The organism is Candidatus Villigracilis sp., from assembly GCF_057083605.1.
In genome coordinates this window covers 1-56,515 of the sequence record NZ_JBXMTI010000043.1, presented here as the reverse complement: position 1 = coordinate 56,515, position 56,515 = coordinate 1, and the positions used below count along the sequence as shown (strand labels likewise).

Genomic DNA, 56,515 nt, shown 5'->3' with positions numbered 1-56,515 from the left:
TTATTCAACGCAGGACGAAATTCGCGAGGCACACGCCAGCGCTTTGTCTGCCGACCAGGTCCTTGAGATAGAAATCGATCTCTCCGCTGTAACATTCTTGGATTCTTCCGCCATTCGAGCCTTGCTCGTGCTTCAAAATAGTGCGACCGAGGGAGGAAAGTCACTGGTCCTTTTGAACTGCCCCAACTCAGTTTTGAATGTATTTGAAATCGGGGGCTTCGACAAATTGTTTACGATACGTTAGAGATCCTGGAAGGGAGTTAAATACCTATGAATACAAACCGTTCCATGCCACCCAGCGTAGTGATCCCAGAACTTCCCTACTCCGATGTACGCGAGGCCGTTAAATGGCTTTGCAGAGCCTTTGGATTCGTAGAACGATTGAAGATCGCGGATCACCGCGCCCAACTTGTCTTCGGCGAAGGCTCGATCATTGTCACCAGGCAGGGCAATATTTCACGTGCTTCCTCTGTGCTGGTACGAGTAGCAGATGTTGACAGTCATTATGAAAGGGCTAAGCAATCTGGCGCCAGGATAATCAGCCCGCCAGCCGACTATCCTTATGGAGAACGCCAATATACTGTAGATGATCTCGGCGGCCACCACTGGACATTCTCCCAAACCTTTGCGGATGTCGACCCAAGTACTTGGGGCGGCACGTTAACTGAAGATAATAACTGAGTGGAATAGGTGAAGTCTCCCCCGCCATTGAATCTCATCAAAGATTATGCTACATTAATACAAGTTTTTACCACCACTTACAGGTATGGAGGCTAATATGGCAGCAAACTTATTGAAGACCAGCACAAACGCACATTCACCGTTGGATGGTTCAGGGGAAGAGAACCAAAAACCCAAAGTCAGCGACTTCTTGACTACTCAATCTCTTTCAAATTTTTCGGCGATGAACGGTGCAATATCCGCCGCCCGGCTGGGGCCTCAGAAATTATCACCGGTGCTCTCATCGATCTGGGTCCCCTATATTTTCGCTTTTGCTTTCGGCCTGGTTTCCATTTTGATATCGCTCGACGGTCTTACAAAGGATGGGAAAGCCAATAGAGGAAACCTTGCGAGCGCGATCTTCATTGCCCTGGTCAATGCGCTTGTTCTCGCGAGTGCGGTTGTTGGGGCGGTTAGTGTAACAAGCGCAGGATAATATTGTCTCTCAATGGAAATCACAAGATGTTATTACGATATACTCACCTATCATGAACAATCGTCACATTGCCCATCTGCGGCTTCGTAATCAGGGACTCTCTGAAGTCAGATTTACAAATCCTAACGACGCCGTTACGCACTTTGGAGCAGTCCAATCGCAGGATTATGCGGGGGCGAAATGGGCCTTGGGTCAGCGAATAAAGGACGCTACAGAGATCACGATAGACCAAGCCTTCAATGAAGGAAAGATCCTTCGCACGCATGTCATGCGGCCCACCTGGCATTTTGTCACACCCGCTGATATCCGCTGGATGTTAACGCTGACTGCGCCACGTATTAATGCGCTTAGTGCCTATTATTATCGTCAAGTCGAACTGGATAATGCGACTTTCAGGCGCAGTAACGCAGTGCTGACAAAAGCATTACAAGGCGGGAAACAACTCACTCGTACAGAGCTTGCCTCGATGCTGAAGCAGAAGGGTATTGTCAGCGATGACCTATTGCGGTTCACTTATCTAATCATCCATGCCGAATTGGATGGGATCATTTGCAGTGGCGCGCGGCGCGGCAAGCAATTCACCTACGCCCTGCTGGATGAACGTGTGCCTAATACCAGGGCTTTGGAGCATGATGAAGCATTGGCAGAACTTGCCAAAAGATATTTTACATGTCACGGGCCAGCCACGCTAAAAGATTATGTATGGTGGTCGGGGTTGTCGGTGCAGGATGCCAGGCAGGGACTCGACTCGATAAAATCCCAACTCGTCAGCCAGGTTGAAAACGGACAAACTTATTGGCTTACAGACTCTGTGCCCACAAAAATCACGTCTCCAAAAGCGCACCTGCTGCCAGATTATGACGAATACACAGTTGGTTATACAGATCGCAGCGTCATATTCGATGCGTCACACACAAATAAATTGGACGCGCGAGGAAGTGTACTTGCTCAATATGTGATCGAGCTGGATGGTCGCATCGCAGGGACATGGAAGCGAATAATTAAGAAAGGTGAAGTTGTTATTGAATTAGCACCTTTCAGTGCCCTGACGAAATCCGAAAAACAGGCCATTGCCAATGCGGCAGAGCGCTATGGCAAATTCCTGGGTTTACCAGTTCAATTGGCATAAGCATAGCTTTGCGATGGCATCTTATTTTTGCAGGGCTTATTCGCGTCATTCGCGCATTCGTACAATTTGCTTTAAGAGATTGCTGGCGTTGTAAAGAATGGCTGGTTTTCCCGACACCTCATTTATTTTGGGTTATCATTGCCAGCACCGTCAACTTTATTTTAGTAATGGAGGCTGAACATGGCTCTCGTACAAATCTCACAAGCAAAGGGACGAGTTCCCGTTACTGTTTTCCACCTTCAGGATCGAGTCAATTTAGGAAACGCCATGGAATTGGAAAAAGCCGCAAAGGAAGCCTTCGAGGGCGGCGTACGCGATATGGTCATTGACCTAAGCCAGAGTCCTTCCATTACGAGCGCTGGCATCCGTTCACTGGTGGTGATCTACAAGATGTTCTCCACGGATGGTACGAAACACGTCAAGCTGGCGGGGGCATCGCCATATATCCGCGAGGTGTTCGAGATTGCTGGTATCACCCAGCAAGTTGAAGTCTACAACACGGTGGATGAAGCTGTGGCTGGGTTCTAATGAAAACATGATCTCCTGTCTACAGATGGGAGGTTTTTTACAAATATGCTTATGAAGAGAGATTATGGTAAAACATTTAACAACCAACGAACTGGAAGCAGGGTTGGAAAATATTCGCCAGTCGCCGAGGGATAACGGCGTACTAGACATGATCGTACGCAGACCTCAGACTGAAGAAAGAGAAGTATTGAGCGAAGGCAGGCTTGACTTGCTTGAAGGGCTGGAAGGCGATAATTGGAAAGCTCGTGGAAGTTCAAGCATGCCAGACAACTCCGCAAACCCTCAAATGCAGATCAACATCATGAACTCGCGCGTGATCGCCCTGCTGGCACAGGAAAGAGGTCGCTGGCAGTTGGCGGGCGACCAGTTATTTGTTGACATGGATCTGAGCACCAAAAACCTGCCCGTTGGCACAAAATTATCGGTTGGCGAAGCCATCCTTGAAGTGATGCCTGTGCCTCACGCAGGTTGTAAAAAATTTACAAAGCGCTTTGGGTTGGAAGCCATGAAATTTGTCAACTCGCCTTTGGGAAAAGAACTTCACCTGCGCGGGATCAACACAAAAGTGATACAGCCCGGGGTCATTCGAACGGGCGACTCTGTGAAGAAGATTTAATATGATCACGCTCTCGCCCATAGCAACGGTTAAGAATACTCGCAAAGAAGTGGAAGATGATAATTGGGGTGAGATTATCTCCATCATCGAACTTGAAACCACATTCAGCGAAGAAGCGCTATTCCAAATTGAAAGTTTTTCACACGCAGAAGTTTATTTTTATTTTCATCTGGTTGAAGAGTCGAAGATCAAAACGGGCGCAAGGCATCCCCGCAATAATAAGTATTGGCCCAAAGTTGGCATCTTTGCACAGCGCGGCAAGAATCGGCCCAACCGCCTGGGCGCAACGATTTGCAAGATCATCAAGCGTGAGGGACGCCAACTCTTCGTGCAGGGATTGGATGCGATTGACGGCACACCCGTGCTGGATGTCAAACCTGTGATGAAGGAATTTTTACCGCGCGAGGAAGTTCGTCAGCCCGCGTGGGCAACCGAGCTAATGAAGAATTACTGGGGAACAGAATAAAATCATCATAATATCAACGTAATTTTCTCATCTTTCCATTAATATTGATGTATAAACTGAATCAACTTTAGAAAGGAGAGAAAAATGGATAACGATGACAAGCAGGTAGGGCAAATCTTGAATCGCAGGGACGTACTCAAAATTCTGAGTCTCGGTAGTGCGGCCAGTATTTTGGCGGCCTGTGCGCCAGAAGTCGCAGAAACTTTATCCCCGACAAGCTCACCCATAACCGCTCCATCCTCAACACAAATTGCAGCGACAACATCAGGCAACACGGCAATTCCCGCATGTGTTGTACGCCCCGAGTTGACTGAAGGCCCGTACTTCGTGGATGAAATGCTAAACCGTTCCGACATCCGCGAAGAACCATCAGATGGTTCCATAGTTCAGGGCGCTCAACTTGACCTTGTCTTCAACGTCACACAGATCGGCGCAAATGGATGCACGCCGCTTCCGAATGCACAAGTAGACGTCTGGCATTGTGACGCAAATGGCGTCTATTCGGATGTTCAAAATGCAGTGGGCAAAAAATTCCTGCGCGGCTATCAGATCACGGATGCAAACGGCCTGGCTCAATTTGTCACCATTTACCCGGGCTGGTACCCGGGCCGCGCGGTTCACATTCATTTTAAGATAAGAGTTGGCAAGTATGAGTTCACATCCCAATTATTTTTCGACGATGCATTCACAGACCAGGTCTATTTGCAGGAGCCATACGCCCAAAGAGGCGAACGCAACCCACGTAATACAGGAGACAACATTTACAACAATGGCGGAAGCCAGTTGACACTCAACGTCACGCCGAATGAAACGGGTTACATAACCACGTTTGATATTGGTATACAAATATAAACATTTTTATCCGCTAATCCTCGCGAAGTTATTAAAAATTAGTGTAGATTAGCTATGATTAGCGGATTCTTTTTTGCAAACGTTCTCCTGATTACTCGGGAGAATTTTATTTCTCCTTATCTGCCAAAAGGAGAGTTCATGAAAGCCATTCGAGCGCGAAAAGGCGCTGGGTTATAATGTGAAAAAACCTAAAGGTCGCAAAAAGAATCGGAGGAGAAGCAGCTATCCCGTAGGAGTGAGGCGGATCATTTTGCCATGCAGGCAGTAAAGTCAAGAGTCGGCGTCGCGACAGGAAAAAAAACCATCTTCAACCATCAATTCATCGAGAAGTTCTTGAAAACAAAATTTAAGATTGCAACTTGAGCATCTTGCGGAAAATTATCAACTATTGAAAGGGACAACCATGTTAAAAGAAACCATTGAACTGGAAAATATGCGCCAACGAATCACCGCCTTCGATTGGGAAGCAATCGACCTAGCCGACAAACTCGGGGGCGAAAGACCGAGTGCAAAAGACAAAAAGTTAGTGGAGCAGCGCACTGCTCCATTGAAAGAAGAATTAAAGAAACTATTGGTTGAGCTTGGTGAGCTGATCGCCAGAAGCCCCAAAGAGGCTATCGTTGAATGGGTCAACTGGCATAAGAGTGTGTTGGAAGAAATTATCAAGAACGAGCCTGAAGGGACCGCAAACACGCGTTTGTTGATGGCGCGCTCTGTGTTGGATGGATGGGAAAAGGTATTAAAAGGCGAACAGGATTACGTCCGCATTAATAAATATTTCCTGAAGGATTATGTGGACAAGGCTGAACAAACCTTCCCACAAGACAGGGCGGCGTTGAGAACTGAAATTGACATGAAACTCGAAGAGCCTAAGAAAAAGAGTTCGTGGAAGTTTTGGGGATGAAAACCAAATGAAAGCCATTCGCTTTATTGGCATAAAACAACCTTTAGAAATGCAGGAAATCCCAACCCCTGAGATCGGCGAACGGGATGTTTTGGTTAAAGTAAAAGCTGCGGGGATCTGTCACTCCGATGCACATTATCGCGCGGGCATTTCTCCGGTTCGGCCTGTGCCGCTCACGTTAGGCCACGAGGTTGCTGGTGTTGTCGAAAAAATTGGCGTGCAGGTTACAAACAGGAAGGTCGGTGATCGAGTCTGTTTGCATTACAACATCACTTGTGGAGATTGTTATCATTGCTCCACGGGCAACGACCAGTTTTGCGAAAAAGTTTTAATGCTCGGCCATTACACAAACGGCGGATATGCGGAATATATTTCCGTGCCTGCGCGTAATGCCATTCACCTGCCTGATGAAATCCCATTTGAGCAAGGCGCAACACTCATGTGCGCCTCCGCCACTGCATTTCATGCGCTGCGAAAAAGCAGATTGAAAGGCGGCGAGCGAGTTGCCATCTTTGGCGTGGGCGGGCTGGGGCAATCTGCTGCGCAGCTTGCAAAAGCCTTCGGCGCAATTGAAGTATACGCGGTGGACATCAACGAAGACAAACTTAATCTCGCAAGACAATACGGTGCAATCCCCGTCAACAACAAAAAAGTGGATGCCGTAGCCGAGATCAAAAAACTCACCCAAGGCAAAGGCGTAGATGTTGCCATTGAAATGATCGGGTTGCAGCAAACCATGAAGCAGGCCATTCAAGTCGCGGGTGTGATGGCGCGCGTGGTGATCGTGGGTCTATCCAACCAGCCGCTTGAGATAGATACCTACAACGAACTTCTTGGCAATGAAGTGGAGATCATCGGCTCGAACGATCACCACTTGCAGGAGCTTCCCTTGCTGGTTGAACTGGCGCGCAAAAAAGTTTTGGACACTTCGCACATCGTCACAAAAACTGTCCCGCTGAATGCTGATGTGGTCAACCAGGTATTGGACGATCTGGAAAAATTCAGCAGCGACGTTCGCACCGTCATTGTGCCCGCCCCAACCAACCCGACGTCTGATCGCGCTTCGACAGTGCTCAGCACAGGTGCTTCAAAGATATAATCCTCCCGAAAGGTTTTTATGACCGACACAACTCCCACCATCAAACTCAACTCAAAACGAATCCTGTTCTTCCTGCTTGCCACCGTAGCAATCCTGGTCGGCTTGAGCATCTATGGGCAAAAGATCAGGTTCTTTGGCGTCGGCGACATCCGCGGCCCCTGGCATGAATTCCTGCTTGACCTGTTGATGCGGGCATTTTATCTCGACGTGGAGGCGAATATCCCGACCTACGTCAACGCTCTCTTGCTATTCATTCCTGCGCTTCTGCTTGCTTTGATCGGTGCATGGAAAAAATCCATCAACGACAAATTTAGGTTTCACTGGATCGGCCTGTCATTGATCTTTCTCTTCCTTTCCTTCGATGAAGCTGCCGCGCTGCATGAAAGCCTGATCAAACCCATGCGTGCCATTGCAGGGGCAGAGAGCTTTTTCTATTTTGCATGGGTCATCCCGGGTATGATCGCAGTTGCAGTCTTTGGAATTTTATATCTGATCTTCTTCCTGCACCTGGACAGAAAGTTTAAAATTCTTTTCCTGGTTTCGCTCGCGGTCTACATTGGCGGCGTGGTCGGCGGCGAAATGGTCAGCGGCTATTACGCTTCGAACCTCGGCCTAAAGAATTTCACCTACGCCACAGTTGCCAGCCTTGAAGAATCGGTGGAATTCATCGGCGCATCCTTAATCATTTATTCGCTTTTGAAATATATTGAACACTACCTGCTCGAAGGGATCACATTCAAAGCGTTATGATCCCAGACCGTATTGTTTCGCTCACCGAACTCAAACGCAATACCGGCGAACGCGGCACACGTAAATTTATCGCTTTCAGCGGCATCGTTTATGATGTAACGGAGTGCCCAAAATGGCGGCTGGATATGCACGAATGGCTGCACTTCCCCGGGCAAGACCTCACCAGCGAACTGCCCGAAGCGCCGCACAAAGAGGAAGTCTTCAAGCACGACTGCGTTAAAATCATCGGAAAATTGGAGACCAACGCGCTGTCCTGAGCCTGTCGAAGGATCGCCTGATGTTGGAAAAAAATTATGACAAAACTTAAATGGTGGCAGACTGCAGTTTTTTATCAAATTTATCCGCGCTCGTTTGCCGATGGCAATGGCGACGGCATTGGTGATTTCAAAGGCGCAACTGAAAAGCTGGATTACCTGGCATCCCTCGGCGTGGATGCGATCTGGCTCTCGCCGCACTTCCCCTCTCCCAACTGGGATTGCGGCTACGACATTTCTGATTACTGTAACGTTGCTCCCGAATACGGCACATTGGATGATTTCAAAGCCTTCCTGAGCGAATCTCACAAACGAAACATCCGCGTCATTCTGGACCTGGTGCTGAATCACAGCTCCGATGAGCATCCGTGGTTCGTTGAGTCAAGATCCAGCCGCGATAATCCCAAAGCGGATTGGTACGTCTGGGTGGATACGCCTCCGAACAACTGGCAATCCTGTTTCGACGGCGATGCGTGGACTTACTCAGCAGAACGCAAACAATATTATTATCACTACTTCATGAAGCAGCAGCCGGACTTGAACTGGCATAATCCCGCAGTCAAGCAGGCTATGTGGGATGCTGTCCGCTTCTGGCTGGATATGGGCGTGGATGGCTTTCGATTGGACGCCATTGGCACGATCTATGAAAACCCAAATCTCACGCCGCATACTGTCCCTATGAATTTGGCTGAATTACGCCGCTTTACTGACCTTGCCAAAACACCCAAGGAACTTGAGCTCAAGGAAAAATATTGGGATGAGATGTTCAAGCATCAATGGTCGCAACCTGGCGTGCATGATCTAATGAAGGAACTACGCGCCATTCTCGATCAATATGATGGGGACCGTATGCTGGTCGGCGAAGATGACAACATTGATTATATGGGCAATGGCAAAGATGAACTTCATCTGGTATTCAACTTTCCTTTGATGAGAACGGACAAGCTTACGCCTGAACACATTCGCAAGAATCAGAAAGAAAGATCGAAGAGATTAGATAGCCTGCCCGCTGAAAAAGGCTGGCCCTGCAATACCTTGGGTAATCATGACACTTCAAGAATTTACACGAGATATGGAAATAAATTACATGGGCCAGAACTGGCGCGTTTGCATGCTGCGCTCGTATTAACTTTGAAAGGCACACCCTTCCTTTACAACGGCGAAGAGATCGGCATGACTGACTACATGCTGACAGATATTTCGCAAGTAAAAGACACTATGGGATCGTGGTATTACCATGCCATCGTTACAGACATGGGCGTGCATCCCGAAGAAGCCATGATCCGCACCGCTGAAATGACACGTGACAAAAACCGTACGCCCATGCAATGGTCACATAGCCCGAATGGCGGCTTCTCTCCCGCAGATGTGAACACCTGGCTGCCCGTCAACCCGAATTACAAAGATGGGATCAATGTTTTAGACCAGGATAAAAACCCAAGCTCGCTCCTGCATTATTACAAACACCTTTTGCGAATCCGCAAGGAGTCCCCTGCATTGAAGGGCGAGTATATTCCTCTACAAGGCACTGCAAAAGATTATTTCGCCTTCCTGCGCAAATCCAACGAGCAGACGGCGCTGGTAGTATTGAACTTCTCTGAAAACTCACTTGAGATAGATTTTTCCACTGCAAAGGAAATCAAGAACGCAAGGCTGAAATCCATCTTTTCGAGCGCCGAAAGACGGACTGGCGAAATCATACCAATGTTCAAGGTCAGTCCATTTGAAGTATTCATAGCGGAAGTAATTCGTGAATAAAGTAATCGCAAAGCCAAAAATATTCGCCACCCTGTGTAGGCGCATCTTCCGCGATGCAGACCCGCAGTATTTCCCCTCTGCCGAGTATCGCGGAAGGACTCTCCGCTTTTGCACAGACGCCTGTCTCGGGGCGTTCCTGGCAGACCCAGATATATTTTGCAAGGTACATCGAAATTCGGAGAAAATAAAAACATATGTGGAAACCAGGTGATGTCATTACATGGAGGGAGATTTACAGGGAACGTGTATGGAATGCCATATCAATGGTTGTAGTAAAAGACACGCCGCAGGAAATTGTCATTGCGACTCTCCCAGGTGCAGAACGTATGATTGAAGAGCATTACCCGATGGGCAAGAATAACGGAAAACGCCGCTGGGATTTCAAGTTAAATAACTGGAAGCTCGAAAAGTTTCCCTGGCACACCACTCGGACGTTACAGATTCTTGAACCCGACAAATTTTTCTCGACCATTTATTTTTGGGATCATGCCAGCAGTAAATTTCTGTGTTACTACATCAACTTCCAGCTTCCTTATGTAAGAAACGATCAAATCCTTGACACCCTCGATCTCGATTTGGACATCGTCATCAAGCCTGATTTTTCATTTGAATGGAAAGACTTGGATGACTATCAAAAAGCAAGAGAAGCTGGTTTGATTCTGCCGGAGTGGATCCATAAAATTGAAACCGCAAAAGTTGAAATCCTTGATAGCCTTGAGAGGCGCAAGTATCCACTGGATGGCACCTGGTTGAACTGGCAGCCAGACCCTAATTGGGCAACTCCCAAACTGCCAGCAAACTGGGAAGAAATTTAGATAACGAAAAGAGGCTATAAACTTGAAAAACGCGATCCCAGCTATTGTCACTTCCATTCTCCTATTTATATTCAGCGTCATATGGGCCTTCTTTTTGCTGATAGCTCTGAATGGCTTTTCAGAATCAGCGGGGACGCGGGCGCTCATTGTATATGCCATTTGGGCGATACTTACCATTCTGCTCTTCAGCGCAGGCAGTGGATTCGGTGTGCGGTTTATCGCGTCCAAAATGGAATCGGTCAAGCCGTGGATTATTATCATTCTTGTAATAGTAGCGTGCTCGGTTTTAGGCAGTATCGGCGTTGCGCTTGGCAGTTTCGTCACTTTACTGGTTGCAGGTTTGTAATTTGGATATGTTTATCCCTTCACGTTTATCGGTATCTGGAGCGAAAATGATACTTCCACGAAAAGCAATTCAATATGAAAGATATGAATTCCAAAAATGGGGTCACCACGAGGCCGAGACCATCGTTGAGACTCCCGTTTCGTTGACTGTGAACGGCCAGGTATGGATCACTTTCATGTGTACGCCTGTCGATTTGGAGGCATTATCTGTGGGGTTTCTCTATAACGAGGGCATCATCAACAGCATGGATGAAGTTGAGGACGTCCGCGTGTGCGAGCATGGTGACAATGTGGATGTGTGGCTGAATCACGATGCGGAGCAGCCGACCAATTGGCGCAGAACATCTGGCTGTACAGGCGGCGTGACGGCTGTTGACCTGCTCGCGAAGCCGAATGTCAATTTCGGAGAGAACAGGCTCAGGGTACAGCCTGAGGCGATACTAGGTTTAGTCGAAAAGTTGTTTGAGTCACAAAAGTTATATCGTGATACGGGCGGCGTGCATACATCCGCTTTGAGCGACGGCGAAACGGTTTTAGTCGCGGCGGATGATATTGGCAGACACAACACGCTGGATAAGATCGCAGGATTGTGTTTGATGAAAAATATCTGGCCTGAAAATCGCATCCTGATCACAACGGGACGCATCAGTTCGGAGATGCTGCAAAAAGCCGCACAGCTTAACGCGCCAATTTTGATCTCGCGCACCTCCCCATCGTCGCTTTCGATTGAAATGGCAGAGCGATATGGAATTACGTTGATCGGTTACGCAAGGAAACATCGCTTCAATGTATATTCAAATGCCGAGAGAGTTGGTTTATAGCAGCCAATTCCAACAAAAATAGCCGCACTAAGTGCGGCTATTTTTGTTACTACATTTACCTGTGAATTCCTTCGTGAAATAAAAGGACGAACGTCCTTCCAAAGGATGAAGAATGGGACTAACAAGGGCCCGCCAACCAAGCGATAATAAATATGAGTAATTGGATGGCATTCATGGTGAGGCCCGATGACCAATAAAAACATACGATACAAACCTGCTGACCCTGAAATTGAAAAGCTGGCGCAGCAGCACGGCGGCACGCGCGAAGCGACGCTCGAAGTTCTCAAAGACTTAAATGCGGGTAATAAATTAAATCAAAGGACCATCACCGAAGCGGCTCGCGCTTTACACCTCCCCGCTCATGCGGCGTATGGCATGGCAACCTTTTATTCGATGTTGTCACTTGAAGAACGCAAAAAAGTATTGCGTGTGTGCGATGGGCCAGTGTGTTGGTTGAAAAGGGCCAGTGAAAAGTTATCAGTGAGCAGTGAACAGTCTCCAATCTCCAGTCTCCAATTGTTAAGTGAGTGGCAGGAAAAAGTTGGCAACGATTTTATGGTAGAGCGCACCTCTTGCCTGGGATTGTGTGACAGAGCACCAGCAGTTTTAGTTGACGATGAACAAGCGGGCCCAGTTGAAGCAAGCGATGCAAAAAAAGTTTGTGAGGGCTGGCGGGGCGTACCCACCGATTATTCGAATCCGCGCAAAGGCGAAGTACGAGTGATGACGGCTTTGATCGGAAAAATTAATCCAGATGAAATTGACTCTGCGCTTGAGCATGGCCTTTACGATGGACTCAAAAACGCGCTTCAATCTGGCCCGACGACTGTTCTGGCGGAAGTGGAATCCTCTGGCTTACAGGGACGCGGCGGCGCTGGCTTTCCCGTTGGACGCAAGTGGCGCTTTGTAGCCAGCGAAAAGCGGACTCCACGTTACATCGTTTGCAATGCGGACGAATCCGAGCCGCTGATCTTCAAGGATAGGGTATTGATCGACACGAATCCGCATCAGCTAGTTGAAGGCATAACGATAGCAGGATACGCTTGCGGTGCGTCTGAAGCGTGGATCTACATCCGCGGGGAATATGAACATCAAGCGCGTCGCTTGGAAAATGCAATTGAACAAGCCAAGGCAAAAAATTTACTTGGTGAAAATATTTTAGGAAGCGGTTTCTCTTTTGAAATCCATGTCCACCGTGGCGCGGGGGCGTATATCTGCGGCGAGGAAACTGCCTTACTCGAATCATTGGAGGGCAAACGCGGCGAACCAAGATTGCGTCCGCCATACCCACCCACTTATGGTTTTCGCGGACAGCCAACCGCAGTTAATAACGTTGAGTCGTTTTGCGCAGTGCCGCATATCATCAAGAACGGCGCAGATTGGTGGCGCAACCTGACAGACGACCCAACGCCCGGCACGAAAGTTTATATGGTGTTGGGGCATGTGAAAAACCCAGGTTTATTCGAAGCTCCATTTGGGTTGACACTGCGCCAAATCATTAACGATTTCGGCGGCGGGATGTTACCCGGCTCCACCTTTAATTTTGCCCTGTGCGGTGGCGCGGCAGGGACAATTGTTCCGCCCGCGTTGATGGACGCGCATATCGACTATAGTTCAGGTCCGCTCAAAGGTGTGACGCGCGATATCAAAGCCATGGAAAAACGCTGGACCCAAGTTATCTCAATGGGCGCGGGCTCATTCCTCATTTGTGATCAAACCGTTTCGCCTGTTGCATTTCTGCGGGAGTTATTGCATTTCTTCGCAGCGGAATCCTGTGGGAAGTGCACACCCTGCCGTGTTGGAACATGGCGCTCGCTTGAAATATTGAACCGCCTCGCAAGTGGAAAAGGCAAGCCTGGAGATACATATGAATTAAGAACCCTGGCTGCGCTCCTGCAAGACTCGTCATTTTGTGGATTAGGGCAAAGCGTGGCGATCCCAATGAAATCAGCGCTGACTCATTTTGGGGCAGAGTTTGCAAAAGCAGAGAATTAAGTTCAAAGGTGAATCATGGTAAACATCAAGATCAACGGGCAATTAATTCAAGCGGAAGCAGGCAGGACTGTTCTGCAGGCTGCGCATGAAAACGAAATAGAAATTCCAACCTTGTGTTATCACAATGATTTGCACCCCACTGGCAATTGCCGCATGTGCATTGTTGAAGTGAAGGGTGGCAGATTTCTGCAAGCGGCCTGCGTTACTCCCATTTGGGAAGGCATGGAAATCGAAACACATAGCGAGAAAGTGATCAAAGACCGTAAATTGACATTGGAGTTGATGCTTGCCAATCACCCACAGGATTGCATTACCTGTGACGTGAGCGGTGAATGCGAATTGCAAGATTTGGCTTACGAATACAAAGCATCTGCGCCAGAGTGGGGCAGTAAAGGTAAACGTTACATCGCAGATAGCGACTCAAATCCATTCATCCGCGTGGATATGAATCGCTGCATCTTGTGTCGTCGTTGTGTATCAGCTTGCGCGGAGATTCAAGTGCGTGATGTGTGGGGCGTGGCAAAACGCGGATTTGATGAAGTCATTATGGCAGGCGCGAATACGACCATGCTGGAGGCGCGCTGCGAATCCTGCGGTCAGTGCGTGGCTTACTGCCCAACAGGGGCGCTTTCGAACAAGATGAATTACGGAATCGCACGCTCACATCAGGTTACTAAAGTCACCACTACCTGTTCGTATTGCGGCGTTGGCTGTCAATTTGATTTGCTGGTGAAGAATAACAAAATCATCGGCGTACGGTCCAACTCGAACGCACCAGTGAATGGCATGTCGTTGTGTGTAAAGGGGCGCTATGGATATGACTATATTCATCATCCTGACCGAGTGACCAAGCCCCGTGTGCGCCGCTATTTACTGGAAGGAAAGAAAAAAGAGATTAGAGAATGGAGAATAGAAAATGGTAAGACCAAACAGCCAGTCACGAATTCTCCAGTCTCTTCTCCTTGGGACTGGGTTGAGACCGAATGGGATGTTGCGCTAGATATCGTCGCAAAGAAATTTGCAGAAACGCGAAAGAACTTCGGCGCAGATAGTATTGGTTTGCTCACTTCGGCGAAGTGCTTGAATGAAGAAAACTATTTGATGAACAAACTGGCGCGGCAGGTCATAGGAACCAATAACATTGACCACTGCGCCCGTCTCTGACACTCCAGCACGGTAGCCGGTCTGGCTGCCTCCTTCGGTTCTGGAGCAATGTCCAATAGCATGGATGATGTGGCGCAACAAGCTCAGGCCTTCTTTATCATCGGCTCCAACACAACCGAACAACACCCTGTCTTCGGGACAATGCTGCGGCGGGCTGTCAGATTCCGTGGTGCAAAACTGGTAGTAGCCGACCCTCGCAAAATTGACATCACAGAATTCGCAACCTTACATTTGCGTCACCGCCCCGGCACGGATATTGCCTTGATCAACGGCCTGATGTACATCATCCTCGAAAAAGGTTGGGAGGATAAATCCTTCATTGATGAGCGCACGGAAAACTTTGATGAGTTCAAAGCTACTGTGATGCAATATCCGCCGGATGCAGTTTCCAAGACCACAAATATCCCAGTGGAAAAGCTATATGAAGCCGCAGAGATCCTTGCGAAAAACAGTCCCATGGCTGTGATATGGGCAATGGGCATTACGCAACATATCGTTGGCGTGCGCAATGTGATGGATCTTGCCAACCTGCAAATGCTGCTCGGTAACATGGGTAAAGCGGGCGGCGGCGTCAACCCATTGCGCGGGCAAAACAATGTCCAAGGCGCATGTGATATGGGCGGCCTGCCAAATGTGTTCACCGCGTATCAACCAGTAACGTCACCTGAGGTGATCGAGAAGTTTTCAAAAGCATGGGGGGTGGACAATGGTCTATCGTCTAAAGTCGGTTTAACAGTCACTGAAATGATACCGGGGATTCTGGAAGGCAAAACCCACGCGCTTTACATCCTCGGCGAGGACCCTGTCATGTCTGACCCTGATACGAAGCATATTCGTCATTGTTTTGAATCAATTGACTTTCTGCTTCTGCAGGAAATCTTCCCCTCTGAAACTGCGGCGTATGCAGATGTGCTATTGCCCGGTGTTTCCTTCGCAGAGAAGACTGGTACATTTACAAATACTGAAAGACGCGTGCAGATGGTGCATCAGGCAATTAATCCGCTGGGGGATGCGAAGCCAGATTGGTGGATCACCTCTCAGATTGCAAAACGCCTCTTAACCGGGACCAGTGACCGGGTCCAGCACGATGCGCCTTTTTCCAATTGGGACTATGCGGACACATCCGAGATCATGTCTGAGATCAACACGTTGACCCCATCCTATGGCGGCATCACGCACGCGAGGCTCGAATCCGGTGAACGTCTGCAATGGCCCTGCCCAACGTTGGAGTCTGCTGGCACGCCGATCTTGCATACCAAACAATTTACGCGTGGCAAAGGCAAGTTCATGCCAATTGACCACATACCGCCCGCCGAAAATCCAGACGATGATTACCCAATGGTGATGAGCACGGGGCGTGTGTTGTATCACTGGCATGGCGGACAGATGACACGCCGCGCAAAAGGTTTGATGCAGGTGTATGGTGAATCGCTAATTGAAGTAAATCCTGACGATGCGATTAAGTTGGGTTTGAACGGAAAGTCGCATGTGCGAATTACCTCACGCCGAGGAAGCATCGAAGCACAAGCCTGGGTCACAGACCGTGTGCCGCCCGGCATGGTATATGCCAACTTCCATTTCCCTGAGGCTTCGGCCAATGAATTGACTCACGCCTCGCTTGACCCCGTTGCAAAAATACCCGAATATAAAATTACAGCGGTGAAGGTTGAGTTGGTTCAATAAGCTCAAGATGCCTTGAGCATTTGATATAAGTCCAAAGGAGATAAGCCATGACAACTGTTCGCAAATTGCTTGAAGCAAAAGAAAGTGCCACAAACTTTTCTGTGGAAGCAACTCAAACTGTTTTGGATGCGCTCAAAGTAATGGCGGGTGCGCAGATCGGCGCCATCCTAGTGACCGACAATGGAAAGATCATTGGCATCTACACTGAGCGCGATTATCTTTTCAAAGGTGAACTCGAAGGGCGTGCCGCAAAAGATACACAGATCAGGGATGTGATGGTGCCCAACATGATCACTGTCACATACAATACGTCGGTGGATCAGTGCATGTCATTAATGAAACAATATCACATCCGCCACCTGCCTGTTGTGGAAAGCGACCATCTTATAGGCCTGGTGTCGATGCGCGATGTAATGATGGCTGCATTGGATAACAAGGAAAGCGAAATCCGCGGGTTGGAAAATTACATCATGGGTTCGGGATTTCAATCTTAACCATTCACCTCGCGCAGTTTCAGTCCCGAAGGCGGTGTCATTGTTTTTTCAAAAGCATGTGATCTGTTTCGACACGGTGAGCGAAAGACGAACCGTCAACACACCGTCTTTGGGGTTTACATCCATTTTTGCTTTATATCCATAATAATTTCACTCCGTTGGAGTTGTGTCCGCGGTGTTAGCGTGTGTCCCTTTTAATATCTCACTTTACGCACTACGCTTCGACTACGCGCGGGGACTGCACCCGCGCTCCGCTCAGCGCGAACTTCGTCCTGAGCGGAGTGACGAGTGTACGTCGAGGAACGCAGTCAAAGGACGGGTTGCGGAAAATGCTTGTTCTGCGTAAGGTGAGTTAATATATCTCCGCCATCTGCTGGTAAAATCGCACCCATGTTAGTTACCAGATCCATATATATCGCTCTTGTACTCGCGGTCATTTGCACTGCCTGTGCACCCGCAACGCCAACACCAGTGGTCTTCCCCACTTACGATCCATTTTTACCAGTGGAAAACGGAGGAACACCTCACCCCACCCAAACGGTTACAAGTTCGCCCGCGCCACCCACAGCCACGCGCCAGCCTACACCCACGCGCGTGCCACTTAACATATCCCCTGTGATATCAGGGCTTACAAATCAAATCGTAAATACTCCTACACCGGATGCACCAAAAGTTCTGCCTACCCCGCGCCAGGATGCCGATCAGTACATCGTTCAATTTGGCGATTCATTGGGAGCTATTGCGGAAAGATTTGGCATTAGCGTTCAGACCTTAATGGAGGCTAATGACATCATCGACCCTAATTTATTGGATGTCGGTATGGTCTTAATCGTCCCCACCCCTGAACCTGTCAGCGCAGGGACATCGCTCAAAATTATTCCTGATTCAGAACTGGTTTATGGTCCTGCCAGTGTTTATTTTGATATCGGAGACTTTATTGATGGACAGAATGGTTATCTCTCCGATTACACACAGGATGTAAACGGCGCATTGTTGAGCGGCGAGGAAATCATATTATTGGTTTCTCAAAATTATTCAGTAAACCCGCGCTTGTTACTGGCATTGCTCGAATATCAAAGCGGCTGGGTGACCAACCCCACACCGCTCAACGCTTCTTATCCTTTGGGCCTTGCAGATGAAAATCATTATGGCTTGTATCGCCAGTTGACATGGGCCGCCGATACTTTAAATCGCGGCTATTATCTTTGGAAAGTAAACGCCCTCTCCACCTGGGTGCTGAGCGATGGGCAAGTCATCCCAATCGACCCAACCATCAACGCCGGTACTGCCGCAGTACAACATTTCTTTTCAGAATTAGATAACCTCTCCACTTGGGAAGAGGATGTTAACGCAACAGGTTTAATCCTTACCTATTACGTCTTCTTTGGAAACCCTTTTAGCTATGCCATTGAGCCATTGGTCTCTCCCTCACTTACACAGCCCGCATTGACGCTTCCATTCAAAGAGGGCGATGCCTGGTACTTCACCGGTGGGCCGCACGGCGGGTGGGGCTCAGGTTCCGCCTGGGCCGCGCTGGATTTCGCCCCGCCCGGTGAAAACGCTTATTGTTATACAAGTCCATTTTGGGCCGTCGCAATGGCAGATGGTTTAGTAGTGCGGGCATCCAACGGCGCTTTGATCCAGGACCTTGATAATGACGGCTACGAACAAACGGGCTGGGTTATTCTTTACATGCACATTGCAGAGGAAGAACGCACATTGCCTGATGAATATTTATTTGCAGGCGAACGTGTTGGTCATCCCTCATGCGAGGGCGGTCTTTCAAACGCCACGCACGTACATATTGCCCGCAAATACAATGGCGAATGGATTTCCGCAGACGGTTCAATCCCATTCAATTTAGATGGCTGGGTTTCCAGCGGAAGCGGCTTTGAATACGATGGCTTTCTCAAACGCGGCTCGCAGGTCATCGAAGCATGGGATAGCGCAAACGATTTCAACTTGATCACGCGCTAATTCATCCATCCTTAAGCTAAACAGATATAATTCAACATAATATGAATCGCGCCTTCGTAATCCTCGTCATCCTTTCTTTGATATTGTCCGCTTGTGGCTCATCACCTTCAATCTGGGGAATTCCACAAACACCAACGCCGAATTCGACAAACCCAGCCCCGCCTCTTTTCGACCCGTTTGCTGTTCAAGACGACCCGATCATTTTCCCCACCTCGACCCCTCCCTCACTGGCCGAGGCAAGCGCATCCGAGACCCCAACGCCGGATGGCGCATCTCCAATCATTGTACCGACTTATACACCATCCTACGACTCTGCGCCTTTTCTTTACTACGCCCAAAGCGGAGATATGCTCTCAGCAGTTGCCAATCGCTTCGGGATTCAAGAAAATGAGATCACCTCCGATGCAGACCTCACGAAAACCACGCTGATCGATCCCGGAACTTTACTGGTGATCCCAAACCATATCACTGAACCTACTACTCCAAACATCCAGGTCATGCCAGATGCCGAGATCGTTTTCTCAGTTACTTCGGCAGATTTTGATATCGAAGCATTTGTCAAAGAGCAGGGTGGTTACCTGAGCAACTTCAAGGATTACCTTGGCTCCACCGGTTGGATCGATGGATATGATGCCATTGAACGGTTGGCAATTGAAAACTCGATCAACCCACGTATGATCCTTGGCCTGCTTGAATATGAAAGCCGCTGGGTAAGCGGCCAGCCCATTGACTTGCTGCACACGGATTTTCCAATGGGCTTCAACGATTATCGCTACAAAGGCATGACCGTACAAATGGTTTGGGCAATCAACAATATGTCGATTGCGTATTATGGATGGCGGGCCGGTACGCTCACCCATCTTGAATTCCCCGATGGCACGGTTCTGCGGATCGACCCGCATTTGAATGCCGGCACAGTTGCCATCCAATACCTCTTCTCGCGCCTCCATAACCAGTCACAGTGGGCACAGATCATCGATCCGGATTCAGGCTTCCCTGCGATGTACGAAGCGCTATTCGGCGATCCGTGGGCGCGCGCAGATGAGGTCAATCCATTGTTTCCGCCTGCTCTGAGCCAACCCACACTTGTCCTTCCGTTTGAACCCAATGTCCAATGGAATCTTACCGGCGGCCCGCACAATGGCTGGGGACAGATCAACCCGAATGTATATGGTCAATCTCACAGTGTCTTCTCAGCCATCGATTTTGCCCCTCCAACCAAAAATGGCGGATGCGATGCGACAGATACCTGGGTAGTTGCCTCCGCTCCCGGCTTGGTCGTACGCTCAGAAAATGGCGCAGTTATGATTGATCTCGATGGAGACGGCTACGAACAAACAGGTTGGAACCTGCTTTACATGCACATCGCAAACAAGCACCGGGTCTCGGAAGGAACCTGGCTGGAAGTCAATGACCGTATTGGGCACGCATCCTGCGAAGGTGGTGTTTCCACTGGTACACACGTGCATTTTGCAAGAAAATACAACGGCGAATGGGTTACAGCCGATGGCCCCATCCCATTTGTGTTGAGCGGTTGGCGGGTTGTTGCCGGCGATGCCCCCTATAAAGGTAAACTTGTCCGTGGTGATGAAGAAGTTATTGCTGACCTACAAGGCCAGGGTTGGTCCAGCATCATTCGCGAAGAAGATGATTAAGACGAAAAGAATTTTCCAATATTTTTTCACGGTCATTGCAAGCATTTCATTACTCATTACATCCTGCGGTCTGCAATCGCCTGAAAATATAAGCACAACATTCACACCGGGGCAACCAACGAGCGCATTCAGCCCCGCATCTAATCCAACTCCGCTGCCAACACGCACTACTTTCAAGCCTGGTGAGTTGGTGGATTACACTGCACAAACAGGTGATAGTCTCCCCACACTGGCATTGCGTTTCAATACCACAGTGGATGAAATACTGGCAGCCAACCCGCAAATCCCACCTGATGCCACAACCATGCCGCCCGGCATGCCGATGAAAATTCCCATTTACTATCTTGCGCTATGGGCAAGCCCGTTCCAGATCATCCCCGACCATGCTTTTGTAAATGGCCCTTCAAGCTCTGGTTTCAACACGGCTGCATTTGTCGAGGCGCATCCGGGGTGGCTAAAGGACTATCGTGTTTATACCAGCGGCAGGTGGCGTTCCGGTGCGGAAATGGTGGATTATGTTGCCGTCAATTACAGTATCAGCCCGCGCCTGCTTTTGGCTCTCCTTGAATATCAGGGCGAAGCGCTGTCTAACCCTGAGTTGCCTACAAAAAAGAACCTGCTGGGGCTTTCACGTAAGTTTTGGGAAACCCCCTATCTTCAACTTGTCCTTGCCGCGAATGTTTTGAATAACGGATATTACGGGTGGCGGGTTGGAAAAACTCTTGAATTTGAAGATACCGATAATATCCTTATCAGGCCGGACCCCTGGCAAAACGCGGGTTCGGTTGCCCTTCAATACTATTATTCACATATTTACGCCGGGAATGAATATGTACAAGCTACCGGACCCGAAGGCTTCTTTCAAACCTATGCTAGCCTATTTGGCAATCCATGGGATGATCCTTACACCACGATGTTCATTCCGGGCAGTTTACAACAACCAGATTTCATGCTTCCCTTTCAATACGACCAAGTCTGGTCATATACTGGGGGGCCTCATACGGGCTGGGGTACCGGCGAGCCATTCGCCGCAATAGACCTGGCTCCGCCCAGCGAACAATCGGGTTGCGTGCCTGCAAAACCCGAAAATTATGTGACCGCAATAGCAGATGGTTTGGTTGTCCGTTCCGGTACGGATGGCGTTGCACTTGATCTCGACAAGGATGGGAATGAACGGACTGGCTGGGTGGTATTTTATATGCACCTTGCCACAAACCAACGTGCGCCGCTTGGTTCAGAATTAAAATCTGGAGAAATGATCGGATATCCATCCTGCGAAGGCGGGCGCTCTACCGGTACACACGTGCACATTGCCCGAAAATATAATGGTGAATGGATCAACGCAGACAGTGTTATTCCACTAACCATGAATGGATGGGTTGCACATAATGGCAGCAGAGCCTATTTGGGCACTCTGCAAAAAGGCTCTGCAATCGTCACGGCTTGTGATTGCGCGGATGCCTACACTTCCATCAGCGGAAGTTATCCATAATTCAAAATGGAATGCAGCGAACACAAAACCAGACGGGCTATTCATCCGTCTGGTTTTGTGTATATTCGCCTTCTTTGAGAAGCGTACTTGCGTCCTCATCAAAAATATTATATTTAAATCGCATGGGAAACGCCTTGCTTAGCATAGCATGCACGGGGCAATATTTTTCAATCGAAAGCTCAATCGCGCGCAATACGGCGAACTCATCAATCTCAGAGCCGCAGACTAGGAATTCAATAATTGCTTCCGTAAAAACTTTGGGGTGCTCTTTCGCACGGCCGGCATGAACCTTTACCTGAAAGTCTGTAACAACTTGCCTTTTCTTTAGCAATATGGAAATTACATCCATGCCAGCGCAACCAGCCAGCCCAAGGGCGATAAATTCCATGGGGCTGGCTGCATTGTTGTCACCGCCTACTACTTCACTTGTATCTAGTTTTTGCACAAAACCAGAATTGCCCGCACCCTCGAAGGACATTCGGCCTTTCCAATTCAATGTTACATCCATCATCTACTCCGTAATAATATCTGGCACGAATTTATTGAGGTTCTTTGCAGAAATACCGCCCACCCACATCAAGCGGACTTTTCCAACTCGATCTATTACATAAGAACTGGGCAAACCCATTGTATTAAATTCTCGTTGAGCTTGATATTCCAAGTCAAGCCATACAGGGAAAGTGAGCCCGAACTCCTTCACAAAAGGAGCTACGGTTTCAAGAGGCTCCTCCTGATTAATAGCGATCAATACAAAGCCCTGTGATTGATATTTTTCATAAAAGGCCTGTAAGGTAGGCATCTCTTCCCTACATGGAGGGCACCAGGTAGCCCAGAGGTTAACCAGGACAACACCTCCACGATAATCACGCAACGAAACAGAGTTTCCAGAGAGGTCTTGAAGAGTCAGCTCAGGGGCGGGATAATCAACTTTGGCAGGAACAGCTGAATAATCCTGGGTGGAAGCGGAGGAATTAGTCAGCAGAAGAAGGAACATAATCCCAATCGATATGAATCCCACCCCGATCAATAACATTGCGAAAAAACGTTTGGGAAAAGGTTGTGGTGTTATGGTCATTTCATAAATCTTATAGTGTTGTGACAATACGATAAATTACTTATTTCACAAAGTATAACCGAATAAAACGATGATGCTATGAAAACGGGACAAATGTCATCCACCTTAGGATATATGATACTGGCAACTTGTCCAGACGTTGATTAATATGCAATCAAATGTTGGATGCGCTGCCCTATCTGCCGCTCTTTCATGGGCTTGAGCCTGAACAAATTGAAGTGCTTAAGCCCCTTTTTGAGTCATTCATTTGCGCAACAGGAACCGTGATATTTGAACAGGGCACACCTGCAAGTTACCTCTACATTATCCTGAAAGGTGAGGTTGAGATCCAATTCAAACCATATGATGCCCCGCCCATCGTTTTAACCCGCTTACGTGCTGAAGATGTGTTTGGCTGGTCGGCAGTGGTTGGAAGCCCAAGGTACACGTCCACCATTGTCAGCAGTGCAGAGATCGAGGCAATTCGAATACGTGGAAAATCATTATGGAAAATGGTTGAGGAACATCCAGAAACGGGCAAGATCATTATTGATCGGCTCGCGCGTATCGTTTCTCCGCGTTGGGCCAATGCTCAAATGCAAGTCCAGTCGCTTTTGAAATCCAGTCAGAAGGAATAGACAGGAGAATAGACCATGCCAATAACAGAAGCAACCAATATCGAGACTCAATTACGTCACTTGATCGAAAAGCTCAGTGCCTATATAGAACAATATCACGGAGGCACCGTGGAATTCGTTTCGTTTAATGGAAGCATCCTCGAAGTGAAATTAGGCGGAGCTTGCCTGAACTGCCCACTTTTGCCATCCACCCTGCATGGCTGGGTGGCAGGGACTGTGCGCCAATTCTTTCCAGATGTAACCGTGGTTGAAGTGAAATAATTACTGGTGAGGGCTGGTAAGTGAATCAACATCCCCGCAGAAGTGCGGGGATGTTGATTTTCAAATTTTTATCAACGTTATTTTCTGGTGAAGTATCTGAATAGCACAAACCCGCCTGCGACGATCAAAGCGAGGGCCCAAAAATAATTAGCAAAATCCAAAAGCGATGCGATCCCTAAAAAGCCCATTACGCCCAGCACACCAGCAGGCCAGTATGCCCACCGCATCCTCGCAAGTAGTGCAACCAGCAAAAATGTGAGTGCAAGCCCAAAGAAGAAAAAGCCGCCTGTCTCAAAGGCTCTAAATTTTTCCGCTGCAATCGTTACACCTGCCAGGGTGGATAAGACGCCGCCAGGAATCAACGCCCACCAGCGCTCCGACATGTTGGTGAGATACACCAGAAAGAAGGCGATCCCAATTCCGCCAAGAAAAATTGCGCCGGAATATTCTTCAAAACTTTCCGAGGCTACCACCACGAGTGCAAGCGCGGTCAATACACCGGCAGGGATCAGCGCCCACCAGCGTTCAACGCGGCTGCTGAAATAGACATACCAAAAGGATAAGCCAATGCCGCCCAGAAAAATCGCACCGCCAAAGGCCTCCAACGACTCAGGAAGAATGATCAAGGTTCCAAGCACAACAAGAGTAAAACCTGGGATTGCGCTCCACCAATGGCCGCCGAAGAGAAGAGCCAGGAAGACCAACCCCAATACGATAAATGTACCGCTCCAAAATATGTCTGAAGCATTTTCCAAATAGCCCAATGCCTGCAAGAGCGCAAGTCCGCCGCCCAGCATCAGCATGATGCCAAACACAATCCGTAGATCAATGCGTTTCATTAGGTTGCCTTTCATTACTTTATCTTTATCGAAGCCGCGCCTGCATTAATATTTATGTCAGCGGCATTGGCGGCAGTGTCATAATCAGGCGATTGATAGTAACTTCCATTACGCGGGAAACGAGTCTTGTCAATGTTCATATCTGCTGCGCCGAGTGAGGCGTGGATTCGAGCAGAGAGGCCTTCAGGGATGGTAACTGTCAGTGAGGCCGCACCAAGATCAAAGTCCGCGTGGAAGCGGCCTTGAGCAGGCAAAGTTAAATCCGTATCGCTTGCACCAGTGTCCAATTTCAGGCTTGTGATATTCATATCATGCAGGTCGATCACAGACTTATTAGCGCCGAGACTCAATCTCAATGAAGTCGGGATGTTTTGATTCAGGGCAACGTCCCAATCCAGTTGATTGTTCACTCCAATGAACGGGAAATCCATGATATCTTTTGCGGGGCTCATTCGGACCTCAAGCTTGTTCCCGTTTCGAGAGGCCTTGTGATCCAACCCGCCAACGAAGGTGCCGTGCGCAAATTCATTTGCACCTGCCCCACTACGGAGTTTTAAATTCCCAGCGCCATGCTTGATCGCCAAACTGGCTTCACTCGCCCCTTGCAAGTCAATACTTGCGGATTCAGATTCAATCTTGCGGCGAAAGAAAACTCCAAACAAAGCCCATGCACCCAAAAAGATAAGCAACACGGGCCAAAACAGACTCGTCAATGACTCGCCATTGGGAAGCCTAATCCCCATTTCATTGGCTAGCATCAAACCACCCAACAGGAGCAGAACAACGCCCCAGACCAATTGATTGCGGCGCATGTTATTCTCCTCGGTTGTCGTCACGATTGCGCATCGAGCGATATAACCCGCTGCCGAGCACCCATAGGCCGAGCAAGATGAGGAGGACAGCAGGGCCGAAATTCCCCAGCAGATCCCAACCGCCGAGGAAGGATGAGAAGACCAGGAATAACACAGCGCTGATGACCATCAAGTTAAGACCGCGTTTGATATTATGCGCTCTGTTATCGCCAAGTATGCCTGCAAGGATACTGCCTACGCCAACAAAGCCTGGGATGAGCGCCCACATATACGACCAGGACTCATAGTCGTTGGCGACTTCCTGATAATAAAAAATGCCGCCCAACCCTGCAACGATTGCAGCAGGGACGGCAAGCCCTGGCTGGCCTAACACAAGCGCGAGGATAAAGATCCCACCGCCGATCAAAAGCAAGTTGGTCGGCCATTCGGTATATTGATCGAAGAAATTGTGAAAGGCTGGGACGGATCTATCCAGCAGGAACCAAGCGCCAAGCAAAATGAGGATAATGCCGAGCGCAAGTTGGGAACGACCTTGTCTGTTCATATTTTATGTTCTCCTATATTGTTGGTTTCAGTATTAGTGTAAATCTTTTTTTGGAAAATTCAAAGTCCATGCAGATATACGCGAACAAACTACGAAGGTTTCCGAGCCGCTTAATGAGGAAAGGAAAAGGCATCATAGACAGCGTCAAAAATTACACCCAAATTTATTTGTGCCACCCGCAAATCACTGGCCATACGCCAGGTTCCGTTGGTAAGCATATCTGCAATCGAAAAAGCAGCGAACGCAGGCAGGCCATATGATTTCGCAACTGCCATCATGCCCGCCGCTTCCATATCCACTGCAAGGACGCCGCGCTGTTGATAGCTCAGTACATCCTTGCGGAGTTCGCGAAAGGGTGCATCAGTCGTCCACGTAAGACCCATTGAAAAAGAGAGCTTACGTTTTGACAAGGTTTCACCTACTTTATCAAGGATTTCTATAGACGACTCCACAACATCTGCTGGAGGAAGATAATGCCGCGACACGCCCTCGCCGCGAATTGCTCCTGTTGAAAGGATAATACTCCCCGCTGACAGCTTATCCTGCAAGCCACCCGCCATGCCGATCAGCCCAAATTGTTTGACGCCCAATGCGACGAATTCATCTGTCAGCCCGGAGATGACAGGAGCGCCGATCCCAAAGCCTGTGGATAGGGCAATTTGTCCGTTCGTTTTTTTGAGCAGATAAAACTCACCAAGAAAGCCTTTGATCTTTTTAACTGAATATTTGCGAAGGACATAATCAGCGAGGCTTTTTTGCGGCGCAAAGATAACCGTATGCGGCGGCGGAAAATCCTGCAAGGAGCCTGATGCGCGGCGATAAGCCAGCAATTCTTTTGGGGTGAGGATGGGATCGCTATTGCTCATATTTGTTTACCGCTTGATATCTCCACCGCCAAGGACGGCGACTGGAGCATATCTATTTCGAAAATAAAAAGCTGCAAATGTAATCGTTTGAAAACACTCACCAAGCAAAGCTGACCAAACCGAACCTGAAAAGCCATAAGAAGGAATAAGCCAGAGATATAAGATCACATAAATCATTAGAGAAATCAAAGCGGACTTCACCACCACGGCTTCCATTCCGCGTGCGATGAGCTCATAAGATATAAAAGATGAAATTGTATATGGCACTAAACTCCAGCCGAGTAAAGAAAGCTGGCTTGAAGCCTGTACAAATTCACTGCCGTATAAAATAAAAATGATCGGTGTGGCGAAAATTAAAAGAATAAAAGAAAAAGTTAAGCTAATTGCCAGCAACAAAATAAATGCCTTGCGGAAGCTCTTCCACGCATCGGTTGTGCCACGGGAGAGGGCGGGCAGTAATGCTCCGAGAATGGCGTAATGACCTAATTTCAATCCGTCTACAACGCGGATGATCGAGGAGAACAATCCAGTTGCAGAGTCATCCAACAGGGCGGAGACGGTCAAAATGCCGAGGCGTTGAATGAGGACCAGGAGAATTGTCAACGCGGCGAAGGGGAGAATCAAATTGAAGATGGAGAAAAAGTTTTTAAGCGGAAGCAGGTTGAAGGTCGAGAGTGAGGCGCGGCAGATCAAGATGGAGAATGCTGAAAGGAGGAGTTGCCCTAAGAGAAGATAAATGCAAAGGCTTAAGACATCCAAAGAAAAAAAGGCGGCGATAATTTGAATCGCCCCGTTGAGCAGACTGAGCAGCCAGAATAGATCCATACGGTTGAGGGCACGCAGGAGCGCATTGTTGACGGAAAAAATTGCAAGCGGAAAAAGCGCGAGGGAATATAAAAGCAAAGGCGTGTTGCGATAAAAAAACATGGCAGCGCAATAGAGCGTCGATAAAACTAATTGCAGAGCAAGCGACTGCGCCGCAATGTCAGTGACCTTGTTTGCACGTGAAATTTCGCGGACGAGAAAAGTATCTGTGCCGAAATTGGTGAAGGTGTTGCCGACCAGAATCAGAGATGCAATAAAAGCAAATTGACCGAAGCCATCGACGCCCAACTTGCGCGCGAGGATGGCTGTATAAAGAATCGCAAGCGCCTGCGCAGTAAGGCGGGCGGACATCAGCCAGAACGAATTACGTTGTAATGTGGTTGTCATTAAAGGTTACGTAACTTTTAATATCCAACGACAGGAGTCGTTGGACTCCAGCCTGTTAAGCGGAGTCAAAAGTCTCCCGACTTTTGATATCAACGAGAGGATGCCAGAGAAACAATTGTGAAGTCACCCCAATATTTGAAAGGCCAGCGTGGAGCGAAAAAATTATCGAGTCTGCTAAGAGTTTCAAACATGCGCGGACGTTTTAGCGCAAAGTCTTTATTGGTGGCAGGCGGCGTGATGACAGACAAAGCTTCAACGGCTTCGATGTGAAAATCACTGCCCCACGCTTTTGCAATTTGACTCGGCGTGTAATAATAAACAGGATAATTCAAGCCTTCCTTGAAAACGGTGGAGTGACCAGAAAAGCGGCGCGTTGCAAGTTTCAATTTTCCACGCAGAAGCATGGCGGATTCCCACAAGCAGAACGGAGGCATGAGCGCCCAAATGACACGAGCGTTTTTCTTCATTAGTGGCCTCACGCTATCTGCGACCAACTTCATATCGGAAACGCAGTTCAAGCCGCCGAAGTTTGAAAAAGTGAGATCAAAAGGTTCAACGTTTGCATTTTTTAATTCTGTATAAGAAAGTTGTTCAAAGGATAAACGATCCTGCAAACCGAGATCAATAGCTTTCTTTTTTGCGCGCTCCAGCATCTCACCTGAAATATCCACACCATGAACGAAATATCCATTTTGCGCGAACCAGACTGCGTCTGTGCCTGTGCCGCAGGCGAGATCTAAAATACGCGAGCCTTTGGGCAGGCGTGTAGTGATGAATTGATACACACGCTGACGCATACGCATCAAGTTGGGATTATTTTCAATGAATTCATCATACTTATCCGCATTGCGGTCGTAGGCGGTGGCTACGGTTTCAAAGGCTGGGTCTAGATTGGACATAAAATCTCCTGCAATAATTTTCGGGATAATCCGCAGATGTCGCAGAGTCAGCAGATTGAAAAATCAATGCTTCTTCTTACCGCTCAAGGAATTACTAATTCGTTGGCAAGAATTTTCTCAATTTCATTTCAGTTCGCATCATGCCAAGCAAATAATAAGGTGTTCGCACGATGCCGCGCGGTTCTCTATTTCGCCATGCGCGGCGCAGGCGGAACTCATGGTGGACACGTCCATGCAAAATGCGATAGAACTCCTGTGGGAATGGGCCGCGATAAAGCATGGCGAGGTCGTCCGAATCGACCCAGTTTTGTTTTTCGCCCAATTCCATTTTGACACGCTCAAAGAATTTCGTACCAGGTAGTGGATACGAGACAGAAATGCCAATATCATCAGGCGCACATTCACGCACCATCTTCAAAGTTTTTTGCACGTCGTCCCAGGTTTCGCCTGGATAGCCAAACTGTAAAAAGAAGCCAACTTCGATCCCATTCTTCTGCAACAACTCGGCGGCCTGATAAATATCTTCCACTTTATCGCCTTTATCCATCGCATCTAAAATTTTCTGCGAGCCTGATTCTGCACCAAGCCAGACGGTTTTACAACCCGCCTTCGCGAGTGCGGCTGCAATTTTTTCGTTGACCAAATCCGCGCGTTGCAAACATTTGAACGGTATTACTGCATCCGCTTCATGCAACAAGGCCGCAAACTTTTCTATCCAATTTGGTTTCAAACCCAAAATATCATCCGCGAACCAAATGTGATCGGGCGCAAATTTTTCCTTTAACCATTTCATTTCCTCGGCTACATTTTCAGGCGAACGCGAATTGTAGCGCTGTCCCCAGATCGGCTTGGCGCACCAGTTGCAATGATATGGGCAGCCGCGCGTGGTGACCATGTTCATCGAATAATACCCATGCCGTTCCAGCCAGAGCTTTTTGTATTTTGGGATGTCCACCAGGTCCCAGGCGGGGAAAGGAAGCGCATCCAGATTTTTTATGTCGGGACGACGAGGGTTACAAATAATTTGCGATTTACGATTTACGATTTTCGATTTATATACCAGCCCTAAAATTGACTCAAGTCCCGCATCCGCTTCGGGCTCAACTGACAGTTGACTCAGCAATTCTGCTAGTGTTTCTTCGCCTTCGCCTAGCAGAATGTAGTCTGCGCCTGCTTCGAGATATTCGGCGTAATGATCGGTTGCATCTGCACCGCACAAGATGACAGTGCATCCGCGTTCCTTTGCCATTTGAATCATGGTGAAGGCGGCTTCGCGCATCCGCAACAAACACATTTTGGATAGATAGTTAAAGTTGTCTTCAAAAATAATCGCATATTGCGGCTTGTGTTCATCAAGCGATTTCGCCCAATCTTCTTCCGAGTCTGCGAGCATTGCGTCGAAGAGTGCCACGTCATATCCCTTTCCGCGGATATAACTCGCAGCGTACAAGGTGCCAAGTGGCGGATAGGGCATCATGGCATCCCATAGTTTGGGGTCGAAGCGGAGATAGTAGGATTGGCCGAAGATGATTTGGGTCATTTATTCCTCACCCATTCTCACTGCCGAGGACGGCGGTCAGAGCATAGAGGGTTATTAAGCGCTCTTCATAAGCCTGCATTGCCCATGAGCCGTGATGGTCAAAGTTACCCTGGCATACATCGGCGGAGAAATTCGTTTCCACACCGTAGCCTTTTTGCTTTTTGAAGCGCGCGATCTTACGATTCATTTCCCAGGATTCGAGCATGTCACCGAGTTTATGGCTGAGGATATCCTCCAAAATAGTTCGTATTGCATGTCCATGACTCAGATCCTTCGCCTCGCTCAGGATGACATAGTTGTGTAGGTTTGGCAAAAAATCATTGACCCACGGATTTGCATCGCGCAACTGATGGAAAACATCCAACCCGCTGATGGGGATCATTTGGGCAAACTCGCGTGCAGTGTATAAATTTTTTGCATTCCATTTCAGGGCATTCTCTGAGACGATAACATTCGGGCAGATCGTGTCACCAAACATGCGTGCCAACCTCCCAAGCAACAAGGCAAAAGCGCGCGCCATCCACACGCGACCAGTTTTGACTACCAGCATGTAGTCCATATCCGCATTCTTGGAGAGATTGAGCATGGCGAGAGAACCCGTCAACGCGGCCATGCGGATGAAAGGCAATACGCCAAGGATACGCCCATAGAATAAGGCGCGGTTAAATGCTTTCTTAGAGATTACTTCACGTTGCCTGCGAATATCCACGATCTCTTCGCGGCCTGCCAGGAAACAATATCCGTGCTTTGAAGCAACATCTTTCATATTGGCAACACATTCACCAATCTCTTCTTTCTGGGCAGGGACAACAAGGAAGCGATGCAATTCATCCATCGTTAACGGGTACTCAAAAATATCCGAATACGCGAGCGTTTCAAGAATGGCACGTTCGAGCGTGGAAATATTCATGAGTGCGGGTTTGGTGTCTAATGTCAGAGACAAGGGAATGTCCTTTAATCAGAAACAGGTTTCGGGTCAGAGGTGAAGCGCGCAGAGAGTGCTTGCAGAAGGGTGAAGCCTGAGACGAAAAACAATCCAACAGCAAAGAGAAAGGCAAAGATCATCAGCAAATAATGGCCTGTGCTCCAGGCGAACCAGGACGTCCATAAATTAAACAGGGCAAGGAGCATTTCATAAACGATGAGCATATCGATCTTAACCTGATAGCGATGATCAAGCCACGGCTGCGCACGATGAGTAATCGCATATTTGGGTGTGCGCTCAAATGGGATCATACGCTTTTGCATGATTTGCAACATGGCACGCAGGGTGTTCAAGATCAAGCCTGATGAAAAGATTGATATGAGAAAGATCAATGGCAATGAGAAAAACCATCGCCTGCGAAGAAGTTGCTGCGCAATAATAAAATATATGGCGGGCGCAAAAACGAGGAAGTTCATAATTAGACCAATGCCCATCGGCGCAAGCAGCGATGGATATTGGGTCGAAAACAAAAGCAGGAGCGGATAAAGAATGATCAAGACAAAGGTAAGCAGATGCAAGCCATATCCTGTGAGATGCAGTGTAGCCTGGAATTTGCGGGCAAAGGAAAAATCCGAGTTCCAGATCATGGGGATGTAGCGAATGGCGCATTCCAAACTACCGCGCGCCCAACGATATTGCTGGCGGCGATAGGCCGTGAAGCTAACGGGCAATTCGGCGGGTACTTCCACTTCACCAGCATAGCGGGCCGACCAGCCGCGTAGAAACGCACGATAAGACAGATCCATATCTTCGGTGAGGGTATCGGCCTTCCAGCCGCCCGCATCTACAATTGCAGATTTACGCCAGATACCCGCGGTACCGTTGAAATTGAAAACATAACCTGCATTGGCGCGCGCGAGTTGGTCAATGGCAAAATGCGCATCTAGAGAGAAAGATTGAAGCAGGGTGAGCAGGGAATAATTGCGGTTCAAATGTCCCCAACGAGTCTGTACAAATGCAATCTTCTCGTGGTTAAAATGCGGCAAAACGCGGCGAAGAAAATCAGGATGCGGCAGAAAATCTGCATCGAAGATGGCAAGATAATCACCTTTTGACTTTTCAAGCCCATTGGCAAGTGCGCCTGCCTTGAAGCCATCACGATTCGCGCGATGGATATGAACCACATCCACTCCCTGCCTCTGCAATTGTTTAACTTTTTCAGCCACAAGCGAAATTGTTTCATCAGTTGAATCATCAAGAACTTGAATCTCCAGCAACTCACGCGGATAATCCAGCGCAGCAGATGATTCGATCAGCCGTTCTGCGACATACCACTCATTGTAGATCGGCAATTGCACAGTGACATGAGGCAATTCATTTAACATCATCAGCGCAGGGCGCAGCAGTTTATTTCGTTGTTTCAAACCCGTGAATGCAAGATAAACCATATTGGAAATATAAATTAACAATATTGCCATAGCTAGAGAGTAGGCTATCAAAACAGGCGCAAGGATGATCTGAATGATATTCATTTACATCACCGTTTCCAACCCCACAGAATACAGCCCCCACGCAAGCCATTGCCAGGCGCGCCCATACGAATAAGACCAGGTATAGTAATCAAAGAATCCAGCCATTGTAACTGCAAGCAATAGCGCAAACACGGTCATTAAGATTGGCTGGCGCGAATAAGTCTCCCAATGCGAAACGAATGTAGCAAAAGGAAGCACCAGCAAAAGCAAATAAAATACCCCGCCCAGCACACCTGTCTCCATTGCCACAACCAAAATTGCATAATGCGGCGGCTGATAATTCAACGGGAAATTTTCAAAACGCTTCATCATCGCAATTGGGCTCGCGCCCAGCCCAACCCCAATTGCAGAGTGTTCTATAAAAAGCGTATTGCCTACATCCAGCAGAAACGCGCGCTCCTTCATCGGGTCATCCTGAGCAACATTACCAGAGTTCACACGTGATTGAAACAGGGAAATATTTTTCGTGATGAATGGCATCACGACTAGCAGACTCAACACCCCAAGCAGAATCGCAACTTTAACATGATCCCATCTACGAGCCAGCGCCTCACTCCCGACCACGAAACTGCCAGCTACAAAAAAGCTTAGCCACGCTGACCGGGAGAAGGTCATCACCAATGCCAGAAAGCATGACAAAAACACAATGGATGAAATAATTTGCGCACGCCCATTGCTATAAAGAATGATAGCCAGCAAAATGACAAGTCCGAAAGCGATACAGCCGCCGAGAATGTTCGGGTGGTCACTCAGACCATAGCCGCGCAGGAAGCGAAATCCATCCCCAAAGATAACGCTGACGCCTGAGTCGGCTGGGTCAAGGGATAGCTCACCCAGGCCATACAATCCCAAAGAGCTTTGAGAAGCGACTTGTAAAATCACAACAACTGATTGAAATAAAATTTGCGCGCCCACCGGCAGGATGACCCAATTTACAGATTTAATTTCGTTGACAATAAATAAGTAAAACAAAAGCAACACAATAAAACGCAGGGCGTGATAACGTGAGAGGATCTCGTCCTCACTGCCAAGAATGGATACCCAACCTGCAAAGGTCAGGCCCACGAGGCTGATCCACATTAGCGCTGACCCTGCCTTCAATTTGCGCGGCATCAAAAGCAATGAGCACCCCCAAAATATAAGCATGCAAAGCATCGACACGTCGCTCGCGAAGAGCAGAAAATCTGTGTAATCAGAATAGATGGGAAAAAATGGGCGTGCCCACAATTCCATGCGCCAGCGGAATGGAATAAGAAAAATCGTGAGCGCAAAGAAGAAACGCGCACCAACGCCGAAAATGTGAGACAAGCGATCTTGCAAGGATGATGTCATTTAATAATCAGACCATAATAATCTTATTTATTATACCCAGCGCGGTCATAAATTGCGCTTTTTCAAAAACGGGAAAGCTCAATTTGTGACTATGAGTATTATATAATCTTTGAATGACCTTGAAACTCGCGATCAACGCCCGCTTTCAACATAGGCGCATTACAGGCGTGGAACGGTATGCGCACGAAATTTCCAAACGGCTGACTGCAACCAAATACTTCATTACACCAAAGCGTTCTCTTGGGCAAATGGCTGGGCACCTTTGGGAGCAATTCATTCTGCCTGCAAAGTTTCAAAATGGAGATGTGCTTTGGTCGCCTGCAAATGCGGGGCCCTGGCTTGTAAGCAATCAGGTTATCACCATTCATGATGCGAGCGTATTTGACCACCCCGAATGGTTCAATCCCACCTTTGCGTTATGGACCCGCCTGTCCTGGAAGATATTAGCAAAACGAGTTAAAGCCATCGTCACTGTATCCAATTTTTCGCAAGAACGATTGAAATTTCATTTGGGAATCCCAGAAGAGAAAATCCACGTTATTTACAACGGGGTTGGGAAACCGTTCGAGCCACAAACACAAAAGAGGGTCGAAACGATAAAGACAAAATACAGTTTAAACAAACCTTATTTTCTCTTCGTCGGGACGAATGAACCAAGAAAAAATCTGGCAAGATTGATCCAGGCATGGGAGAAATTGAATTTAAAATCCCATTCTTTATTTATTGCAGGCGCAGAAGGAAAGATCTTTGCACCGGTAGGTCAAATTGGCAATTTGACCCACACCATCGATGAAGATCTCCCAGCCCTGTATTCAGGCGCAGTGGCTGTTGTCGTGCCGTCATTTTACGAAGGTTTCGGTTTGACCATTCTTGAGGCCATGGCGTGCGGCGCTCCGGTGATTGCATCAGACATACCTGTCTTTCGTGAAATATTCGACGATGCTGTGCTATTCGTCAACTCGCACAACTCGGATGAAATAGCAGATGCCATGCAGAAGATCATTGAAGACAAATCCCTCGGAAAACAGTTGCGCGAAAAAGGATTGGAATATGCCGCCAAATTTTTGTGGGATGAGTCAGCGCAGAAAACGCAAACCCTGCTTGAGAGATTTGTATGAAACTCGCGATCATCCACGAATGGCTGAATATTTATGGTGGCTCAGAGAGACTGCTGGTTGAGATCCTAAAGTTATATCCCCAGGCGCAGTTACATGCGCTCATTCACAATAAGCAAAACCTGCTCAATACTCCGCTTGAGGGGCGCAGCGTCAAAACATCCTTCCTGCAAAAAATCCCGCGGGTCGAGCATCTGTATCGCGGACTGCTGCCGCTCATGCCGTTTGCGATTGAAAGCATGAATGTTCGCGATTACGATGTTGTCCTATCCATTTCACATGCGGTTGCGCATGGAATCAAAACAAATAAAAATCAGATTCACATTTCATACGTCTGCACACCGATGCGATATGCCTGGCATTTGCAGGATGACTATTTGCATCTTCATCATTTGGATAAGCCAATTATTGTAGGAGCCGCCGCCCGCCTGACCTTGAGCCTGCTCCGCCGTTGGGACAGAGAGTCAGCATCCCGCGCCGATTATTTGCTCGCCATCTCACATTGGACAGCGCAGAAGATCAAGCAAGCCTGGGGACGTGAGTCGCAAGTCATTTACCCGCCTGTGGATGTGGATAGATTCTCGCCCGCAAAAGATCGCGATGATTTCTATCTGCACGTTTCGCGGCTCGTGCCATACAAAATGACGGCAGAAATCGTCCGCGCTTTCAATGAGTTAAGGCTTCCACTCCTCATCGTTGGTGATGGGCCTGAAATGCCGCGTTTGCAAAAGCTCGCGAAGGATAATATCCAACTGCTTGGCTATCAACCTGATGAAATAGTAACCGACTTAATGAATCGCGCCAAAGCCTTCGTGTACATGGCTGTCGAAGATTTCGGCATTGCGATAGTCGAGGCGCAGGCGGCGGGATGCCCTGTCATTGCTTACAACAAAGGCGGCGCGGCGGAAATAGTGAAGGATGGAGAAACAGGCTTATTGTTTCAGGAGCAGGCTGCGGGGAGTCTGATCGAGACGGTACTTCAATCCAAAAATGTAAAATTAAACAGCAAAGCCGCGCAAGAGAACGCGGCCCGCTTTTCATCCAAAAGATTTAGCGAAGAGTTTTCGGCTTACATGAAAAAAGTGCTCGAAGCCTAAAGCACGGCCTTCGCCAGCGCTTCCATTCCATCCAGATCATCTAAATCAAGCCACTGCAACATGACTCGCTGCAACCCTGCATTAGCCAGTTCCTGCAATTGATCCTTCACCTGGCTTGCACTTCCCACAATGATTCCCCTGGCTCTCAGTTCATCGAAGATTAATCCGCGAGCAGCAATTTTTTCACGCAGGGCAGTTTCATTCTTTCCGAAATAACAGCCTGTCATCATCGAGCGCTTCAGTGATTTGGGGTCGCGGCCTTCGGCTTTGAGCAAATCATCTAATTGTTTGTTTAGAACGGAAAAGTTTTGAGGCGTGTTGAAGATGCAATTCCATTCATCCGCGTAATGCGCAGCGAGAGGCAGAGTCCGCTTTGGGCCAGAGCCGCCGATCAGAATGCGGGGGCCACCTGAGCGTTGCGGGCGTGGAAGGAGAGTTGCTTCATGAAGGTTGAAATATTTTCCGTGAAAGGAGACGGGCGAGTCACTTTTCAGAAGTTGCGTTAGCACTTGCAGACCTTCTTCAAATCGATCAAAACGTGCCTTTACATCCAACAGATCGAACCCAAAAACCTGATGCTCACGTTCCTGCCAACCTGCGCCAACACCGAGGGTTAATCGCCCGTTTGAGAGATCATCCACTGCGGAGGCCATGCGGGCAGTGAGCGCGGGGTGCCGAAATGAAAATGGCGTGACCAGCGAGCCAAACTCAATGCGGCTCGTGTTGCAAGCTAACCATGTGAGCGAGACCCACAACTCAAGAGACTCTTTATCAGGCGGGTTCATGTTGGTAAAGTGATCGGATCGATACAAGCCAACAAAACCCGCTTCTTCCACAAGGCGAACAATCTTTTGCCAGCAGGGCCAGGTCAGGCCGTTCTGGCCCTCGAGCATGATCGCAATTTCCAGCATGGTGGCTCCTTTTTATCCAGTATTGTTTCGGAGAAGCTTATTGGGGTTTTACCGCTAAGCTCGCAAAGTCCGCCAAGAAAACCTTTTGATCTTCGTGCGCTTTGCACGCTTCGCGGTTCAAAGCAGAATCCATCTCGAAGGGTTACTCTTGACACAAGAATTTGACATGTGACTAGCTTACGCCAATCCCGCGCGCCATCATTGGGGCGGCAAAAAGGATCAGTATAATCACTGCGATTTCGAGCCAAAGCAGCAATCGAATATTTTTGAATTCCCGCTCTGGGATTTCAGGCGATCTGTTTTCCGCAAGCACTGGGTTCCATTTGATGTATCGAATGGTGGGATAGATCGAGAGCAAGCCCACAATTACGAATAACGCCATCTTTGTCCAGAAGACATAATTGTGAAAATAGTAATTGGAGCCTTTCTCAAAGAAGAACACACGCAGTAAACCGACGGCGATCAGTAAACCCGCCGATATGCCATAGACAAGGTCGACTCTTTGAATGCGGCGCGCTTCTTCGACGGTTAATCCCTTACGATATGCGACCAACTCGTAGATTAGACATGCAGTAAGTGTGAAGGCACAAATGTGATGCAAAGTTGCCATTAAAGAATTGATCATGATTTTCTCCTACAAATAAAAGTTGGCATTGCGAGAAGCCTACCCCATACCAGGAACACTGCTCGCAATGATATGTTAAATTTTATCAGGATGGTTTTTATACCAAGCTACAGTTTCTTTTATTGCCTCTCGCATGGGTGTGGCTTTCATGCCAAATGTTTTTTCAAATTTACTCGAATCCACAACAAAGGGCTGGTCAAATTCATACATCATTTCAAGGGCCTCTTTCGCTTCGGGGATGAAGAGACCTCCCACCCACATCATCAACTTGCCCATTGCGTTCATCTTAGGTTCAACACCTGCAACTTCGGCAATTATCCTAACCATCTCGCGCTGAGAAATATGCGGCAGGTCATTCGGTATATGCCAAATCTGTCCGTCCGCTTCACCATGCTCTCCCAGAATCACAAGCGCTTTTCCAAAATCAGGAACATATGTATGAGTATGCGGCAGGTCAATATTTCCGATCAACCGGGCGGGCCTGCCCCGCAAAAGCGGATAAAAGGTGCGCTTGCCCATTACCGCAGTTGGCAAGCCCCATGCACCAAAGAAATCAGAGCCGCGCCCAATAGTCACTTTTAGTTTTCCAGCCTGATGTGCGGCAAGCGCGGCCTTGCTCATTTCACTGCGCGTCTTGCCTTTACGCGTGTGTGCGTTGTGTGGTGTGTCTTCAGTCATTGGCATTCCATTGGTTTCGCCGTACATATACAAATTCTCAACCAGCACCAGTTTAACATCACTACCCGTCAAGCCATCTATGATGGATTTTTGCAACGGTGGAAATTTTTCTACCCATTCGGAATAATTCGGCTGTGAACATTGATATACGACTTTAGCACCGCGCGCCACTTCTTTAACCTTTATCTGGTCATAAAGATCTGACGCCACCACCTCCACCCCGGCAGGAGCTTCGTCCATCCTGCCTGAACGATTTACCATGCGGACAGATTCTCCGCGCGTGATAAGTTCTTCCATAATGGCGCGTCCGATTGCGCCTGTGCCTAAAATCACATGATTAGTGGTCATTTTATTTTTCCTTTAGTTTGCTTCCATCGCAGATACATTGCCATTCTTTGACCCAAGCCGCATTCGAGCTGTTTCGCGACGGCCAACCGCCTGCACATGATCCATTGCCGCCGCAAGCCCAAAGCGCGGCATGTTGCCATACACACTTTCAAATTGATCGGGATTGACCGTATAGGTTTCATGCCAAATACCCACAATCCCATCTGCGCCAACAGCTTGATTGAATTTCTTCCACGGTCCGATATGCGGGTCTGATGGATTGCGCGCGAAATTCTCAAGGTCTTCGAACGAGCGCCAATATTGAATCAGACATGGTCCGCTAAGATTCCAAAAAGATTCGGCGTGCAGAAATCCTTTTTCAGGATTTGTGAACAAGGCCTGAAGCATCGGTCCCATTGCAAAGGCAACAGGAATCCATTTATCAAATCGCCAAAGCTTGTTGATTCTCATTCCAATCAAAAATACAACAAAGGGTTTTTCAGTTTTTGCCGTAAATCGACCATTAAAGATTTTGCTCATCATTACTCCTTGATAAATTGTTTTGCACTAGATTCCAATTCGAACAGGTACAAGGCATCGCCCCTTTTGCCGAAAGGAGGCAGGTTTCCCTGGATCTCCAATGAAACGATGCCGTGAACGCGCGCCCAGATGATCATCGCAACATACATGGAATGTGAATGCACGTCACTGAAATATGTCTGCCACATTTCGTAATGCGCTTTGTATTCATCCTTGACCGCTGGGAATGTTTCGACATTAAGTCTCCCAGCCACGCGGACGCTCTCCACTACGCTGAATAGCGCGCTAATCGAACGTGCAGAAGACGGGAATATTTTTTCCAATGGGCCTACATAACTTGGGATGGGTGTTCCGAAAAGCAATTGATATCTTTGAGGATAGGTATGCGCCCATATTCGATAGGAAATACCAATAGCCTTCAGGCGATCAGCATAGTGATCTTCAGGGACAGAATCGCGGGCTGCTAGCTGAGAATCGCCAAAGGAAGTGTAGGCGTCAATGATGAGTGCAGTAACCAGCGCATCCCGGTCTGGGAAGTAGTTATAGATGGCTGGCGCGGTGATTTTCAACTCACGCGCAATTGCCCGCAGGGACAAGGCTGGCGCACCAAACTCAGCGATCTGCTTCCAGGCTGTTTCCTTGATGGCCTCTTGCAAATTTGGGATTTGTTTTTTGAGTGTCGGTCTAACCATATGAGCTCCTTGTTTACTATACAGCGTAAATATACAGTGTTTATTTATTTAAGTCAAGAGGGGAAATGAAGAGGCTTCAAGGTTCTAATTGAACTTTGAAGTCTCTATAATCAGGAATAATGGTTATTCAACTTTATTTTACGGGTCTTTTTGAACGCGCCCTCTCACCGATTTTCGGGTCTTTATCACCCTTCAATTCAGCGACTTCATCTGCTGTGAGGTAGCGCCACTGGCGCGGCTTGAGGTTGCCTAATTTCAACGTGCCGATTCGTAAGCGAATGATCTTTACAACTGGAAGACCCAACAGCCTGCCCACTTCGCGGATTTGGCGTTTCTTTCCCTCGCCCATCACAATGCGAATCCACGCGCCTTTACCGGAAGTGGAAAGGAAATTTACCTCAGCAGGAGCGGTCTTATCACCATCGTCCATCACCACGCCTCTGCGCCAGGCTTCCATTTGTTTTTCATCGGGGCGGCGCGCGACCAATACACGATATTCCTTTTCATGCCCATAACGCGGATGGGTTAACTTATTGGTCAACTCACCATCATTTGTCATCAAGATCAACCCTTCCGAGTCGAAATCCAAACGACCAACAGGATATAGGTGACCGGGAACAGGGATCAGATCACGTACGGTCTGGCGGTCATCCTGTCCCTCGGCAGCAGAAAGCACATTGCGGGGTTTGTATAAGGCAATATATGTCAAGGCTTCGGCCCTTGGCAGTGCCTTTCCATCTACTGTTACCTTATCAATAGAAAGGTCAGCCTTTTGCCCCAAAACAGCAACCGTCCCATTCACACGCACGCGCCCCTCAGTGATAAATACTTCACAAGCGCGGCGGGAGCCATACCCTGCCTGGGCGAGTAGTTTTTGTAATCGTTCCTGCATAACAATAACTAACCTTTCAATAATTCTGTATGATCGGTGCTATCCGCATTCACGGGTATGGCAAGCGGCGGTAATTCGATCACCGAACTCAAACCGAAGTGTTGTAAAAATTCAGGTGTGGTCGAATATAAGATTGGGCGGCCTGGGCCTTCCGTACGGCCAGTCTCGTGAATGAGGCCTTTGCTCAATAAACTTTTCAACATGCCGTCACTATTCACACCGCGGATCGAATCAATCTGCGGACGCGTAACCGGCTGCTGGTAGGCAATGATCGCTAAAGTCTCCAAAGCCGCGCGGCTGAGATGTGTGGTCGCATCCAAACCCAGAAAAAGCTCAATAAGTGGAGCTAGTTCGGCGGCAGTCGTCAATTGGACGCGCCCGGCATTTCGTTGCAAACGCAGGCCACGGGTCAAGAGTGACTCGTCCAGCTCCTTAAGTCCGCGTTCGACCACCGAAGGAGTCACATCCAATGCTGTTGCAAGCTGGCTCAGTGGTACAGGTTCCGCAGAAACAAATAACAATGCCTCAATTTTTGCCGCAAGGCTTAATTCATCCTTTGAAATAGATTGAGAGTCGCTCATGCTATAATTACTCCGCTAAAAAAATTATATACTCAATATCAAGAAACTTGCAAACCATGAAAACAAAAACTTCCAAACTTTATCTTTTCGTCTCGTCCCTTGTGCTGGCTTCATTAGCTTGCAGCATTTTCGTCGGCGGGCCTGACTACCCATCTCAAACCGTTCCCTATTCACCTGACGAAGTGTTAAGTATGCGCCAGCAGTTGGAACAGGCTCTGGCATCCGGTGCACTCACTGGTGTTGTCACATTCCAGATCACGGAGAGCCAGCTCACATCCTACATTACAGAAAAAATGGCAGCGCGCGAGAATCCGCCGTTCACCGATCCGCAAATTTTTCTTCGCAACGGTCAAATGCAAATGTATGGCAAGATCACACGTGGCTGGTTCACTGCAAATATGCTCATCACCATGAATGTCGGCGTGGATGAAATTACCGGGCAGCCAAAGATCGAAATCGCATCGGCTGATTTTGGCCCCTTCCCCGCCCCCGAAGGCATCACCTCGGCCATGACCGCGATCATCGCTGAAGCATTCACAGGCTCACTTGGGCCTGTTGCAGTTGGCTTTCGTTTGGAATCAATTGCCATTACAGATGGGATCATGACTTTGACTGGCCGTATCAAATAGCGGCTGGATTATACTCGACATGCCCCGCCTCGGACTCCGCCCTCGCCTGCTCTTCCTACTATCAATATTTCTCTGGCTGACATCTTCCTGCCGTTCCCCACAGATCGGTGAGGAAATTGTCATTACCATATCGGCAGATGGAGCAACGCGCGACGTTAGCATAACAGCAGGCAGCACGGTATCACAGGCACTTCAAAGTGCAGGCATAACGCCAGGCAATCTTGATCGTACCGAACCGCCTTTCTACACAATCCTAAGCGAAGGCGATCTCATCACCCTGACTCGTGTGGTGGAAAAATTCGATACCGAACAAGTTGTCGTTCCCTTTGAAAGACAAATCGTCCGCAACGAGACTCTACCTGAAGGCGAAAATAGACTCGTCCAAGCTGGCGTAAACGGATTGCACGAAATCACCTATCGCCGAATCCTTGAGGACGATGTCGAGATCAGCAAGTCTGCGGTGAAGACTGTTGTGCTGAGCGAAGCATTGCCTGAGATCGTCATGGTCGGTGCGCAATCTTCCTTTACGCCGCTGAATATCCCCGGCACGCTGGCATATCTGGCAGGTGGCAACGCATGGATCATGGAAGGTTCCACCGCAAACCGCCGAGTCATTGTCAGCACCGGCGACCTCGACGGGCGAATTTTTACGCTTTCGCCGAACGGAGAATACCTGGTATTTACCCGTAAATCAAAAAAGCCCGCGGATGAAGAAATCAATACCTTATGGGCAGTGCGCACAAAAAACCTTGACCCGAAACTCATCTCACTGCAAGCCTCAAACGTAGTCCATTTCGCTTCGTGGATACCGGGCACAAACTCCGTAGCTTACTCCACTGTTGAACCTCGCAGTACTGCGCCCGGCTGGCAAGCCAATAATGATCTATATCGAGTTAGCATTACGGGAGGCAGTCCACGCAAGTTATTGAGCACCAATAGCGGCGGAGTGTACGGCTGGTGGGGAATGTCTTTTGCGTATTCACCGGATGGCAGGCTGGCATATGCCCGCCCGGATGAAATCGGCCTCGTTGACCAGGATGGTGGTTATCTCAAACCATTGCTGGATATCACGCCATTGAACACACACAGTGATTGGGCATGGATTCCTCCGTTAACTTGGGGCGCAGATGGCCAGAGTTTATATTTTGTCAGCCATGCGCCAGCCCCGGCACCCATTACCAGCGAAGAGTCGCCCTATTTTGACCTCACAGCTACCTCGTTCAGCAGTGAAGCGACAGCCTCCATTGTCAATTCAGCGGGCATGTTTTCTTATCCATCCATTTCGCCGATCAAGTCGAATGGTAAAGAAAAATTCTTCCAGGTGGCATATTTGCAATCCATTTTTATCGAGCAGAGTGATACAAGCCGATATCGTTTAATGGTGATGGATCGCGACGGCTCAAACAGTAAATTGATCTTCCCGCCTGCGGACTCAAACGGCATCGAGCCTCAGATCCCAACCTGGGCGCCGCAAGCGCTTGAAGGGCAAACGGGGGATTTTATTGCAGTAGTTTATCAAGGCAATCTCTGGCTGATCGACAGCGGAAGCGGTGACGCTCATCAAGTCACTGGTGATGGGTTGTTAAGTGAAATCGATTGGAAATAATTTTCTGCTCTTTCGGGGGCTAAGCCCCCGAAAGAGCAGAAAACATAGAAATGTGATCGGAAATAAATTATGAAAGAGGAAAAATAATGCGAATTTTGATAACAGGTGCGGCGGGGTTTCTTGGATCGCACCTATGCGACCATCTGCTTAAAGATGGACATGAAGTCATTGGGATGGATAATTTCATCACGGGCAGCCCGGATAACATAGCGCACCTGGCAAACAACGAGAAATTTACATTCTACAAACGCGACGTTTCAAATTATATTTTTGTGCCCGGCAAGGTGGATGCGATTTTACATTTCGCCTCACCCGCCAGCCCAAACCCATTATCGAAATCAGGGTATTTCAACCTGCCGATCCAAACGATGAAGGCGGGCGCACTTGGAACACATAACTGTCTTGGAATAGCCCGTATACAAAACGCACGCTTCCTGCTGGCATCCACCAGTGAAATTTACGGCGACCCGGCGGTTCATCCACAAGCCGAGACATACGCTGGGAACGTAGATCCCGTTGGGACGCGGGCGGTATACGATGAAGCCAAACGCTTTGCCGAATCGTTGACGATGGCTTATCACCGTTTTCATAACGTGGATACAAGAATCGTCCGTATCTTCAATACTTACGGCCCGCGCATGGATCTTGAAGATGGCCGCGCCCTGCCCAACCTGCTCAAACAAGCTTTGCTGGGGCAGCCTCTCACTGTTTACGGAGATGGAAGCCAGACGCGTTCATTCTGTTATGTAGATGACCTAGTGGATGGAATCATAAAACTGCTTTACTCAGAAGAACATTACCCCGTTAACATTGGTAACCCGGTTGAAATGACCATTCTGCAATTTGCCGAAGCCATCAACAGAATTACGGGCAACAAGGCAGGCATCGTATATCAAGAGGATTCACGCAGTGCACGCGACCCGCAAAGACGTCAGCCCGATATCACCCGTGCCCGTGAAATCCTGAAATGGGATCCGAAAGTCGATCTGGAGGAAGGTGTCCGTCGTACAGTTCCATTTTTCAAAAATAAATTAGGCTTGGAATGATCATCACCGATACAAAAGAACGCAACCGTTTCTTTAAATTCGCCCTGGTGGGTACGCTGGGAGCATTGATCGACTTTGGAGTGATGAACGTACTTTCGCATTGGGCGGGCATGTCGCTGGTCATTGCGGGGACGATCTCCTTTCTTTGTGCAGTGATCAGCAACTTCACCTGGAATCGTATTTGGACATACCCCGAATCGCGCTCGCGTCCGCTGGTGGGTCAATTGGGTATGTTCTTTCTAGTAAACCTGGCTGGCGTTGCCATTCGCATCCCCACCCTGCATTACCTGGAGCCGCCCTTATTGAATTTTGTCGAAAGTTCGCTTCACACAACTTACATCACCGCCGAGTTTTACGCAAAGAATCTCACTCTTGCAACTGCCGTGGGGATCGTTATGATGTGGAACTTTTTTGTTAATAGGTATTGGACGTATAATGATATTGACAATATTCCATGAGGTGAGTGGCTATGGCACGAACAGCAGTAATACCCATTTATACGACAAAGGGTGATGCAGAGGCGTTCCTATCCTATCCATATATATTCAACCGCAACGGTGACTGGATCGGTTTCGTCACCCCACAGCGTGACGTCTACTCTGTCATCGGAAACTACGTCGGCACTTTGACCAATGACCCGCGCATTCTCAGCAAAAGGTCGACATCCACGCTCAAGCCGCGCCTTAGCCCTCCTCCGGCACCCGAGAAAATTTATCCACCCGCAAACGTTCCCCTGGCCCCCTTGATGGCTGAACTAACTCATTCTCTCATTGATGTTTTACTGGATGCACCCGAACGCCTGCACACAGTGGACTCGGGCGAACAAATGCAGGATATGGACTGATTCCTAATCACATGACAAACTCTCCCCCCGAAAATACCGCACGCGCCTCACACATCAGTATTGCGCAAATCATGCACCCGGAACATGCCAACCTTCTTGGCAACGTACACGGCGGCTGGATCATGAAACTTGTGGATGAAGCTGGTGCGCTGGCCTGTATGCGTCATGCTCGAAAGAAAGTGGTCACCGTTGCAATCGACTCGATGACCTTCCGTCAGCCGATCCGCATAGGCGACCTGATCATTCTCAATGCAGAAGTGACTTATACAGGCAGAACATCCATGGAAGTCGAAGTTCAGGTTGTGGCGGAGAACCCCGTCACAGGTGAGCAAATGCACACGAACACTGCCTATCTTGTTTATGTCGCGCTGGATGATGAAGGCCGTCCAACCACTGTACCAGCGTTGATCACGGAAACAGAAGAAGAGCAAGTGCGTATGGAACAAGCCAAAAAACGTCAGGCATATCGCATTTCACAGAAATAACTCCGACGATTCACCTTGCAAAAACTCCGTCAATATCCCATCCTGATCCTGCTGATCATCAATATCATAGTCGGCCTGATCACCTTTCGCAGCTACGGCTTATCCTGGGATGAGCCGCTCTTTTACGATTACGCAGATGCGTTGCGATATGCCTACTCCCCTAGCGAATGGTTTAGCGGGAACTTTGATTTAAACAACGCCTATGGTTCCAGCGGCACAGATCATGCCAACCGCGGACCCGCCTATATATTAATTGCACGTCCCTTTGTTTCGGTAGTGGAGTTCCTCAGCATTGACAATGCATCCGCCTGGCATCTCATCAACTTTCTAACATTTCAACTGGGCGTTTATCTTTTCTACCGATTTGCGATCAAATGGATGAGCCAGCCAGCAGCGCTTGCCGCTACAGCATTATTCGCCTGGCAGCCGCTCCTATGGGGGCACGCCTTCATCAACCCGAAAGACATGCCATTCCTGGTCTTCTTCATTGGGTCAATGTGCTTTGGCTTTGAAATGGTGGATGAGATTGCTCAAAGTGAAAAGCCGAAATTCACAAAAGCCTTGATTGCAGCATTCTTTCTTGGGATTGCCACATCCATCCGTGTGTTAGGCCCATTAGCTGCTATATTGACAGGTCTTTACGCGATTAGTCAAATCAACAAAATTAAGTTAAGCCAATTAGTAAAGCACTTTGCTGTTTACACATCATTCACCATTTTGATCGCCTTCATGGCCTGGCCCCATCTGTGGACAAATCCCCTACAGAAATTCATTGAAGTCTTCGGGTTCATGTCTGATAACCCAACTCAATTAACTGTGCTTTTCAATGGTGAGCAATACAAAGCCGATGAATTGCCTCGCAGATATTTACCTACCCTTCTTGGCTACACGCTAACTGAACCTGTCTGGCTCTTATTTATCATTGGTTTGGTTCTTGGGTTTTGGGAATCCGATAACAAGAAAAAAATTGCACTTGCCCTCATCTTATTCTGGTTCGTTATTCCGACAGCATACGTCATTTTGCGTAAGCCGCCCATGTACGACGGTTTTCGTCACTTCCTTTTTATCCTGCCGCCTGTTTTCATTTCTTCAGGGTTTGCATTCGAGAAGATAACGCAAATAATAAAAAAGAATTGGGCACAAGCAATCTTCGTCATGTTTATTCTAGCATTTGGGATCATCTCTGCTTTCCAACTACACCCATATGAATACGCCTATTACAACTCCTTTGCAAGCGGAGTCGGCGGTGCATTCCGTACTTACGAAACAGAGTATTGGCTGACTTGCTATCGCGAAGCAGTTCTAAGGTTCGATCAAGAAGCGCAGGCGGGCGCTCAACTTTTCGTCAGGCGTGAACCTTACATCGCGGCTTATTATGCAAGCGACGATATCACCATCCGCGATTTCCGCACAGAACAAAAAGATATTCAGCCCGGTGACTATGTGTTAGCTAGCAGCCGCTCAAATGAAGACCTTCGATACTTAAGAGACCAGCCACCCTTTTTGGAAATTTCGCGCAACGGCGCAGTTTTCTGCACGATCAAGCAAGCCCCATAACCCCGCACATCCCAATAAGAGAAATGGGAAGTACGAAGTAACAACCCTGCTATAATCTGCCCGCCATGACACCCTCTCCGCGTTTGTTATTGACAATCGATTACGAATCCTGGTTTGCTCCCTCCCGCAGATATGATTTTCTTTCATCCGAAGAACGCCACACACTTGACGATGGCTACGCTGAAAACGCAATCGATCCCATCCTTGAGATACTCAAAGATGTAAAAGCAAGTTTCTACCTGGTGGGCGAATTAGTGGATTGGTATCCTGACCTGCCCCAAAAAATATTTGACGCAGGCCACGAAGTTGGCTTTCACTGCCAGGTGCATCGCCCTTTGACGCTAATCTCTGATATTGAGCATGATCTGCAAAAATCGACAGAGTGGCGAAAGCAATATAAAGTGTGCGGCTTTCGCGCCCCAATGATCAACACAATTGAAAGTGTTTATCCACTGCTCGAACAAAATGAATTCAGTTACAGTTCATCCCTTTATGCCCCCGCAGGCACGATTCTCCGCAAAGGCAAAATCTGGGAACTACCGGTCAGCACATTGCCTCTGCTTGGCAAACCTTCATCGTTTCATGCACCGCGCCGTATGAATCTGCCATTGGTGTTGGGTGGTGAATTCCCTTATGGCTCAAGCATGATGAGCGGCCTCTTCACCAAATCCGTTTTCAGGATCATTGAACAAGAATTCAAAGCTGGCTTGAGCCCTGTGATCTTCTTACATCCTTACGAAGTCGTCTCGCCCTCACGCTGGCCCATGCGCTTCGCTCGCGACATATTAACTAATCCCTTACTTTACCCATTCACACTTAACAAATCAGCCTTCCTGAAAGACCTGTTGAAATCCTTCCCCATCTCAACCATGGAAAATTACATCAGCGAGTTAGCCCAATGAAAATTCAGCGCGTTGACTCGCTTAATTTTCCATCAATCGAAAGTAAATTAAGTTTTACCGGCCTGGATAGCTGGTTGAATTTTGTTAATGATATCTATAATTATAAAGTCCATCGCTTTGCAGTGCTCGAAGATTCAGGTCCGCTTGGAGCGCTCGCGCTTGTTGAAGTTACACATCCGATCTTCGGTCACTACCTAACAACAGCACCATTCGGCAGCTACGGCGGATTTGCATTTGAAAACACTGCCGCGCGCGATCAATTATTGGATGAAGCCCAGCGTCTTGCAGAGGATATCAAAGCCGAATATATTTCCATTCGCTTTGACGATGGTGCTTCATCCCCACCCGATAACTGGTCACAAAACCCTGCATACTTCACTTACCTGATAGATTTGCCACCCGACCCAGATGGCCTGCTAAAAACATTTTCATCAGATCATCGCAATCACATCCGCAAATCGCTCAAAAAGGGATTTGAAATCCGCCTTGGCCATCTTGAACTATTGGATGACATTTACGAGGCCCTTGCAAAAAGTATGCATGAACTTGGTTCGCCATATCACTCAAAGACCTATCTCCATAAAATGGCGGAACATTTAGGCAACACCCTTGAATTTGCAGTGCTATATACCGCCCAGGGGAAAATCGCAGGCGGCGGCGTCTTTATTTATCAAGGCGACACCATATTTAATCTCCACGCTAATATTTTGCGACATGCCCGCTCAACCTATGCAGGCGAATTTTTATATTGGTCGGTGATTGAGCGCACCATTCAAAAAGGATTAAAAACTTTCGACCTTGGGCGCAGTCTCGTTGGCTCTGGCAACGAAGTCTTCAAAATGAAATGGTCTCCGCGCAAACAATTGCTTGCTTACTGGCATTGGCTTGCGCTAGGGCACGAGTTGCCGTCGCTCAATCAAAAGAATCCAAAATTCCAGCTTGCCATCGCAATCTGGAAACGATTACCATCCTTCATCGTCCGCCAGTTTGGACCTCACCTCGTGCGCGGATTGGCGTAGCTTCTGGACTCCATCAGCTTGCTGATGGAAATTTCACATAAACAAAATTGATGACCACTGTGAACTACACCCTTTACCCACTCAAAGAAATCAACCCCAATCTCCTGCCAAGGATCGCCGAGATCCAATTGGGTGATGCGGGTCTACTCTCCAAACTTGGTTATCCCTTCGTGCTTAGATATTTTGAGATCGCCACCGAAGACAATAATGCCTTCGGTTTTTATGCACAGGACGATAAAACAGGCGAGATTATGGGGTTGAGCCTTGCATCGCCCGAGCCATCATCGCTTACATCCCAGCTTACGCACGACCGCAAATGGTTTACAAAACAAATCCTCAAGGTACTTTTTGCCCGTCCGCTGATCTTCCTGCAAATGCTCATTTCGAGCATCACGATCAGGAGTCAGATGGAAAACGAAATCGACGCAATCGAATGTGTGTATTTTACAGTAGACCCAAAATTTCGCGGGCAACATCTGGGACGCGCACTTCAAAAAGCCTTAATGGACGAAGGCCGCACACGGGGATATAAAAAAATCTTCGCCAGCATCGAAACCTGGAATGAAGCCAGCCTCGCCGCTACAGTCGCAAATGGCTTTACAATTGTCAAAACATTCCGCGAAGGGATGTATCACCGGCACCGCCTGGAAAGAAAACTATAAATGACCACACACCGTGAACGTATTCAAGCCTGTCTGAATGGGGAAACAACGAACCGTACGCCGATTGCCCTTTGGCGTCACTTCCCCGAAGGTGATCAAAACCCCGAGACGCTCGCCGCAGCCACATTGAAATATCAAAGCACGTACGATTTTGACATTGTCAAAGTTACGCCTTCCTCATCCTTTGCAGTAAAAGATTGGGGTGTTGAAGATCAATGGATGGGTGATGCGGAAGGGTCAAGAAGATATACAAAGCGGGCCATCCAAAAACCCGAAGACTGGGAAAAGCTCCCCGTGCTGGAACCAACTTTCCCATACCTTGCGGGGCAACTAACCTGTCTTCGTTTAATCAAGCAGGGACTCGACTCAGACACACCCATTATCCAAACGATATTCAATCCGCTTTCACAGGCCAAGTATCTGGCAGGTAACGACCTGTTGCTCGAACACATAAGAAAATATCCAGAGGCCGTTATGAAGGGCCTGGAGACCATCACAAAAACCACTGTGAAGTTTGTGGAAGCAGTCCGTGAAACAGGTGTGGACGGAATCTTCTATGCCGTCCAGCATGCTCAAGGAAGCATGTTGGAACTTGATGAGTACAAGGCTATCGGCCTGCCGTATGACCAGAAAGTACTCAAGCCTGCGGAAGGCTTATGGTGCAATATGCTCCACCTGCATGGCAAGGATGTCTATTTTTCCTTACTGCGCTTAATGGATTTTCAAATCGTCAACTGGCATGACCGGGAAACTTACCCATCCCTGTCTGAAGCACAGAGTCTCTTCAAGGGCGCATTTTGTGGAGGCTTGAGACAGGAGTCGCTTGTTTCGGGCACGCAGGCTCAGGTCAAGGAAGAAGCGGAAGATGCTATTAAGCAAACTCATGGCAAACGCTTCATCCTAGGTACCGGATGTGTAGTCCCCATCACCGCATCCCATGAAAATTATTTGGCAGCACGAGAGAGCGTGCAGTGACTCTAAGAGTAATTTCTGGAATTGCGAAGGGCAGGAAGTTAAAGTCTGTGCCCGGTGATATTACGCGCCCCGTGATGGATCGCGTGAAAGAGGCGCTGTTCAACATCCTTGCTGACGATGTGATCGATTCAAATTGGTGGGACTTATTCGGCGGCACCGGCGCGATTGGGATCGAGGCATTGAGCCGCGGCGCATCTTTTGTGCGGTTTTCAGATTTGAATCGTGCGCCAATCGAAACCATAAAAGAAAATGTTGAGCATTGTGGGTTTGCAAAACAAACCGAAATTCGGCGCGGTGATGCGTTCAACTTACTGGCCTCACCAGCCGATAAACGATTTGAGTATATCTACATTGCGCCGCCGCAGTATAAACAAATGTGGTCTACTGCCATCAAGTTAATTGACGACAACATGGGATGGCTGACGGAGGATGGGACCGTCATCGTGCAGATCGACCCAAATGAATATGAAAATATCGAATTGAAAAACCTGGTGGAAGGGGAACAAAGAAAGTACGGAAGCACTTTGCTTATCTTTTACGATCCAATTTAGTTAATTTTTCGAAAACAACCGTAGAACCCATTCCTGCTCTTTCGGGGGTAAGCCCCCGAAAGAGCAGGAATTAGTCATCATCATTATCTCTTTGAGGACCGTACGCCCGAGCCACTGCCGCTTCCACCTCTTTGGCTGAGTGTTTTTCGCAAGCTACCAGCGGGCGGTGTGGATTTGGCACATGCCTTCCGCCCGGCGTCATCACCTTGCAATCGACAAACTTGCCATGCGCATCGATGACCACATAGAGTTGATACAATGCCCCGCAAACAATGCAACCATGCATTTCACCTTTGGTATGTTTCTCGTTCATAGCTCTGCCTCCAGTGTGTTTGGCTAACATTAAATATACAATAATTTTACCCTCCAAATGGTTATAAATGAAAAGAGAGTGAGGCATCAAACCTCACTCTCTTTTTGTATCTATTCTTCTGTAATGGTGATTGTCCTGATCGCATCGCCCGCGAAATCGGGATTTGCATCCGGGTCTCGGCGCGTAATGCCGTTGACCACGTCCATACCTTCGATCACCTGCCCAAAGATAGTGTAACCGCCGTTCAAAAATTCAGCAGGGGCGAAGGTGATGAAGAACTGACTTCCATTTGTATCGCGACCTGAGTTTGCCATGGCCACCACACCAGCTTTATCAAAGGTCAGATCGCTGTCTTCGTTCACGAATTGATAACCGGGGCCGCCCCCACCTGTGCCGGTTGGGTCGCCGCCCTGAGCCATGAAGCCTTCCAGCACGCGGTGGAAAGTCACGCCGTTGAAAAATCCTTCGCGCGCAAGGAATACAAAGCTATTAACTGTGATTGGTGCTTTATCTGCATAGAGCTCGATCATAAACTCACCACCCTTTTCCATTTCAACTGTTGCGAAATATTTTTTGCTCGTGTCAATCGTCATGGGCGGTGCGGAGTCATATTGCTTTGGCTCACCTGAAACAACATCGCTGCTAGTTACAGCAGGTTCATTACTGGCCGCAAATGACTCCCAGGGCACGAACCTCCACAAAAAGAATGCAACCACGATCACAACCACTGCAATACCAACATACTGAATCGTCTTATCCGCCTGCTGGTCTCGCGCTTTATTTACACTCTTCTTCACTTTTTTCTTTGCCGACATTGAATATCTCTCCTTGAATTAGTTTTGCTTACAGAGTACCGCGCAATTAACTAAACCAGAACGATGATATTAACTCGTGCTGCTCCATCTAAGGTTTAGTAATTACTACAACAAGCGGTATTATATCAACCTTGCGCATGTGCAGTTTTTCTTGTATGCTTGTGAAAGATGAAACAATACTTCAAAAAGCAGGTCGCACTGCCGCAGGATCACGGCTCATGGGTGTTTATCTTAAGTCCGCTGATCATTGGTATCTTTGCAGGTGGAGATTTTTCCTACGCTACTTCCAATCTTTTTGTCGCGGCCATGTCTGCATTCATGATTCGCCAACCGACGACGATTGCCGTCAAAGCATACTCTGGACGACGCCCCAAAACGGATCTGGACCCCGCCCTCTTCTGGGTACTGATCTATGGCCTCATCGCCGCCCTAGCCTTGCTCGGATTGATCCTCGAGGGGTTTGGATACGTCCTCTACCTTGCTGTTCCCGGCCTGCCCGTCTTCGCGTGGCATTTGTGGCTGGTCAGCCAGCGGGCGGAGAGGAGACAAGCTGGCGTTGAGGTCATCGCCACGGGCGTATTGTCACTCGCCGCACCTGCCGCCTATTGGGTCGGCATCCGCGAATATGATGCTTTTGGCTGGTGGCTTTGGGTGCTCACATGGTTACAATCTGCGGCCAGCATTGTGTATGCATACCTCAGGCTAAGTCAACGTGAATTGGAACAGAATCAGGTATCGGCTAAGAGTCGAAGCGAGTGGTGGCGGATGGGGAGTCGCGCTTTCTGGTATACGTCATTTAATTTGGTTATATCCATCGCTCTTGGATTATCAAATCTAATTCCACGTTTTATTTTCGTTCCATTTTTAGTGCAGTGGCTGGAAACGATCTGGGGTATCACGCATCCCGCAATTGGATGGAAACCTACGCGGATCGGCATCCGCCAGTTGATCGTTAGTATCGCATGGACGATCCTGTTCATTGCGTTGTGGAGGTAAACATGGACGAGATGAAATATGATTTACTGACAGAGTTGCACAGCAGGCTTGAAGCAGACTTGCTTGAAAGTTATCTTGAGGCGAACGGCATTGACGTGGAGTTGTTCCAGGAGTCGGTGGGGCATAATATTTATCCTGTCACCCTAGATGGGCTGGGGCGTGTTCAAGTCTTTGTGCCTGGCAAAAAAGTAAAGGCCGCCAAAAAACTGCTGGAGAAATTTAATTCAGAGAAATAAGCATAACTCATCTTATACGCACCCACTCGTGATTCCCTCCCGAAGGACATCGGGACGATGTGAGCGGTAGCGACACTTGCGCCGCGCGCCAGTGCGGTGAGGGTCTCTGAGACAATCGTCGGGGTTCTTCGCTCCGCTCAGAACGACACTGCGTAAGATGAGAGTATAAATAGTAATGGTTACAATCCAATAAAAACCAGGAGTGCAGAATGAATTTCGATCTAGACGATGAACAAAAGACATGGAAGAAGATCGTGCACGAATTTGTGGCAAAAGAGATAAAGCCCAAAGCCCGCGAAGTGGACGAGAAGGAAGAATTCAACTGGGAGTCGGTCCGCAAGGGCGGGCCGATCGGCTTGCTTGGCATGAGCATTCCTGAGGCCTATGGTGGCTCAAATGTGGATTCCATTTCAAATGCGATTGCGATGGAAGAGTTAGGCTGGGGCTGCGGTTCCACCGCATTGGCCTTCACCGCGCATAACGGACTCGGCACTGCACCGATTGCGCTTTTTGGAAGCGAAGAACTGAAAGCCAAATGGCTGCCTCGTGTAACGGATGGAAAAAATAAGCTCGGTGCGCTGGCTCTCACGGAACCCGGTGCTGGCTCGGACATTCAAGGCGGGGTGACTACCAAAGCCGAAAAACAAGGCAATGAATGGGTGATCAACGGCGCGAAGATGTGGTGCACCAATGCCAGCATTGCAGAATTCATCATTACACTGGTGCGTACAGACCCGAAGGGCGGTTCAAAGTCATTAAGCATGATCCTCGTGCCCACGGATTCAAAGGGACTAAAGATCGGCCCAGCTGAAAAGAAGATGGGCCTGCGCGGCTCCCCCACCCATGGCGTGACCTACGACAACGTGCGCGTGCCGCTCGAAAACCTGATCGGCCCCGAGGGTCGCGGATTGCAACAAACGCTTACCACACTGGATGCGGGACGCATCAGCATTGGCGCAATTTCAGTCGGCCTGGCGCAAGCCGCATTGGAAGCCGCCGTCGATTATGCGCGTGAACGTAAGGCGTTTGGACAGGCAATTGCCGAGTTTCAGGCAATCCAATTTAAACTATCCAATATGGCAACAGAAATTGAATTGGCACGTACCATGATCTACAAAGCCGCCTGGATCAAAGACCAGGGACGCCCGTACAACAAGGAAGCGGCCATGGCAAAACTTTTCGCCACCGAAATGGCGGAACGCGTTTGTTATGAAGCCATCCAGATCCACGGCGGATATGGCTACAGTCGTGAGTACAACGTGGAAAGAATGTACCGCGACGCGCGTTTGATGACTATTGGCGAGGGCACGAGTGAAATTCAAAGGCTGGTGATTGCAAGGCATGTGCTGGCAAGTGAGTGATACACGCAACAGAACTCGGAGGTCTGGCAGGCCTCCGAGTTCTTAGACGTAAATGGAATAGCATTAGCGTAGCATTTCACGTGGGTTTATGAAGAGATACACATAGCATCCCGTCAGTGAGGAATTCATGAAAACTAAAAAAAGACTCTCTTCAATCATGTACTACATAATCTTATGGATTTCGTTTGGCGGGGTGGTTTTGACTAGCTGCGCCGATAACTCAGATATTTTCTATTGGGCAAAACCGATAACAGAGCACAAAGCCTCGGTTTCCGAGCTATGGTCTATAAGCAATATTTTTATCAATCAAGACAATGCTACAAAATTAATCGCAACAACAGGAAAAGTAATTTTTATCGGCAGCAATGAGCAGGATAGATACCCACACGTAATCGCGCTTGATGAAGCAACCGGCAGTGAAGTATGGGAGTATGTGAGTCGAAATCCAGTTGCTATAGCAACTGCAAATAAAAATGTATATATTGGCGAGGTTGGCTCTGTTACGGCACTTAATTCGGAAAGCGGAAATATATTATGGTCTACGTTATTACCATTTGCTAAGAGCGTAACAAAATTGGTTATTCAAGATGATGTTATTTATATAGATACAGTTGGCGGAAACTATTATTTCTTGGATGCAGATACGGGCGCTG

Annotated in this window: 63 protein-coding genes (1 of these 63 cut by a window edge); 42 read left to right on the top strand and 21 right to left on the bottom strand. The window is 48.4% G+C overall.

Features of this window, described 5'->3' with window-relative positions; all coding sequences use genetic code 11:
• From AC14M5_RS06805 to AC14M5_RS06700, 22 genes are all read left to right on the top strand, one after another.
• A protein-coding gene (locus AC14M5_RS06805; RefSeq protein ID WP_484028890.1) for an STAS domain-containing protein crosses the window boundary here: on the top strand, positions 1–244 show its 3' portion. Its footprint begins 62 nt before the window's first position; the window shows 244 of its 306 coding nt (coding positions 63–306); its start codon lies off the left edge, out of view; it ends in the stop codon at positions 242–244.
• A gap of 26 nt (positions 245–270) precedes the next feature.
• Positions 271–681 carry a VOC family protein gene (locus tag AC14M5_RS06800; protein WP_484028889.1) on the top strand — a complete coding sequence of 137 codons (411 nt, stop codon included), beginning with the start codon at positions 271–273 and terminating at the stop codon, positions 679–681.
• A gap of 97 nt (positions 682–778) precedes the next feature.
• Positions 779–1,156 (top strand): hypothetical protein, encoded by a 378-nt coding sequence (locus AC14M5_RS06795; protein ID WP_484028888.1) that lies wholly within the window; start codon positions 779–781, stop codon positions 1,154–1,156.
• Between the two features lie 52 nt (positions 1,157–1,208).
• Positions 1,209–2,285: a winged helix DNA-binding domain-containing protein gene (locus AC14M5_RS06790; RefSeq protein WP_484028887.1), complete on the top strand. Its 1,077-nt coding sequence runs from the start codon at positions 1,209–1,211 to the stop codon at positions 2,283–2,285.
• Between the two features lie 180 nt (positions 2,286–2,465).
• Positions 2,466–2,813, top strand: coding sequence for an STAS domain-containing protein (locus AC14M5_RS06785; RefSeq protein ID WP_484028886.1), 348 nt, complete (start codon positions 2,466–2,468; stop codon positions 2,811–2,813).
• A 64-nt stretch (positions 2,814–2,877) separates the two neighbouring features.
• A complete protein-coding gene (locus AC14M5_RS06780; protein WP_484028885.1) occupies positions 2,878–3,429 on the top strand; it encodes an MOSC domain-containing protein in 552 nt (183 codons plus the stop codon).
• Between the two features lies 1 nt (position 3,430).
• Positions 3,431–3,895, top strand: a complete 465-nt coding sequence (locus AC14M5_RS06775) for an SAM-dependent methyltransferase (RefSeq protein WP_484028884.1) — start codon at positions 3,431–3,433, stop codon at positions 3,893–3,895.
• 84 nt (positions 3,896–3,979) lie between these two features.
• Positions 3,980–4,747, top strand: a complete 768-nt coding sequence (locus AC14M5_RS06770; RefSeq protein ID WP_484028883.1) for an intradiol ring-cleavage dioxygenase — start codon at positions 3,980–3,982, stop codon at positions 4,745–4,747.
• Between the two features lie 403 nt (positions 4,748–5,150).
• The gene (locus AC14M5_RS06765) at positions 5,151–5,651 is read left to right on the top strand and encodes a hypothetical protein (protein WP_484028882.1); all 501 of its coding nucleotides are present in this window, start codon (positions 5,151–5,153) and stop codon (positions 5,649–5,651) included.
• 7 nt (positions 5,652–5,658) lie between these two features.
• A complete protein-coding gene (locus tag AC14M5_RS06760) occupies positions 5,659–6,750 on the top strand; it encodes an alcohol dehydrogenase catalytic domain-containing protein (RefSeq protein ID WP_484028881.1) in 1,092 nt (363 codons plus the stop codon).
• An 18-nt stretch (positions 6,751–6,768) separates the two neighbouring features.
• Complete coding sequence (locus tag AC14M5_RS06755; RefSeq protein WP_484028880.1) at positions 6,769–7,500, top strand: hypothetical protein; 732 nt, start codon at positions 6,769–6,771, stop codon at positions 7,498–7,500.
• The gene (locus AC14M5_RS06750) at positions 7,497–7,757 is read left to right on the top strand and encodes a cytochrome b5-like heme/steroid binding domain-containing protein (protein WP_484028879.1); all 261 of its coding nucleotides are present in this window, start codon (positions 7,497–7,499) and stop codon (positions 7,755–7,757) included. The genes AC14M5_RS06755 and AC14M5_RS06750 overlap by 4 nt, the downstream gene beginning before the upstream one ends.
• A gap of 36 nt (positions 7,758–7,793) precedes the next feature.
• The gene (locus AC14M5_RS06745) at positions 7,794–9,512 is read left to right on the top strand and encodes a glycoside hydrolase family 13 protein (RefSeq protein ID WP_484028878.1); all 1,719 of its coding nucleotides are present in this window, start codon (positions 7,794–7,796) and stop codon (positions 9,510–9,512) included.
• 194 nt (positions 9,513–9,706) lie between these two features.
• A complete protein-coding gene (locus tag AC14M5_RS06740) occupies positions 9,707–10,327 on the top strand; it encodes a DUF402 domain-containing protein (protein ID WP_484028877.1) in 621 nt (206 codons plus the stop codon).
• A gap of 22 nt (positions 10,328–10,349) precedes the next feature.
• A complete protein-coding gene (locus AC14M5_RS06735; RefSeq protein WP_484028876.1) occupies positions 10,350–10,673 on the top strand; it encodes a hypothetical protein in 324 nt (107 codons plus the stop codon).
• Between the two features lie 46 nt (positions 10,674–10,719).
• The gene (fdhD, locus tag AC14M5_RS06730; protein WP_484028875.1) at positions 10,720–11,493 is read left to right on the top strand and encodes a formate dehydrogenase accessory sulfurtransferase FdhD; all 774 of its coding nucleotides are present in this window, start codon (positions 10,720–10,722) and stop codon (positions 11,491–11,493) included.
• Positions 11,494–11,679: 186 nt separating this feature from the next.
• Positions 11,680–13,488, top strand: coding sequence for an NADH-ubiquinone oxidoreductase-F iron-sulfur binding region domain-containing protein (locus tag AC14M5_RS06725; RefSeq protein ID WP_484028874.1), 1,809 nt, complete (start codon positions 11,680–11,682; stop codon positions 13,486–13,488).
• A gap of 15 nt (positions 13,489–13,503) precedes the next feature.
• Positions 13,504–16,335, top strand: coding sequence for a formate dehydrogenase subunit alpha (gene fdhF, locus AC14M5_RS06720; RefSeq protein WP_484028873.1), 2,832 nt, complete (start codon positions 13,504–13,506; stop codon positions 16,333–16,335).
• A 47-nt stretch (positions 16,336–16,382) separates the two neighbouring features.
• Positions 16,383–16,829 (top strand): CBS domain-containing protein, encoded by a 447-nt coding sequence (locus AC14M5_RS06715; RefSeq protein ID WP_484028872.1) that lies wholly within the window; start codon positions 16,383–16,385, stop codon positions 16,827–16,829.
• Between the two features lie 390 nt (positions 16,830–17,219).
• A complete protein-coding gene (locus AC14M5_RS06710; RefSeq protein WP_484028871.1) occupies positions 17,220–18,806 on the top strand; it encodes a LysM peptidoglycan-binding domain-containing protein in 1,587 nt (528 codons plus the stop codon).
• Positions 18,807–18,847: 41 nt separating this feature from the next.
• Positions 18,848–20,461 (top strand): peptidoglycan DD-metalloendopeptidase family protein, encoded by a 1,614-nt coding sequence (locus AC14M5_RS06705; RefSeq protein ID WP_484028870.1) that lies wholly within the window; start codon positions 18,848–18,850, stop codon positions 20,459–20,461.
• A complete protein-coding gene (locus tag AC14M5_RS06700) occupies positions 20,454–21,953 on the top strand; it encodes a LysM peptidoglycan-binding domain-containing M23 family metallopeptidase (protein ID WP_484028869.1) in 1,500 nt (499 codons plus the stop codon). The genes AC14M5_RS06705 and AC14M5_RS06700 overlap by 8 nt, the downstream gene beginning before the upstream one ends.
• Before the next feature lie 37 nt (positions 21,954–21,990).
• On the opposite strand, the gene AC14M5_RS06695 is transcribed toward AC14M5_RS06700, so the two are convergent.
• Complete coding sequence (locus AC14M5_RS06695) at positions 21,991–22,464, bottom strand: OsmC family protein (RefSeq protein WP_484028868.1); 474 nt, start codon at positions 22,462–22,464, stop codon at positions 21,991–21,993.
• A complete protein-coding gene (locus AC14M5_RS06690; RefSeq protein ID WP_484028867.1) occupies positions 22,465–23,028 on the bottom strand; it encodes a TlpA family protein disulfide reductase in 564 nt (187 codons plus the stop codon).
• Positions 23,029–23,186: 158 nt separating this feature from the next.
• Here AC14M5_RS06690 and AC14M5_RS06685 point away from each other — a divergent pair, with 158 nt between their 5' ends.
• Positions 23,187–23,645: a cyclic nucleotide-binding domain-containing protein gene (locus AC14M5_RS06685; protein WP_484028866.1), complete on the top strand. Its 459-nt coding sequence runs from the start codon at positions 23,187–23,189 to the stop codon at positions 23,643–23,645.
• Between the two features lie 15 nt (positions 23,646–23,660).
• On the top strand, positions 23,661–23,906 hold the full coding sequence (locus AC14M5_RS06680) for a NifU family protein (protein ID WP_484028865.1): 246 nt from the start codon (positions 23,661–23,663) through the stop codon (positions 23,904–23,906).
• Between the two features lie 77 nt (positions 23,907–23,983).
• Here the strand turns inward: AC14M5_RS06680 and AC14M5_RS06675 are convergent, their stop codons facing one another.
• From AC14M5_RS06675 to AC14M5_RS06630, 10 genes are all read right to left on the bottom strand, one after another.
• A complete protein-coding gene (locus AC14M5_RS06675) occupies positions 23,984–24,760 on the bottom strand; it encodes a hypothetical protein (RefSeq protein ID WP_484028864.1) in 777 nt (258 codons plus the stop codon).
• Entirely contained in the window at positions 24,760–25,557 is a 798-nt protein-coding gene (locus tag AC14M5_RS06670; RefSeq protein WP_484028863.1) for a LiaI-LiaF-like domain-containing protein, read from the bottom strand. The genes AC14M5_RS06675 and AC14M5_RS06670 overlap by 1 nt, the downstream gene beginning before the upstream one ends.
• Before the next feature lies 1 nt (position 25,558).
• A complete protein-coding gene (locus tag AC14M5_RS06665) occupies positions 25,559–26,101 on the bottom strand; it encodes a hypothetical protein (protein WP_484028862.1) in 543 nt (180 codons plus the stop codon).
• A 110-nt stretch (positions 26,102–26,211) separates the two neighbouring features.
• A complete protein-coding gene (locus tag AC14M5_RS06660) occupies positions 26,212–26,967 on the bottom strand; it encodes a nucleoside phosphorylase (protein ID WP_484028861.1) in 756 nt (251 codons plus the stop codon).
• Positions 26,968–26,973: 6 nt separating this feature from the next.
• Positions 26,974–28,179: an oligosaccharide flippase family protein gene (locus tag AC14M5_RS06655; protein WP_484028860.1), complete on the bottom strand. Its 1,206-nt coding sequence runs from the start codon at positions 28,177–28,179 to the stop codon at positions 26,974–26,976.
• An 89-nt stretch (positions 28,180–28,268) separates the two neighbouring features.
• Positions 28,269–29,078 carry a class I SAM-dependent methyltransferase gene (locus tag AC14M5_RS06650; protein WP_484028859.1) on the bottom strand — a complete coding sequence of 270 codons (810 nt, stop codon included), beginning with the start codon at positions 29,076–29,078 and terminating at the stop codon, positions 28,269–28,271.
• A gap of 94 nt (positions 29,079–29,172) precedes the next feature.
• Complete coding sequence (locus tag AC14M5_RS06645) at positions 29,173–30,618, bottom strand: B12-binding domain-containing radical SAM protein (RefSeq protein ID WP_484028858.1); 1,446 nt, start codon at positions 30,616–30,618, stop codon at positions 29,173–29,175.
• Positions 30,619–30,625: 7 nt separating this feature from the next.
• Positions 30,626–31,561, bottom strand: coding sequence for a hypothetical protein (locus tag AC14M5_RS06640; protein WP_484028857.1), 936 nt, complete (start codon positions 31,559–31,561; stop codon positions 30,626–30,628).
• Between the two features lie 11 nt (positions 31,562–31,572).
• On the bottom strand, positions 31,573–33,075 hold the full coding sequence (locus tag AC14M5_RS06635) for a cellulose synthase family protein (protein ID WP_484028856.1): 1,503 nt from the start codon (positions 33,073–33,075) through the stop codon (positions 31,573–31,575).
• The gene (locus AC14M5_RS06630) at positions 33,076–34,407 is read right to left on the bottom strand and encodes an O-antigen ligase family protein (RefSeq protein WP_484028855.1); all 1,332 of its coding nucleotides are present in this window, start codon (positions 34,405–34,407) and stop codon (positions 33,076–33,078) included. It abuts the gene before it with no gap.
• Positions 34,408–34,520: 113 nt separating this feature from the next.
• On the opposite strand from AC14M5_RS06630, the gene AC14M5_RS06625 reads away from it, so the two are divergent.
• Both AC14M5_RS06625 and AC14M5_RS06620 read left to right on the top strand, forming a co-directional pair.
• Positions 34,521–35,525, top strand: coding sequence for a glycosyltransferase family 4 protein (locus tag AC14M5_RS06625; protein ID WP_484028854.1), 1,005 nt, complete (start codon positions 34,521–34,523; stop codon positions 35,523–35,525).
• Positions 35,522–36,619, top strand: coding sequence for a glycosyltransferase (locus AC14M5_RS06620; protein ID WP_484028853.1), 1,098 nt, complete (start codon positions 35,522–35,524; stop codon positions 36,617–36,619). Before AC14M5_RS06625 ends, AC14M5_RS06620 begins: the two co-directional genes overlap by 4 nt.
• Here AC14M5_RS06620 and AC14M5_RS06615 read toward each other — a convergent pair.
• From AC14M5_RS06615 to scpB, 7 genes are all read right to left on the bottom strand, one after another.
• Positions 36,616–37,530, bottom strand: coding sequence for an LLM class F420-dependent oxidoreductase (locus AC14M5_RS06615; protein ID WP_484028852.1), 915 nt, complete (start codon positions 37,528–37,530; stop codon positions 36,616–36,618). The two genes, AC14M5_RS06620 and AC14M5_RS06615, sit on opposite strands and share 4 nt — an antisense overlap.
• A gap of 172 nt (positions 37,531–37,702) precedes the next feature.
• Complete coding sequence (locus tag AC14M5_RS06610) at positions 37,703–38,155, bottom strand: DUF2214 family protein (RefSeq protein WP_484028851.1); 453 nt, start codon at positions 38,153–38,155, stop codon at positions 37,703–37,705.
• A 75-nt stretch (positions 38,156–38,230) separates the two neighbouring features.
• On the bottom strand, positions 38,231–39,181 hold the full coding sequence (locus tag AC14M5_RS06605) for an SDR family oxidoreductase (protein WP_484028850.1): 951 nt from the start codon (positions 39,179–39,181) through the stop codon (positions 38,231–38,233).
• A 12-nt stretch (positions 39,182–39,193) separates the two neighbouring features.
• Positions 39,194–39,700, bottom strand: coding sequence for a DUF4188 domain-containing protein (locus AC14M5_RS06600; RefSeq protein ID WP_484028849.1), 507 nt, complete (start codon positions 39,698–39,700; stop codon positions 39,194–39,196).
• A gap of 2 nt (positions 39,701–39,702) precedes the next feature.
• Positions 39,703–40,392, bottom strand: a complete 690-nt coding sequence (locus AC14M5_RS06595) for a TetR/AcrR family transcriptional regulator (RefSeq protein WP_484028848.1) — start codon at positions 40,390–40,392, stop codon at positions 39,703–39,705.
• 133 nt (positions 40,393–40,525) lie between these two features.
• The gene (locus tag AC14M5_RS06590; RefSeq protein WP_484028847.1) at positions 40,526–41,284 is read right to left on the bottom strand and encodes a pseudouridine synthase; all 759 of its coding nucleotides are present in this window, start codon (positions 41,282–41,284) and stop codon (positions 40,526–40,528) included.
• Positions 41,285–41,292: 8 nt separating this feature from the next.
• On the bottom strand, positions 41,293–41,865 hold the full coding sequence (gene scpB, locus AC14M5_RS06585) for an SMC-Scp complex subunit ScpB (RefSeq protein ID WP_484028846.1): 573 nt from the start codon (positions 41,863–41,865) through the stop codon (positions 41,293–41,295).
• A gap of 56 nt (positions 41,866–41,921) precedes the next feature.
• Between scpB and AC14M5_RS06580 the strand changes: the two genes are divergently transcribed.
• From AC14M5_RS06580 to rsmD, 12 genes are all read left to right on the top strand, one after another.
• Positions 41,922–42,494, top strand: coding sequence for a hypothetical protein (locus tag AC14M5_RS06580; protein WP_484028845.1), 573 nt, complete (start codon positions 41,922–41,924; stop codon positions 42,492–42,494).
• A 19-nt stretch (positions 42,495–42,513) separates the two neighbouring features.
• A complete protein-coding gene (locus tag AC14M5_RS06575) occupies positions 42,514–44,100 on the top strand; it encodes a G5 domain-containing protein (protein WP_484028844.1) in 1,587 nt (528 codons plus the stop codon).
• A gap of 86 nt (positions 44,101–44,186) precedes the next feature.
• Entirely contained in the window at positions 44,187–45,146 is a 960-nt protein-coding gene (locus tag AC14M5_RS06570) for a UDP-glucuronic acid decarboxylase family protein (RefSeq protein ID WP_484028843.1), read from the top strand.
• Positions 45,143–45,604 (top strand): GtrA family protein, encoded by a 462-nt coding sequence (locus AC14M5_RS06565; protein WP_484028842.1) that lies wholly within the window; start codon positions 45,143–45,145, stop codon positions 45,602–45,604. The genes AC14M5_RS06570 and AC14M5_RS06565 overlap by 4 nt, the downstream gene beginning before the upstream one ends.
• A gap of 11 nt (positions 45,605–45,615) precedes the next feature.
• Entirely contained in the window at positions 45,616–45,990 is a 375-nt protein-coding gene (locus AC14M5_RS06560) for a 4-fold beta flower protein (protein WP_484028841.1), read from the top strand.
• Between the two features lie 11 nt (positions 45,991–46,001).
• Entirely contained in the window at positions 46,002–46,475 is a 474-nt protein-coding gene (locus AC14M5_RS06555) for an acyl-CoA thioesterase (protein WP_484028840.1), read from the top strand.
• Positions 46,476–46,490: 15 nt separating this feature from the next.
• Positions 46,491–48,032 carry a hypothetical protein gene (locus AC14M5_RS06550; protein WP_484028839.1) on the top strand — a complete coding sequence of 514 codons (1,542 nt, stop codon included), beginning with the start codon at positions 46,491–46,493 and terminating at the stop codon, positions 48,030–48,032.
• A gap of 65 nt (positions 48,033–48,097) precedes the next feature.
• Positions 48,098–48,934, top strand: coding sequence for a polysaccharide deacetylase family protein (locus AC14M5_RS06545; protein ID WP_484028838.1), 837 nt, complete (start codon positions 48,098–48,100; stop codon positions 48,932–48,934).
• Positions 48,931–49,953 (top strand): GNAT family N-acetyltransferase, encoded by a 1,023-nt coding sequence (locus AC14M5_RS06540; protein ID WP_484028837.1) that lies wholly within the window; start codon positions 48,931–48,933, stop codon positions 49,951–49,953. Before AC14M5_RS06545 ends, AC14M5_RS06540 begins: the two co-directional genes overlap by 4 nt.
• Positions 49,954–50,012: 59 nt before the next feature.
• A complete protein-coding gene (locus tag AC14M5_RS06535) occupies positions 50,013–50,615 on the top strand; it encodes a GNAT family N-acetyltransferase (RefSeq protein ID WP_484028836.1) in 603 nt (200 codons plus the stop codon).
• Complete coding sequence (locus tag AC14M5_RS06530) at positions 50,616–51,590, top strand: uroporphyrinogen decarboxylase family protein (protein ID WP_484028835.1); 975 nt, start codon at positions 50,616–50,618, stop codon at positions 51,588–51,590.
• Positions 51,587–52,141: a 16S rRNA (guanine(966)-N(2))-methyltransferase RsmD gene (gene rsmD / locus AC14M5_RS06525; RefSeq protein ID WP_484028834.1), complete on the top strand. Its 555-nt coding sequence runs from the start codon at positions 51,587–51,589 to the stop codon at positions 52,139–52,141. The genes AC14M5_RS06530 and rsmD overlap by 4 nt, the downstream gene beginning before the upstream one ends.
• Positions 52,142–52,211: 70 nt before the next feature.
• Here rsmD and AC14M5_RS06520 read toward each other — a convergent pair whose 3' ends face one another.
• Positions 52,212–52,454, bottom strand: a complete 243-nt coding sequence (locus AC14M5_RS06520; RefSeq protein ID WP_484028833.1) for a hypothetical protein — start codon at positions 52,452–52,454, stop codon at positions 52,212–52,214.
• Between the two features lie 110 nt (positions 52,455–52,564).
• Positions 52,565–53,269 carry a peptidylprolyl isomerase gene (locus AC14M5_RS06515; protein ID WP_484028832.1) on the bottom strand — a complete coding sequence of 235 codons (705 nt, stop codon included), beginning with the start codon at positions 53,267–53,269 and terminating at the stop codon, positions 52,565–52,567.
• A 168-nt stretch (positions 53,270–53,437) separates the two neighbouring features.
• Between AC14M5_RS06515 and AC14M5_RS06510 the strand changes: the two genes are divergently transcribed.
• The 4 genes from AC14M5_RS06510 to AC14M5_RS06495 all read left to right on the top strand — a co-directional run.
• Positions 53,438–54,265, top strand: a complete 828-nt coding sequence (locus AC14M5_RS06510) for a YwiC-like family protein (RefSeq protein ID WP_484028831.1) — start codon at positions 53,438–53,440, stop codon at positions 54,263–54,265.
• Between the two features lie 2 nt (positions 54,266–54,267).
• On the top strand, positions 54,268–54,501 hold the full coding sequence (locus AC14M5_RS06505) for a hypothetical protein (protein ID WP_484028830.1): 234 nt from the start codon (positions 54,268–54,270) through the stop codon (positions 54,499–54,501).
• A 209-nt stretch (positions 54,502–54,710) separates the two neighbouring features.
• A complete protein-coding gene (locus AC14M5_RS06500; RefSeq protein WP_484028829.1) occupies positions 54,711–55,862 on the top strand; it encodes an acyl-CoA dehydrogenase family protein in 1,152 nt (383 codons plus the stop codon).
• Positions 55,863–55,989: 127 nt separating this feature from the next.
• A partial coding sequence (locus AC14M5_RS06495; protein WP_484028828.1) for an outer membrane protein assembly factor BamB family protein occupies positions 55,990–56,515 on the top strand: 526 nt, incomplete at its 3' end.

What these genes read in the sequence shown, in the direction of transcription:
- AC14M5_RS06665 (WP_484028862.1), bottom strand. Translation starts at nt 26,101, where the DNA reads ATGAACAGACAAGGTCGTTCCCAACTTGCGCTCGGCATTATCCTCATT.
- AC14M5_RS06565 (WP_484028842.1), top strand. Translation starts at nt 45,143, where the DNA reads ATGATCATCACCGATACAAAAGAACGCAACCGTTTCTTTAAATTCGCC.
- AC14M5_RS06800 (WP_484028889.1), top strand. Translation starts at nt 271, where the DNA reads ATGAATACAAACCGTTCCATGCCACCCAGCGTAGTGATCCCAGAACTT.
- AC14M5_RS06545 (WP_484028838.1), top strand. Translation starts at nt 48,098, where the DNA reads ATGACACCCTCTCCGCGTTTGTTATTGACAATCGATTACGAATCCTGG.
- AC14M5_RS06685 (WP_484028866.1), top strand. Translation starts at nt 23,187, where the DNA reads ATGTTGGATGCGCTGCCCTATCTGCCGCTCTTTCATGGGCTTGAGCCT.
- AC14M5_RS06605 (WP_484028850.1), bottom strand. Translation starts at nt 39,181, where the DNA reads ATGACCACTAATCATGTGATTTTAGGCACAGGCGCAATCGGACGCGCC.
- AC14M5_RS06740 (WP_484028877.1), top strand. Translation starts at nt 9,707, where the DNA reads ATGTGGAAACCAGGTGATGTCATTACATGGAGGGAGATTTACAGGGAA.
- AC14M5_RS06580 (WP_484028845.1), top strand. Translation starts at nt 41,922, where the DNA reads ATGAAAACAAAAACTTCCAAACTTTATCTTTTCGTCTCGTCCCTTGTG.
- AC14M5_RS06600 (WP_484028849.1), bottom strand. Translation starts at nt 39,700, where the DNA reads ATGAGCAAAATCTTTAATGGTCGATTTACGGCAAAAACTGAAAAACCC.
- AC14M5_RS06770 (WP_484028883.1), top strand. Translation starts at nt 3,980, where the DNA reads ATGGATAACGATGACAAGCAGGTAGGGCAAATCTTGAATCGCAGGGAC.
- AC14M5_RS06505 (WP_484028830.1), top strand. Translation starts at nt 54,268, where the DNA reads ATGGACGAGATGAAATATGATTTACTGACAGAGTTGCACAGCAGGCTT.
- scpB (WP_484028846.1), bottom strand. Translation starts at nt 41,865, where the DNA reads ATGAGCGACTCTCAATCTATTTCAAAGGATGAATTAAGCCTTGCGGCA.
- AC14M5_RS06775 (WP_484028884.1), top strand. Translation starts at nt 3,431, where the DNA reads ATGATCACGCTCTCGCCCATAGCAACGGTTAAGAATACTCGCAAAGAA.
- AC14M5_RS06515 (WP_484028832.1), bottom strand. Translation starts at nt 53,269, where the DNA reads ATGTCGGCAAAGAAAAAAGTGAAGAAGAGTGTAAATAAAGCGCGAGAC.
- AC14M5_RS06670 (WP_484028863.1), bottom strand. Translation starts at nt 25,557, where the DNA reads ATGCGCCGCAATCAATTGGTCTGGGGCGTTGTTCTGCTCCTGTTGGGT.
- AC14M5_RS06780 (WP_484028885.1), top strand. Translation starts at nt 2,878, where the DNA reads ATGGTAAAACATTTAACAACCAACGAACTGGAAGCAGGGTTGGAAAAT.
- AC14M5_RS06620 (WP_484028853.1), top strand. Translation starts at nt 35,522, where the DNA reads ATGAAACTCGCGATCATCCACGAATGGCTGAATATTTATGGTGGCTCA.
- AC14M5_RS06650 (WP_484028859.1), bottom strand. Translation starts at nt 29,078, where the DNA reads ATGTCCAATCTAGACCCAGCCTTTGAAACCGTAGCCACCGCCTACGAC.
- AC14M5_RS06755 (WP_484028880.1), top strand. Translation starts at nt 6,769, where the DNA reads ATGACCGACACAACTCCCACCATCAAACTCAACTCAAAACGAATCCTG.
- AC14M5_RS06540 (WP_484028837.1), top strand. Translation starts at nt 48,931, where the DNA reads ATGAAAATTCAGCGCGTTGACTCGCTTAATTTTCCATCAATCGAAAGT.
- AC14M5_RS06695 (WP_484028868.1), bottom strand. Translation starts at nt 22,464, where the DNA reads ATGATGGATGTAACATTGAATTGGAAAGGCCGAATGTCCTTCGAGGGT.
- AC14M5_RS06660 (WP_484028861.1), bottom strand. Translation starts at nt 26,967, where the DNA reads ATGAGCAATAGCGATCCCATCCTCACCCCAAAAGAATTGCTGGCTTAT.
- AC14M5_RS06510 (WP_484028831.1), top strand. Translation starts at nt 53,438, where the DNA reads ATGAAACAATACTTCAAAAAGCAGGTCGCACTGCCGCAGGATCACGGC.
- AC14M5_RS06765 (WP_484028882.1), top strand. Translation starts at nt 5,151, where the DNA reads ATGTTAAAAGAAACCATTGAACTGGAAAATATGCGCCAACGAATCACC.
- AC14M5_RS06795 (WP_484028888.1), top strand. Translation starts at nt 779, where the DNA reads ATGGCAGCAAACTTATTGAAGACCAGCACAAACGCACATTCACCGTTG.
- fdhD (WP_484028875.1), top strand. Translation starts at nt 10,720, where the DNA reads ATGATACTTCCACGAAAAGCAATTCAATATGAAAGATATGAATTCCAA.
- AC14M5_RS06590 (WP_484028847.1), bottom strand. Translation starts at nt 41,284, where the DNA reads ATGCAGGAACGATTACAAAAACTACTCGCCCAGGCAGGGTATGGCTCC.
- AC14M5_RS06635 (WP_484028856.1), bottom strand. Translation starts at nt 33,075, where the DNA reads ATGAATATCATTCAGATCATCCTTGCGCCTGTTTTGATAGCCTACTCT.
- AC14M5_RS06570 (WP_484028843.1), top strand. Translation starts at nt 44,187, where the DNA reads ATGCGAATTTTGATAACAGGTGCGGCGGGGTTTCTTGGATCGCACCTA.
- AC14M5_RS06530 (WP_484028835.1), top strand. Translation starts at nt 50,616, where the DNA reads ATGACCACACACCGTGAACGTATTCAAGCCTGTCTGAATGGGGAAACA.
- AC14M5_RS06750 (WP_484028879.1), top strand. Translation starts at nt 7,497, where the DNA reads ATGATCCCAGACCGTATTGTTTCGCTCACCGAACTCAAACGCAATACC.
- AC14M5_RS06645 (WP_484028858.1), bottom strand. Translation starts at nt 30,618, where the DNA reads ATGACCCAAATCATCTTCGGCCAATCCTACTATCTCCGCTTCGACCCC.
- AC14M5_RS06520 (WP_484028833.1), bottom strand. Translation starts at nt 52,454, where the DNA reads ATGAACGAGAAACATACCAAAGGTGAAATGCATGGTTGCATTGTTTGC.
- AC14M5_RS06615 (WP_484028852.1), bottom strand. Translation starts at nt 37,530, where the DNA reads ATGCTGGAAATTGCGATCATGCTCGAGGGCCAGAACGGCCTGACCTGG.
- AC14M5_RS06690 (WP_484028867.1), bottom strand. Translation starts at nt 23,028, where the DNA reads ATGACCATAACACCACAACCTTTTCCCAAACGTTTTTTCGCAATGTTA.
- AC14M5_RS06575 (WP_484028844.1), top strand. Translation starts at nt 42,514, where the DNA reads ATGCCCCGCCTCGGACTCCGCCCTCGCCTGCTCTTCCTACTATCAATA.
- AC14M5_RS06725 (WP_484028874.1), top strand. Translation starts at nt 11,680, where the DNA reads ATGACCAATAAAAACATACGATACAAACCTGCTGACCCTGAAATTGAA.
- AC14M5_RS06555 (WP_484028840.1), top strand. Translation starts at nt 46,002, where the DNA reads ATGACAAACTCTCCCCCCGAAAATACCGCACGCGCCTCACACATCAGT.
- AC14M5_RS06745 (WP_484028878.1), top strand. Translation starts at nt 7,794, where the DNA reads ATGACAAAACTTAAATGGTGGCAGACTGCAGTTTTTTATCAAATTTAT.
- AC14M5_RS06595 (WP_484028848.1), bottom strand. Translation starts at nt 40,392, where the DNA reads ATGGTTAGACCGACACTCAAAAAACAAATCCCAAATTTGCAAGAGGCC.
- AC14M5_RS06715 (WP_484028872.1), top strand. Translation starts at nt 16,383, where the DNA reads ATGACAACTGTTCGCAAATTGCTTGAAGCAAAAGAAAGTGCCACAAAC.
- AC14M5_RS06790 (WP_484028887.1), top strand. Translation starts at nt 1,209, where the DNA reads ATGAACAATCGTCACATTGCCCATCTGCGGCTTCGTAATCAGGGACTC.
- AC14M5_RS06610 (WP_484028851.1), bottom strand. Translation starts at nt 38,155, where the DNA reads ATGATCAATTCTTTAATGGCAACTTTGCATCACATTTGTGCCTTCACA.
- AC14M5_RS06760 (WP_484028881.1), top strand. Translation starts at nt 5,659, where the DNA reads ATGAAAGCCATTCGCTTTATTGGCATAAAACAACCTTTAGAAATGCAG.
- AC14M5_RS06560 (WP_484028841.1), top strand. Translation starts at nt 45,616, where the DNA reads ATGGCACGAACAGCAGTAATACCCATTTATACGACAAAGGGTGATGCA.
- AC14M5_RS06655 (WP_484028860.1), bottom strand. Translation starts at nt 28,179, where the DNA reads ATGACAACCACATTACAACGTAATTCGTTCTGGCTGATGTCCGCCCGC.
- AC14M5_RS06700 (WP_484028869.1), top strand. Translation starts at nt 20,454, where the DNA reads ATGATTAAGACGAAAAGAATTTTCCAATATTTTTTCACGGTCATTGCA.
- AC14M5_RS06785 (WP_484028886.1), top strand. Translation starts at nt 2,466, where the DNA reads ATGGCTCTCGTACAAATCTCACAAGCAAAGGGACGAGTTCCCGTTACT.
- AC14M5_RS06710 (WP_484028871.1), top strand. Translation starts at nt 17,220, where the DNA reads ATGTTAGTTACCAGATCCATATATATCGCTCTTGTACTCGCGGTCATT.
- AC14M5_RS06680 (WP_484028865.1), top strand. Translation starts at nt 23,661, where the DNA reads ATGCCAATAACAGAAGCAACCAATATCGAGACTCAATTACGTCACTTG.
- AC14M5_RS06630 (WP_484028855.1), bottom strand. Translation starts at nt 34,407, where the DNA reads ATGACATCATCCTTGCAAGATCGCTTGTCTCACATTTTCGGCGTTGGT.
- AC14M5_RS06705 (WP_484028870.1), top strand. Translation starts at nt 18,848, where the DNA reads ATGAATCGCGCCTTCGTAATCCTCGTCATCCTTTCTTTGATATTGTCC.
- AC14M5_RS06675 (WP_484028864.1), bottom strand. Translation starts at nt 24,760, where the DNA reads ATGAAAGGCAACCTAATGAAACGCATTGATCTACGGATTGTGTTTGGC.
- AC14M5_RS06625 (WP_484028854.1), top strand. Translation starts at nt 34,521, where the DNA reads ATGACCTTGAAACTCGCGATCAACGCCCGCTTTCAACATAGGCGCATT.
- AC14M5_RS06500 (WP_484028829.1), top strand. Translation starts at nt 54,711, where the DNA reads ATGAATTTCGATCTAGACGATGAACAAAAGACATGGAAGAAGATCGTG.